Genomic DNA, 56493 nt, shown 5'->3' with positions numbered 1-56493 from the left:
TTCAAACGCGTACCGTTTATGGTTGATGAGCCAGAGTTCTGGGACCATGAAGCCGCATCAGAAATTCTCGGTTACCGCGGGAGACCCAGCCAGGCGTGGGAGAACAGCGATATCGCTGCGGCGTGGCCAGGCTTGATGCGCGAATCGTTGAATGGGCAGGTTTTTGCTCATCACAATCCGGACTTTCTCTCGGTGTCAGCGACGCACGGGTCTGCTCACCTTGCACTATTCAATCAGAAGATGTGGGACAAGTATGGTCTCGCTGGAAAAACCGGCGGCGTCACCACGAGCAACACGTTCATCATCGAAAAGCGCGGCGTTGCTCCCACTGACGACCACGAAGATATCGCAGGCTTCTATGGAGCGATGAACAACAACATCATTTCGCTCCAACGACGCGGTGCCGTATTTGTTGCCTGCCACGACTCCATCCATGCCATTGCGCGAGGACTGCAAGCAAAGGCATCGCAGGATGCAGACGTGATCGCGGCGGATCTCACGAATAACTTGATACCCGGCGCGGTGTTAGTGCCCAGCGTGGTCGCGTTTTTGGCTCAGTTGCAACGCGCAGGGTTCACTTACGCGAAGGGCGCCTAAGGCGACGCGGTATTCAGAAGCTTTGACGATCACACCAGAGGAAATCAGCATGCCATTTGTCAACGTAAAACTTGTAGACGGCGTCTTCACGAGCGAAGAAAAACACGCGATGGCGAAAGAGCTTACCGAAGTAATGGTGAAGTACGAGGGCTCCGAAGCCTTCCGTGAAGTCGTATGGGTTTTGATTGAAGAGCTCCATACCGATGGCTGGCATATCGGTGGCCGCCCATTTGCCGGCCCGAAATCGCTCATGGAAAACCTCGGCAATTCGAAGAAAATCTTCGAGATGATTGACGGCAACCCTGCGTCTCGCGAGGAATTTGCAGCCGTTATGCCCGCACATGGGAGATGAGGTTGAGGCGCTCTAGCGGCGTCTCGCACCCGGCCAGCGTGATCCGAGTCAACTCATGATGATCAGGAGGAAGGCAAGATGACCGCCCAGTTATTCCGATGCGCAGCGTTGGCGTCCTTCTTGACTCTGGCTGCTGTGGCCGCCGCCCTCGCATCGGTACCCGCCGCACGAGGTGAGGCGGGCGAGCGGCCCTTCCTCTCTGGGAACCAGCGCATCATGGACAGGATGATGCAGGGGATGGCAGTGAAGCCAACGGGCGACGTTGACGCCGACTTCGCCGCAATGATGATCCCGCATCACGAGGGTGCCATCGAAATGGCCGTGCTTGAACTGCGCTACGGGCGCAACGAGCAGCTCCGTCGTATCGCCCAGGAAATCGTTGTCGATCAGCAGCAGGAGATCGGCGCCATGCGGCTGGCTCTGGGCCAGCCATTGCCGCCCTCGGCGCCGGCACCAACGCAGGGCGAGTGACATCTCGATCTTCTTCGACGCCGTCAATCAGGCTGCCCCGCAAGCCGACAATGGAGATGACCCAATGAGACCACTGAAGCAGATATTGTCCGTCGCCTTCGGCGTAACCTTCGTCGCCAACGTGGCTCAGGCCGGACAAGCTCCCTTTGCGGCTTCCGCGCCGAACCTGCCTGTGAGCCATTCAGACCGAGTCTATGCCTCGGAGCAGTTCTCCAACACGGTGTCTGTCATCGACCCGGTGTCGAACAAACTTCTTGGTGTCATTCGCCTAGGCGATCCGCAGCCGACCAACTTCAGTCCGCTGTACGCCGGTCAGGTTCTCGTCCACGGCATGGGCTTTTCCCCGGACCGACGCACCATTGCCGTGGTGTCGATCGGCACAAATTCGGTGACCTTCATCGACACCGCCACTAATGCGACCAAAGCCACGACCTATGTCGGCCGTGCACCACACGAGGCCTTCTTCACCCCCGATGGCAAAGAAGTTTGGGTGACGGTTCGAGGCGAGGACTACCTGGCCGTTCTGGATGGGCGGACCTTCCGGGAAATCGGGCGGATCAAGACACCGAACGGTCCCGGCATGACGATCTTCTCGCCCGACGGTAAGTACGGCTACGTCTGCTCATCCTTCACTCCGGAGCTGGTCGTCTTCGACGTGAAGTCCCACGCCGAGGTGGGGAGGGTTCCTCAGCCAAGCCCGTTTTGCCCCGACATCGCTGCGAGCCCTGACGGTGAGCAGGTTTGGTACACCCTGAAGGATGTCGGAAAGACGGTCGTGATCAATGCGCGACCGCCATTCAACACCTTGAAGGTCCTCGACACAGGGCCCCTCACCAACCACGTTAATGTCGTCGACAATGCGAAAGGCAAGTTCGCCTACGTGACCATCGGTGGGCTGAACGAGGTGCTGGCCATCCGAAGGGATAATTTTGCGCGGGTTGCCACCATTCCGGTTGGGAAGCTTCCGCATGGGATCTGGCCATCCGGCGACGGGACCCGGGTCTATGTGGGCCTGGAGAACCAGGATGCGATGGCTGCCATCGACACTTTGGAAAATCGTGTGATCGCCACTGTGCCTATCGGCCAAGCCGCGCAGGCGGTGACCTACGTGCCGGGCGCGGCTGCCCCAGACGGTGGTCGTGATCATCTCCAGCCGCTCGGCTTGGCGGGCGAGGCGGCTCAAATTGTGCTCGCGGCGCCGGGCGCAGCGCCGACGACCAGTGTGAGCTTGTTCGATCAGGGCTTGGTGCAGGTGCTGCAGGCCGCGGTCACAAAGCTTGACCCAAAATCACCATACGTCCTGGCCTTGGCCACCTCACCCGACGGAAGTGGGACGCTGCAGCCGTTAGTGGGATTCACAACCAACCCGGCCGGCAGCGCGATCGTGAACGCTGACGGGCCAATTCGCCAGCTTGTGGCCGGGAACGTTTCAGGCCCGCGACGCTACCTCGTGATCGTTTCTGGCCTGCCCGACAAGATGGGCGCGCCAGTGCAGATCCAGTCGCTGTAGCGCTTGTTGCATGGATGCTCGAGGGGGTTCGTTTGGAGGAGGGCTACGGCCTACGTTTGGCAGCTGGAGAAAATAATTTCCAGGAGGAGTACGGGCTGGCCCTATCGATAACCGAGGCGTGGCTGGAGGCGCGGTTCAGCATATCTGGGGTACGACTGTAACATTCGGTCAGTGTCCAGCGTCTCGGCGATAGGTCGTATTTTGTGCTGGCCGGAACAAGAGTGTATTTAGAGCCGCCTTGCAGATCCGGGCGAGCCAGTCGACATAGACAACCTGTGCTGGAACGACAAGGCGTACCTCGGTCCCGGCTGGTTCCCTTTTGCCCAGGCTCAGCCTGCCATGCAACCGCATCGCGCGCTCTCTCATGCCGATAAGCCCCCAATGACCTTCTCGCAAGCCTGTCTCGGCAACGACTAGCGGTAGGCCGATGCCATCATCGGCGACCACGAGCGTGAGGGTCCGCAGCCCATAGTGGAGCGAAACGAAAACCACGTTTGACTGCGCATGCACCATTGCGTTTCGGATCGCTTCCCTGCCTATTTGGAAGATGTCTTCAACCGCGTCTTCCTGCAGTGCCGTGTGTATGCCCGATTCGTCGAAACTCAGTTTCTGGGGGTACAGAAGCAGCAGCTTTTCACCCGCTGCGCGTAACCGATTGCCAAGATCGCGGGATGACTCTGCGGTGTGCCGCAAGTCGAGAATTCTGTCTCGACCTTCCGACAACACATCATTGGCCACCTCGGAGACCACGCGCATTTCTTCAGCGCGCGCGGGATTCGTCGTCTTGTCCAATGACCATGCGTGAACTTTAAGCGTAATGCCTTGCATGGATTGCATCAGCGTATCGTGCAATTCACGCGCGATGCGCTCTCGCTCTTCATGTTTTGTTTGTAGACGTAGACGAAGGCCCTCGCGGGCATGGCGCAGGTGTCGGGTGTAAAGAAACATCACAAGAACAAGCGCAACCAGTGCGCATAAGATCTTGAACCACCATGTTTGATAGAACATAGGTATAACGGCGATCGACATCTTGGCAGGCGATCCACTCGAGACGCCATTTTCGTTGAATGCAAGTACTTCGAACTTATATGTGCCCGGAGGCGGATCGGTATAGAGGGCGAAGCGTCGACTGCCAACAACTTGCCAGTCCTCATCGATGCCCACCAAGCGGTAGCGAAATGTCACGCGATCAGGCGCTGTCAGCTCGGGCGACGTATAGTCGATCCGTAAGCTGTGCGTGTTTGGAGGGATTCGCGCCGCTCCGCTTACCATGGATAGCTTTTGATTGTCCGCTTCCAGGCCGTCGATGTACGCGCGCGACGGCTCGACATTTCGCAGTATCCGGTTTGGATCAATCCAACTTGCCCCCTCCAGGCGAGAAATCCAGATTCGGCCATCGCCGGCTTCGAAGAGGGATGGGCCTGGTGCATAGGGACCGGGTCCCCCTTGTAGGCCATCTTCCTGGCTGAAGAGCGACATCGATGCGGGTTTTGGATGATGTCCGGATAGCAGATCTGTCACGCCTTGCTGGTCGATGCGATATAAACCTTCGGCCGCATTAATCCAAAGTTCTCCGCGCTCGGTTTCTACAATCCCTGTCACTGTTTTAAAGGGATTGTCTGTTCCTGACCAAAGCGGGGTCACGTGATTACTCGCTGTAAATGCGACGCCGTCTTCACCGCCAAGCCATGTATGGGCCTTTCCAGGCCATATCGCGTAAATCGGACCCAATGAAACATCTTTTGCGTCAAAGATGCCGGCATTCGTTGCGTCCATGTATCCAACGTGACCATCTGACCAGCTAAGCCAAAGGCGTCCATTGCGGTCCGGCATGAGGCGAATCGCGAATCCGTTGGGCCGGTTTTTCCGGCCCGATCCAGATGTCCAAGTGCCATCCTTATAACGATAGAAGCCAGACCTGGCGGCCAACAAATAGCCACCGGAGGGATCTTGGGCAAATGCGATCGGATATCCTGTCGCGGTCGATGGATAGTCAATATACGAAGTGGATCCTGCCCGATCCAAGATCTCGATGTGATTTAGCGCCGCCTCGTTTAATCGTGGTGAATAACAGAAGTCCCAGAGTCGATCCGATGGATCAACCCAGAGGGCGCTCGTATGTCCCCCACCGTTTTTCCATGTCGTAAGTAGACCATCCGCATAGCGGTAGAAGCCTTTTCCACCATAAGCGACTATCCATATATCTCCATTTTTGCCGCGCGCTAGCACTGGCGACTGCATGGTTTTTGGAGGGGCAAGCGCGCGCATTCGGTTCAAGCTGATGCGCCGCAAGCCATCAGAATTAGGCAGCCAGATATTTCCTTCTTTGTCAGCGAACAGGCCGAAAGTCACTTCGCGGTTCAGAAGCGACAGATCACCTATATCATCATCGTTGACGAATTTTCTGCCGCTTCGGTCTGCTTTCCAATATAAGCGCTGGAGGCTTTTATCCAGTGTCCACAAAACATTCGCTTGGTCGTGGGCGAAGGCATAAGGTGCATTGCGCACATTCAATACATTATCGAGGCTGGTGGCGATGTTGTTGGAGACGTCGGCAGGTGCAATGCCGAATAACGCCAGCCATAGCTCTCGCGAATCGATGGCGTGAAAGTCAGTGCTCGAAGGCGGCTTGAGCCACGCTTTGCGTGGCACACTGGCATCAATGATCCATAGGGAGCCATCTTCGAGCACCCCCATGGCACCGACCGATTCGTGATCAGGGAAACCACGGGACGCCCCGAGTGGTTGCCACTGGCGGCCCACGAGTTCAAAAACGCCGGCAGTCGTGCCAATCCATACGCCGCCTGTGTGGTCAAACACGAAGCGAAAAACCGGTGCTTGCGGAAGGCCCGCGCTCAAATCCTCGTAGTGACCATCAGTGATACGACCGACGCCGCCGAACTGAAAAGATAGATATATCGTGCCTTTGCTGTTGGCGGCGACATTACGCACATATTTTTGGACATGGTCGTCGAGCTTGAACTCGGTGCCGTCAAATCGAACCAAGCCCTGAGGGGTGGCGAGCCACAGAAACCCATCGGGTGTTTGGGTAATGTTTAGTACTTCGGGAGCTCCCTCCCTCTGGCCGTATGCCGTCACCGTATAGTCAAAAGAAGCGGGCGGCTGGTTTTCAATGTCAATCGCCGCCTGTGGAAGAGAGGGGGCGCCTGTCTGCGCAGAAGCTGCGCGAGAAAAATGAGCGGCGAAGATAAGCGCGCCGGTCACCAGCAGTAGCCGTGCTTTAAGGTTGATCGCCACCTCACGCACCCCGACCGGACGGAATTGCCATTTTCACGAGCACTTTACATGCCGTGAAGATTCGTTCCAAGTGAGCGCATGAAAGGCTGTGGTGTTCTAAAAGGCGCGACTGAATTGGCGCTGCTTCGCACGCATGTCCGGCTTTCGACCCAATGCGGGCGCTGCTAGACCGGGTGATACGTCGGATCGTCAGCATCAATAGTTGTCAGAGCGTTTCCATCCATGGAGGGAACTACGGCAGCAACGGCGACACGGGTTTACGGATCAAATTGTGTGGCCGATGCAAGTTCGCGCCAGCTGTCGACATCCCGCTTGAGACGTGACAATTTTTCATCGATACGTGCGTAGCAGTCCGGCCCCAGCGGCAAGCGCAAAGGCGGATCAGCCGACTCAACCGCCTTGATGATCACGCGAACAGCTTTTGCGGGGTCGCCAGGTTGACTGCCACTACGCACGGAGACATTGCTGCTGGTTTTCCCTGCGGTTTCGGCATACGCATCGATAGAATTGACTGCCGCCTTGATCGAGCCAGGGGAAAGAAAATTGGTACGGAAGTATCCGCCTTCGACAATGGTTACCTTGACGTCAAATGGCCTCAATTCCCGTTCAAGTGCTTCGGATAACCCTTCGACGGCAAATTTTGTAGCGTTGTAGACGCCGTATCCCGCCGAACCGGTTATGCCTCCAACGGAAGAAAAATTCGCGATATGACCGGACCGGTTTACACGGAAGTGCGACAGCAACGTTCGAATGACGTTGAAGGTACCAAAGAAATTGGTGTCGAAAGCCGCTTATGCTTCTTCGACACTTACCTCTTAAACGGCGCCTACCAAGCCGAACCCAGCATTGTTGACCACAACGTCGATGCGGCCGATCTTTTCTGCAACTTGCTTAATCACTTGCTCAACCAGTTGCGCGTCAGCCACGTCCAGCTTCAACACAGTGAGTTTTTTATCAGTCAGAGCGGATGAACCGTTCCGGGTTGTCCCACGACGTGATGGCCACGTTGCAGTAGCTCTTGGCAAAGCGTCCTGCCGAACCCACGGGATATGCCTGTTACGAACCAATTTTTGGTAGACATGTTTTCCTCACTATTGGCAAGCTTGTGTTCGACCAGCTGACAAACGACAAGGGACATTGTCGGTTCGCCGTCGACCTTGCAGGTGAGCCGCGCTGCGATTGCTAACGAGATTGATCGGATCGGATTTCGAACATACTTCGCTCGCCGACGCTCCAGTCTTCGGGTTCCAGTTCAGTGATTAGAATAACGACGGCGTGTGATGGTACTTGCAGCGTTCGCATCGCAACGGATGCGACTTCGACCATGAAGTCCTTTTTCTGTTGGGCGGTGCGACCGCGCAACATTTGCACGTTAATGACTGGCATGCTTGTTTCCGAAAAGAAAAATTAAAGCTTTGAACGCCGACGAAGCAAAACATCACACCAAAAATATCGGCAAAGCTTCGATATCGGCGTGGCCGGCACCGACTCTCAGAAAGGGTAAGTGTGCGGTACATGTTGCACGGACACCCAATGAGTACGAGTCATTTCATCGATTACCCATTGGGTGCCGAATAGGCCTAGACCGGAATTCTTTTCGCCGCCAAAAGGAGTATTTGGCGCATCGTTGGCGGTCATGTCGTTGATACGGGTCATGCCAGTCGAGCCGATGAACAAGTCTTACGCCGTGCTCCGTATCACAGGTAAAGATGGCGCTCGATAATCCGAACTCGCTTTCGTTTGCGGCACTGAGCGCCGCTTCATCGTCGTCTGCGCGGATGATGGGTGTGATGGGCCCAAAGATTTCCTCGCGTGTTAGCGAAGAATTGGTGCCGATGTCAGTGAAAACATGCGGCGGCAAGACAAGGCCCGATGGCTCTCCACGCAGTGCAAGCGTTGCGCCACTTTTCAAGCCCGTCTTTATCAATTGCCGCAAGGCACTCATGCGCTTGATGCTGATCACAGGCCCGATGAGGAGGTCGGAATCATTGGGATCGCCAATCTTCAACGCTTTAACGCGCGTCAGATAGCCCGCGGCGAAATCGTCGTAGACCGCGGCATGAATAATGATCCGATTGGTTGCTACGCAGATCTTGCCTTGATGCAGGAATTTCCCAACCACCGCGGCACTGATGGCCTGTTGCAGATCAGCATCGGCGAGCACGATGAGCGGAGCGTTACCGCCGAGTTCAAGAGCTATGCGCTTTAGCACCGTCCCGGTCATGGTGAGTGAGCCCAGGCGACGACCAACGGCCGTCGAGCCGGTAAAGGAAATGAACGGCGATAGCGGGTGGAGTACAAATGGGTCACCAATTTCCGATGATTGGCCGACAACGACGTTCAACAACCCCGGTGGCAATCCGGCTTCCTCAAAGACGCGCGCCAGCAGAAGTCCACCCGTTATCGGAGTTTCGCCCGCCGGCTTGACGACGACCGCGCTGCCAAGCGCCAGTGCGGGCGCTACAGAACGCGTTGTGAGACGCAGCGGCCAGTTCCATGGACTGATCACACTGATGACACCAAGCGGGCGTCGGTAGACGCTGTTTTCCTTTTCGGGAACGTCGGAAGGGAGGATTTCGCCTTTCGCTTGATAGGGTAACGCGGAGAACTGAATCAGCATGTCGCGCGTTGCCTGCCACTCTAGCGTTGCCTTGATACGCGTACTACTGGATTCGCGGATCAGCCAAACGACGATTTCTTCTTTGCGCGCATCCATGATTGTCACAGCTTTGCCCAGCACGCGGGCGCGCTCGCCTGGTGTAAACGATGCCCATGCCCGCTGCGCCGCATGAGCGGCTTTGAACGCGTCGTCCACATCGGCAACGTTCGCATTACGGATATCGATCAGCACCTGACCTGTGTACGGATTGCTCACCGAGGTGGTCCCGTCACCGCGACCAACGCGGTTTACACCGCCAATGACCTGCTTGTCGAAAGTGCCGTAGGGTGCAAGCACCTGGATAGAGGCAGCAGACATCTTAGTCATAGCGGACAGACATCCCCGATGTATGGCGGGGAGGATCGTACCTGTTGTCCGATTTGACTCGAAAGGAGAAAAGCGTCGATCTTGACGTTTGCCGTCGTCGCGTTATTTTTTCGGCACGAGCAGCGTCTTCGTGTGCAATGGAAGCGTCTGGTCCGGTTTTCTACTACTTTGGGATAATCACGTCGAACAGTGGTTACACGTCCAGGGCGTCGAATTGCCAGAGGCATGACTTCAGGCCCATGCGCTAGTCATAACTAAACACTATAGTTCACTCAATTCTAAGCATCAGTACGGGTGAGTGAAGTGGAAGACAGCGCCAGCCAATTGAAGAAGTTCCAGAAGGAGCTCTCAAGCGGCACCGTGTCGCTGGTCCTGCTTGCGGTACTTGGCCAGTCACGTCAGCCGATGTACGGCTACCAGATCGCCAAGCGGCTGGAGGAAGTGGGTGAGGGCGTGCTGGCAGGCAAGCAGAGCGCGCTGTACCCCGTATTGCGCAATCTGGAAGGGGCCGGGTTATTGGCCAGTGAAGTCGAACCATCCGTCAGCGGGCCACCGCGCCGCTATTACCGTATCACCAAACCGGGGCGCGAAGCATTGCGCGAGTGGGTTGCTGCCTGGATTGCAACTCGCGACTCGGTCGATAACGTCTTGCAAGGAGGGGTGTAATGAACGCGCCACGCACCATCAACGAATATCTGGATCAACTGCGTAGCGCCCTGCGTGGCGCCGATCCTGCTCTGGTCCAGGATGCCCTTTACGACGCTGAGGAACATCTTCGCGCCGAGCTGGCCGAACAGCCGGGTCGTGACGAGGCTGCGATGCTCGATCACGTCGTTGGCAGCTATGGCGCACCGGACGAAGTGGCGGATATCTACCGCGACCAGGAAATCAGGATTCAGCGAGCGATCCGACCGCCGCCGCCGCCGCCGCGCCATTCGGTACTGGGGCGATTCTTCGGTGTCGCGGCTGATCCGCACACCTACGGTGCGTTGTTTTACCTGTTGCTGTCGCTGGTCACCGGTATTTTCTATTTCACCTGGGCAGTGACCGGTCTTTCATTGTCAGCTGGCCTGTCGATCCTGATCATCGGTATCCCGTTCTTCCTGCTGTTCCTGGGCAGTGTGCGCGGACTGTCGCTGCTGGAGGGACGCATCGTCGAAACCATGCTGGGAGTGCGCATGCCGCGCCGCCCACCGTATCCGTCACAGCAAGGGCAGCCACTGCTGAAGCGCATCGGCGCGATGTTCACCGACGGCCGTACCTGGGGCACATTGTTCTACATGCTGCTGATGCTGCCACTGGGCATCATCTATTTCACGATCGCCGTGACGCTGCTGAGTGTGTCGCTGGCCTTCATCGGCTCGCCCTTCGTCAAGGCCTTCGGTCTCAATGTGATCAACATGGACGTCGATGGTTTCAGCTACTACGGCCCAGGTTGGGCCGGCACTATCGCGCTTTGTTTCGTCGGTATCGTGCTGCTGTTCGCCACCCTGCATCTGGTTCGTGGCATCGGTCGCCTGCATGGACAGGTTGCCAAGCATCTGCTGGTGCCCAGTTCAGCGGCTTAATGTCTAGATCAGCGGTAGTTGAGATCGGGTGAGGACAGCAGGTAGGTATTCCATTCCTGCTGGGAGATGGCTTTGGAAAGCGCGGTGCGGGTTACCGCAGAAAGCTGCGGTTCGATGGCCTCGTAGTAAAGACGCGTGGTCAGCATCGGAAACCCGGCGCCGCGCGCCGTGCTGCCTGCTGGCGTGAACAGCTGGTTGTTGCCCGTACCGATGGCGTTGGCGATGTCGAAACGCTTTTCCATCTGGCCTGAGCTCGACCAGCTGGCGCCATCGAGCGGCCACCCATCGGGTGTGATGCGGCCAAAAAGCGGCTCGTCCAGTTGATTGAGCCAGTAGACCAGGGGTAGCGCATTGGCGATGGGTCTGTCGCTGTAGGCGAGCCTTACCGATGAAACCACGAACTGATTGGGGTCCTTGAATTTTTTGCCGCTGCTGGCGAGCAGCTCGGGCGACTCGAACATTGTGCGCATCACGCTGGCGATATCGCCGTCGCTGCGCCGGAAGGTGTTGGTCATCCTTGCCAGCAGGGCCGGCGGCGGATTGTCGGCGACGAAGTATTCGGCCAGCTGCCGTGATACAAACTGCGCGCAGGCAGGTTGCTGCACGATGATGTCCACTGCCTGCCTGACTTCGTCGAAGCCACGGCCGCGAATGGGGTGACCAAGAAACACCTTGTTGCTGAAATCGTGCCTTTGTGGGTTGAATTCGAACAGTCCCTTGCGCACCACCAATGCTGCCATTTTCGGATTGAAGTGTTGTGGCTTGCCGTCGACCGGTGCAATGCCGACACCGGTAAGAATCAACGCCAGCTGCTGCACATCCTGCTGGGTATAACCGGAACCCACGCCCAGCGCGTGCAGTTCCATCAGCTCACGCGCGTAGTTCTCGTTGACGTGGCCCTTCGCGTTCTGTGCGTTGTCGAGGAATTCCAGCATTGCGGGACTTTCCAGGGTGGCCATCAGCAGGTCACGGAACTTGCCCAGTACGCGCGGGCGAATGGTGTTCTGTTCGTAGTCGCCCAATTCCCAGCGCACGCGGCCCTTGGCTGCGTAGACGCTGAAATGATTGAGCCAGAACCAGACCAGTTGCTCTTTCAACTGGTTGGGTCCGTAGACTTCCTGCAGCAGCTCGGCCTGTTGTGCCTCCTGCCCGAGCTGATTGCCGTGTTGCTGCAGTTGCTTTTGCGCGGCCGCCTTGTCGTCACCCGCCGGCATGGCCTGGATGCGTTGCTGCTCAGTCTGCAGCGTGACCAGCAGTTGAGTGGACGGTGTATGGATCACCTCGAAGCTGCCGATCTGCGACGCGACGCTCGGGGGCAAATGACTATTGACGTGGTCGGTGAGCTGCGCATCGAGCAGCCTGGTGCGGCCCAGTGTGCGATAGCGCGTCAGGCCATCCGCATCCAGTCCAAATCCGTCACGATGCAGCCACGCGATATCGTCGCGGCTCAGGCTGGTAACCGCATGCGTAGGGTCGGCCACCGGCAATCCAGCGGTACTGCATCCACTGATGACAAAAGTGGCAAGCAGAAACAGCCATGAGGTCGTGCGGAATTGAAGTGCTGGCGACAACGACAGGATGGCCATGCTCATTGATGAGTTGAAGGGAGCTGCGATTTCATGATGGCTCATCAGGCGATGGTGAGCCAACCACATTCATTCCCGTGTAAGAGGATGCCTTACGACAGGGCCAGGTTGACGGGCTTTGCACCTGGAAACACGGTTTCCAATTGCGCATGGCTCAGACCCCAGTTCTGTTTCAGCAGCCCCCCGAGTACATCGCGGTAATTATTGAGCACGGGATAGTCGCGGTTCTGCAGCAGACTCTGCTGGTTGACGGCGACCTGCTCGCCGGCGATGCGACCGCCATTGACCTTGCCGCCGAGCACCCAGTGCACGGTGCCATGACCGTGGTCAGTGCCCTTGTCGCCGTTCTCGCGGAAAGTACGGCCGAATTCGGAAACCACCACGACAGTCGTGTTGTTCCATTCATCGCCGAGTGCAGCGGCGTAGGCAGCCAATCCTTCGCCTAGATTGCGCAGATTGTTGGCGAGACCACCCGTGATGCTGCCTTGGTTCACATGCGTATCCCAGCCGCCGACGTCGACGAAACCGAGTCGATACTGGTCGCGCATCAAGGTGGCGATGCGTTGCGTTTCGGCGGCGAAGTTGTGCGCGCTGGGCGCTCCGCCGCTGGCCTTCACCATTTCGTTGCGTAGGTCCTCGGACACGGTATTCGGCAAGGCCAGGCCATCGGCGGTAGCGGAGGCCAGTGACGTGCCCTTGTACATATCCGAAAGGATGGCTGATTGCCGTGCATTGAACCTGGCCTTGGTATCGCCCTTGAGGGAGATGTTGGGAATGTCCTTGGCGGAGCCCTGGAAACTCAAGGGCAGGTTATTGGTAAAGGCAATCGCCGGTACGCCAGTGAGTTGGCCGGAAAGCCGCGCCAGGAAGCCGGAGCGGAAGTTGCTGTCTTGCCCGGCTGGTTCCCCACGCTCGATATTGTTCTGTGTCTCGAAATGGCTGCGCGACAGATCGTCGGTGCCGGCGAAGGGCACGAACGCGACTTGCTTGCGCTGCCACAGCGGATAGATCGAATCGCGCAGTACCGGGTTGAGGCCCCAGTTTGCGTCCAGTGCGATCGCGCTGTTCGGATTGCCGGCGTCAGGCCTGGCGATCGCCAGCGTCGGTCGCGATTCGTAATAGAAGTCACTACTGTAGGGCACCAGCAAATTGTTGCAGTCGTAGCCACCGCGCAGGAACACCAGCAGGAAGCGCGGCGTGTTGGTTGGCGTGGCGAACAATTTTCCGGAGAACGACAGGGCGGGCAACGCAGCAGTAGCAGCGGCAGCGGCAAACAGGAATTCGCGGCGGTTCATGGAGCACCTCGGTAATGGTCAGCAAGCTTGTCCATACGTGCAGGGGGAGAACGTCAGCGGTAATTGAATCAGCGGTAATTGAAATCGGGTGAAGACAGCAGGAAGGTATTCCACTCCGCTGGTGATTTGGCCTGGGTCAGCGCATTGCTGGTGGCGACCGACAGCTCTTGCGCAATCGCGTCACGGTAGAGTGCTGAATCGCGCAGCGCAGGAGCATCGTGCGGCAGATTTGTGGAGGCGCCTGGCAATGCAGCATCGCTGTTGTCGACGAACAGCCGGTTGCGTCCGCTGCCGATCACGCCAGCGAAGTCGAAGCGTTTACTCATCTGACCCGAGCCAGTCCAACTAGCCGAGTCCAGAGGCCAGCCGTCGGGCGTGATGCGGCCGTAAAGCGGCTCGTCCATCTGGCGCAGCCAGTTCACCAGTGGCACCGCGTTCGGAATCGGCTGGCCGTCATAGGTAAGCCGCATCGCCGAGACCAGGAAGCGCATTGGGTCCTTGAATTTGTGTTCGTCGATGGCGGACGCTTCCGGCGATAGCAGCATCGTGCGCATGACCGCAGCGATGTCGCCGTCGCTGCGCTGGAACGTTTTCGCCATCGCATCGACCAGCGAAGCCGGCGGCTGGTCGGCGATGAAGTAGGTGGCAAGCTGCTGCGAGATGAAATGTGCGCAGGCCGGCTGGTTCACGATCAGGTCCACGGCCTGGGCGATTTCGTCGTAGCCGCTGCCCCTGATGGTCTGGCCGAGGAAGTTCTTGTCACCGAAATCGTGCTGGTTCGGGTTGAACAGGAACAGGCCGTCGCGCACCAAGCCGGGACGCGCATGGGCGAACAGCTTGCGCCGCGCCTCCGGCTTCGCCGGCAACAGGCCGGCACCGGTGAGGATGCGCATCAGCTGCTGCACGTCCTGCTGGCTGTAGCCGGAGTTCACGCCCAGCGTGTGCAGTTCCATCAACTCCCGCGCGTAGTTCTCGTTGGTCTTGTCCTTGACGTTGTGCACGTTGTCGAGGAACACCAGCATGGCCGGGCTCTGCAGCGTGGCCATGACCAGGTCCTTGAACTTGCCCAGCGCGTGCGGGCGAATTACGTGTTCCTCGTAATCGGCGGTGAACAGCCGTACTGGCCCCTTGTCCGCATACACGCTGAAGTGGTTCAGCCAGAACCAGACCAGTTGCTCCTTCAGCTGGTCGCTGCCGTAGATCGCGTGCAGCATCTCGGCCTGCGCGGCCTGGAGGTAAATATCGCGACGGTATTGCTGGAAGGCCGTCTTCGCGGCGTCCTTGGCCGGGCCGGCCGGCACTTGCTTGAACTGCTGCGCGCGCTCCTGGTAGTCAGCCAGCTGTTGCCCCAGCGGCGTGCTGATGACGGCCAGGCTGTCGATCTGCGCGGCAACCTGTGGCGGCAGGCTGTCGCCGCCGGCAAGCTGTTCGTCGAGGAAGCGTGTGCGGCCCAGTTCGCGGTAACGCGCCAGCGTGGCGCTGTCGAGACCGAAGCTGTCGCGGCGCAGCCAGGCGATATCGCCCAGCCTGAGGCCGTCCACTTTTGCGGTGACCGTGGTGGTCGGCAGCCGATCCGTCGGGTTCCCGTCGCCGGCACAAGCCAGTGCGGGGGCTAGCGTCAGCAGCAGGCCGAGAACCAGCGTACGGCAGCGAAGCGGGGTGGCGGCAGGCATGCGTCCGTACTCCAGCGATCGATGGATGTTGCGTAGTGTTAACGCACAGGGTGTGCTTTGGCTGACGGCAGCAACGTGACAGATAACGCATATTTCGACGCGATTCAGCTGAGGCGCCCATGGCGCGCCCTGGCAGTTACCATGCGATACCCGCCGGAGCCTGTGATGCCCAAGACCTACGACCGCGACTATTTCGACAAGTGGTACCGCGATCCGCGGCATGCGGTTGGCTCTCCAGCTGAGCTGAAGCGCAAAGTGGCGATGGTGGTGGCGCAGGCCGAGTACTACCTGGGCCGGCCAATCCGCAACGTGCTCGATGTCGGCTGCGGCGAGGCAACCTGGCGGGCGCCGCTGCGTGCATTGCGGCCGGACATCGCGTATCGCGGGCTGGATGCCAGCGAATACGTGGTGGCGCGCTACGGCCGCAGCCGCAATATCGGCCTGGCACGTTTCGGCCAGCTCGAGCAGCTGCGTTTCGACACCCGTTTCGACCTGATCGTGTGCACCGACGTTTTGCACTATCTGAAGCCGGCCGAGATCCGCGCGGGCCTGCAGGGTATCGGCGAGATGCTTGAAGGCGTCGCGTTTCTGGAGGTATTCACCAGTCGCGATGATGTGGCCGGCGACCACCACGGTTTCGTATCGCGAGCACCGGCCTGGTACCTGCGCGAGTTTGGTGAGGTCGGACTGCTGCCCTGCGGTTCGCATTGCTACCTCGGGCCGCGGCTGGAACGTCACATCGCGGCATTGGAACGGGCGCAGCTGCCGGCCTGACGGTTCAGTCGGCGACAGTCTTGTCCTTGTAGCGGCACAGGTCGCGGATAGCGCAGTGCGGGCAATCCGGCTTGCGTGCCTTGCACACGTAGCGGCCATGCAGGATCAGCCAGTGATGGGCGTCCTGCTTGAACTCGGCCGGGATCACCTTCTCCAGCTTGTCCTCGACTGCGCGCACGTCCTTGCCCGGCGCCAGGCCGGTGCGATTGGCGACCCGGAAGATATGCGTGTCCACCGCGATGGTCGGCTCGCCGAACGCGGTATTGAGCACCACGTTGGCCGTTTTGCGGCCCACGCCGGGCAGCGCTTCCAGCGCTTCGCGGTTGTGCGGCACCTCGCCAGCGTGCTGCTCTATCAACAGCCGGCACAGCGCGATCACGTTCTTCGACTTCGCGTTGAACAGGCCGATCGTGCTGATGTAGCGCTTCAGGCCTTCCTCGCCGAGATCAAGGATCGCCTGCGGGGTGTTCGCCACCGGATAGAGTTTCTTGGTCGCCTTGTTGACGCCGACATCGGTGGCTTGTGCCGACAGCACCACCGCAACGAGCAGTTCGAACGGCGTGGTGTAGACGAGCTCAGTGGTCGGGTGCGGGTTGAGTTCGCGCAGGCGCGAGAACAGTTCGATCACGTCAGTGCGCTTCACGGTTTCGGTTCCTGCTGTTTCGCCTTGGCACGGGCCAGCGCTGCCAGCACGGGATTGACCGGGCCAGCCGTGGCGTCCGCTGCCACCTTGCGTGCCGCCAGCTCGGCTTCGCGCTGCACGCGCTGGCGTTCCAGTCGTGCTTCACGGCGTTGGAAATGCACACGCGCGGCATCGGCATGGGCCGTATCGACCTGCTCGACCGGCATCGGCAACAGCACGATGCAGTCGACCGGGCAGGCCGGCACGCACAGCTCGCAGCCGGTGCAGTCGTCGGCGATCACGGTGTGCATCAGCTTCGATGCACCGACGATCGCATCGACCGGGCAGGCCTGAATGCACTTGGTGCAGCCGATGCAGTCGGCCTCGATGATGCGCGCCAGCATGCGTGGCTTCTCGATGCCATGCTCGGGACTCAGTGGCAGCACTGGACGTTGCAGCAGCGCAGCCAGCTTCTCGATGCCTGCCGTACCACCGGGCGGGCATTGGTTGATCTCGGCTTCGCCATGTGCGATCGCTTCTGCATACGGCCGGCAGCCGCGATAGCCGCATTGCTCGCACTGCGTCTGCGGCAGGATCGCGTCGATGCGGTCGGCGAGGCTGGTGGCAGGATCATTCTTGGCGGGATGCAACGTCATAGGCGTCCATTGTCGCGCAAACCGCCGGAACATCCCCAGCTTGAAGTGGTGTCATTTGTCGCCATGTCGTATTGCGGAGACCATCGGCCGCGAACACGAGCCCGAATGGAAGTGCCATTATCGGTGCTTCGGCACGATCATCAAGGAACCACGCATGCATTCCATCGACCGCACCCCGGCTTCGCTCGCCAAGGAAGCCGAAACCGTAACGCCGGAAAAACGGCCACCGCAGATCGAGGACCGCCTGTTCAAGGCGCGCACCATCCTGATCTATGGCGGCATTGACCAGAAGCTGGCCGAACGCGTCACCGCGCGCATGCTGGCGCTGCAGTACGAGAGCGACGAGCCGATCACCATCTTCATCAATAGCCAGGGTGGCCACGTCGAATCAGGCGACACCATTTACGACATGATCAAGTTCGTGAAGCCGGAAGTACGCATCGTCGGCACCGGCTGGGTAGCCAGCGCGGGCGCATTGATTTATGCCGCGGCCAAACGCGAGAACCGCTTCAGCCTGCCCAATACCCGCTTCCTGCTGCACCAACCCTCCGGCGGCGCCGGCGGTTCGGCCAGCGAGATCGAGATCCATGCACGCGAGATCATCCGCATGCGCCAACGCCTCAACGAGATCTTCGCGCGCGAGACCGGCCAGCCGGTAGAGCGCATCGCCAAGGACACCGAACGTGATTACTGGATGTCCGCGGAAGCTGCCGAGGCTTATGGCCTCGTGGGCAAGATCATCGCGAATGCCAACGAACTGGGCTGAACCGACTCTGGGCAAACAAAAAAAACCTCCCGCCTAGCAGTGGGAGGTTTTTTTATGGAGCGAATCGCCTATTTGACCGTTGCGCCAGCAGTCACGCCGCTGTCGGCGTCGAGCAGGAACAGGTCGCTGCCGCCGTCGCCTGCCGACAGGATCATGCCCTCGGACAGGCCGAACCGCATCTTGCGCGGAGCGAGGTTGGCGATGAATACCACGTTGCGACCGACCAGTTTTTCCGGTTCGCCGTAGGCGGCGCGGATGCCGGAGAAGATCTGTCGCGTGCCCAGTGGGCCGGCATCCAGTTCGAAGCGCAGCAGCTTGTCGGAACCGTCGACAAATTCGCAGGCAGTCACCTTGCCTATGCGCAGGTCGAGTTTGGCAAAATCATCGATACCTATGACCGCGGTCGCATGCGATGCGCTGACGGAGATTGCTGGGCCAGGTTTCTCACTCATGGATTTGCCTGCTTCCTTCGATTTTTTCACGGGTGCCACAACGGTTTCGCCGGAACTGCCGAGGGACTCCTTCGATGCCTCGACCATCGCCTCGATATGCTTGGGGTCTATACGGGTAAGCAGCGGTTCGAAAGCATTGATGCGGTGGTTCAGTAAGGGATGCTTCGCGTCTTCAAAGTTTTGGTCAGCGATTCCAAGAAACCTCTCGGCTGCTGCTGCAGTCGCGGGAAGCACCGGCTTTAACAAGACGGTGAGCAGTCGAAAAACATTGATGGCTAGAGAACAAATTTGGTGTAGCTCTTGATGCTGATTTTCGTTCTTAGCGAGGGCCCAAGGGGCTGCCTGTGCAATACGGGCGTTGATCTCGTCAGCGAGTTGCATGATGAGACGCATGGATGCTGCAAACTCGCCGACCTCGTATAAAATCACGCAGCTGTCGACGACTTCTTCGGATTTTCGTGTGTAGTAAGCGAGGGTATCGGGGTCGAGGACGGCCGCCAGTTGGCCATTGAAGTGCTTGTGCAGCAAACCTGCAGTACGGCTGGCGATGTTCACCCACTTGCCGATCAGGTGCGAATTGACGCGTTCTTCAAACGCCTTGAGGTCAAGGTCCACGTCGACCGGAGCATCACTGAGCATAGTAGCGAAGTAGTAGCGCAGGAATTCCGGATGCAGCCCGGCGTCGAGATACGTGCGCGCCTGGATGAAGGTGCCACGCGACTTGGACATCTTCGCGCCGTTTACCGTCAGGTAGCCGTTGACGTGCAGCGCCGTAGGTGTGCGGAAGTTTGCACCGTGCAACATCGCCGGCCAGAACAGGCCGTGGAAGTTGATGATGTCCTTGCCGATGAAATGGTGCATCTCGGCGGTGCTGTCGGGACCGAGGAAGTCGTCGAACTTCAGGCCGGTCTGATCGCATAGCGCCTTGAAGCTGGCGAGGTAACCCACTGGCGCGTCCAGCCAGACGTAGAAGAACTTGCCTGGTGCGTCAGGGATCGGGAAGCCGAAATAGGGTGCATCGCGCGAGATGTCCCAGTCCTTCAGTCCACCATCCAGCCATTCCCGCAGCTTCGCCGCGACACCACTGTTCGCTACCGGCTTGCCGTGGGTGAACTTGCCAGCGAACCAGTCGCGCAACAATCCCTCGAACTTGCTCAGTTCGAAGAAGTAATGCTCCGAATCGCGTAGTACCGGCGTGGCGCCCGACATCACTGAATACGGGTTGATCAGGTCGGTCGGTGCATAGGTGGCGCCGCAGTGCTCGCAGTTGTCGCCGTACTGATCCGGCGTGCCGCAGTTCGGGCATACGCCCTTGATGTAACGATCCGGCAGGAACATCTGCTTTTCGGGATCAAACAGCTGCTTGATGCTGCGTTTGGCGATATAGCCGCTGTCGCGCAGGCGTGTATAGATCAGCGAGGCCAGCTCGCGGTTCTCGTTCGAATGCGTGGTGTGGTAGTGATCGAAGCTGAATTTGAAATCCGCGAAGTCGGCCTCATGGCCTTCGCGAATCCCGGCGATGAACGCCTCCGGCGTCATGCCAGCCTTTTCGGCGGCCAGCATGATCGGTGTGCCGTGCGCGTCGTCGGCTGCGACGAAATGCACCTCGTTGCCCATCATCCGCTGCGCGCGCACCCAGATATCCGTCTGGATATAGCCAAGCATATGGCCCAGATGCAGCGGGCCATTGGCATAGGGCAAAGCGTGGGTGACGAGCAGGCGACGACTCATGGCAGACAGGCACTCCGTGATGACTGCACATTATTGCATGCGGGACTGCGACTGGCCGTATAGCAGGGCCTGCGCGAGGCATCGGTCTCAACGGGTTTGATGCGACCGCAACTGGCCCGGGGCGGGATGCTGACTCCGGAACGCACATTATCTTTGTTGCATGATTTTGCTTGTTTATGTACATTTATGCATGATTTGTGTGTGGGTCGAATCAACAAACATGCTGAATGGACAACTATCAGTGGCTCGGTGCGGATCGTGCAGCGCTGAATGACATGCGTAACTGAGGATGACGAAATGAGCGAGCGTGGAACGGGGCATGCGGCAGTGGACACGGTGATCTTCGATCTCGGTGGCGTCCTGATCGACTGGAATCCGCGCTATCTGTATCGCCAGTTGTTCGATGACGAGCAGGCGATGGAACAGTTCCTGGCCGAGGTGTGCAATTCGCCGTGGAACGAGCAACAGGACGCCGGGCGCCCGTGGGATGAGGCCACCCGGTTGCTTAGCGCGGAGTTCCCCGAACACGCGGCGCTGATCGCTGCCTACCGCGCGCGCTGGGACGAGATGCTGCGCGGCCCGCTGCACGACAGCCTGGCGATACTCCATGAGCTGCGTGCGCGCGGCATGCGCCTGTACGCCTTGACCAACTGGTCGCATGAGACCTTTCCGCTGGCCTTCGAGCGCTACCCATTCCTGCAGGTATTCGAGGGTATCGTGGTGTCCGGGGCGGAGCGGATGATCAAGCCTGATCCGGCGATCTTCCACTTACTGTTGAACCGTTACGGCGTTCAAGCGGAGCGCGCCGTCTTTATCGACGATGCTCCGCGCAATGTGGCTGCGGCGGCGAAGCTCGGCATGCACGCGCTGCAATTCCGCGATGCCGCGACATTGCGCGCCGAACTGGTTGCGCTGGGCTTGCTCGAAGCCGCATCGCCGGAGGCACGCCAGCATGGCTAAGGTGAATCCCGGCGAGATGCTGCCGCAGGAGCGCCAGCAATGGATACTCGATCGACTGCGTCAGCGCGGTCGCGTGGTAGCGGTGGAGCTGGCGATGGAATTCGCGGTGTCCGAGGATTCGGTTCGGCGCGATCTGCGCGAGCTGGCCGCACTAGGTCTGTGCAAGCGCGTATACGGTGGTGCGCTGCCATTGTCCGCTGCGGTGGCGCCGCTCAAGCAGCGGCGCCAGGAACATGCCGGTCGCAAGCTGGTATTGGCACGCAAGGCGGTGACCCTGGTGCGGCAGGGGCAGGTGCTGCTGATCGATGCCGGCTCGACCAATGCGGCGATCGCTGCTGCGTTGCCGCAGGATTTCGGGCTGACCGTGGTGACCAATGCACCGGACATCGCACAGATCCTGCTGGAGCGCGAAGGCTTCGAAATTTTGCTGATCGGCGGCCGGATCGATGCGCGGATTGGTGCTGCCATCGGCGCGCAGGCGGTGTACGAGATCCAGCGGGTACGCGCCGATCTGTGCTTTCCCGGTGCCTGCGCGGTCGATGCGATCGGAGGGCTATGGGGTTTCGACAGCGAGGAAGCGTTGCTGAAGCGGGCGATGGTGGAGGCCAGCGGTGAGGTCGTTGTCGTCGCCACCAGCGACAAACTCGGTACCGTGGCAACGCATCGGGTAGCCGGTATCGAGGAAGTGCAGCATCTGGTGGTCGAGCACGATGTCGGCCGTGTGCTGCGTGCAACATTCAGCGCGCATGGTCTGACGGTGCATCGGGCTGAGGCGGCAGCGGCATGAGGTAGGACATAAGCCTGATAGGCCAGCCTGCGGCCAATGAAAAACCCCATGCCGGAACTCCGGCATGGGGTTTGGTGTAACACGGACAAGCGGTTGACGCAGTGCTTACTACTGCCGCTCCCATACCTGGCTGCGGCCCAGCAGAGCGAAGCCAATGTAGCCATGCACGTCGAGCTTCTGGCCGCCATCGGTGAGCGTGAGCTTCACCTTGTAGATCTTGCCACTCTTGGGGTCGAGGATCTTGCCGCCGTCCCACACGTCGTCGTCCTTGCTGACACCCCACATGATGGTCATGCCGATGATCGGCTGATTCTTGTTGTCGCCATTGCATTGCGTGCACTTCGGAGGATTGCCGTCACGGGCAATGTCCTCCGGCGTCGCATTCATCACCTGCAGCACCTTGCCCTGCAGTTTGCCGTTGTCTTCGGTGATCTGGATGATCGAGGTGGGTTTGTGCGTTGCGTCGTCCACTTGTTTCCACGTCCCCACGGGGGAGTCGTTGGCGGCAAATGCAGCGCTGGCGCCCAGCAGCAGGCTGGCGGCGATGGCGAGTCGGAGCAGTGACTTCATGATGACCTCCCGTACGAAAGCGTATGGATGGAGCCTGCCGGGGCCTGCCGGAAGCGTCAAGCTGCATTGCGCCATGCATTTCACCGGCGGCGGACCGAGGTCAGTCGATGCCATGATGCCGGCTGGCATAATAGGCAGTCCCCACATTACGCGAGTCTTCATGACACAGGCGAACGAAGCCCTGGTCCGCCGCATTCTCGGCGAGCTGATCGACACTCATACCGGTGCGCCGCTGGCGGCAGCGGTGCGCGCGGTCGGCGTAGATGGGGGAAGGGTGTCGGTGGACATCCAGCTGGGTTATCCGGCTGCCGGTGTGATCGCGAGCCTGACTGGCCGCGTGCAGCAGGCCCTGGAAAGCGACCCGGCGATCGAATCGGCCGCTGTCTCGATTACCAGCCGCGTCCACGTGCACAAGGTGCAGGGCACGCTGGGACCGCTGCCGAACGTGAAGAACATCATCGTGGTGGCCTCCGGCAAGGGTGGTGTGGGCAAGTCCACGGTGTCGGCGAACCTGGCGCTGGCGTTGCAGGCCGAGGGCGCGAAGGTCGGTGTGCTGGATGCCGACATCTATGGCCCCAGCCAGCCGCGTATGCTGGGTGTCAGCGGCAAGCCGGAATCGCCGGATGGCAAGAGCATCATCCCAATGCAGGCACATGGGTTGTCGGTGATGTCGATCGGCTTCCTGGTGGAAGAGGACACGCCGATGATCTGGCGTGGCCCGATGGTGACGCAGGCGATGATGCAGTTGCTCACCGACACGCGCTGGGAGCAATTGGACTATCTGATTGTCGATCTGCCGCCAGGCACCGGCGACATCCAGCTCACGCTATCGCAGAAAGTGCCGGTGGCTGGCGCGGTAATCGTCACCACACCGCAGGACATCGCCTTGCTGGATGCGCGCAAGGCGCTGAAGATGTTCGAGAAGGTCGAAGTGCCGGTACTCGGCATCGTGGAGAATATGGCCACCCACATCTGCTCGAACTGCGGTCACGAGGAACACATCTTCGGTGAGGGCGGTGGCGAGCGGATGGCGACACAATATGAAGTGCCGTATCTGGGTTCATTGCCGCTGGATATCCGTATCCGCGAGCAGGCCGATGGCGGTACGCCCACCGTGGTGGCGATACCGGATTCTGATTTGACGGCTCGTTACCGCGAGATTGCACGCAATGCCGCCGGGCGGTTGTCGTGCCAGCCACGCAACAAATCGCTGGGGCTGGGCAAGATCGTGGTGCAGGGCGCGCCTGCTGCATGACGCGGCGACGCGTGCTGTGCCTGTCGGGCAGCCTGCGCCGGATCTCGGCGAATACGGCGGTGCTGGAGGCAGCACGGCAACTGGCGCCTGACACGCTCGAACTCGAACTGTATGCCGGTCTTGGCAGCTTGCCGCTGTTCAATCCGGATGACGAAGTCGAGCCGTTGCCGGCCACGGTACAGGCGTTGCGGAGTGCGGTGGGTCGCAGCGATGCGTTGCTGATCGCCTGTCCCGAATACGCGCACGGTGTGCCCGGTGCGTTCAAGAACCTGCTCGACTGGCTGGTTGGCAGCCTGGAGTTTCCGGGCCGGCCGGTGGCGCTGCTGAATACCTCTGGCCGTGGCTCGTTTCATGCGCAGGCCGCCTTGCGCGAAATCCTGGGCACCATGTCAGCAGCGTTGTTGGAATCAGCCTGCATGACGGTGCCTTTGGCGGGCACGGGCTGTGAGGTCGGGGCGATCCTGGGCAACCAGGCGCGCTGCGCCGAATTGCGTGGCGTACTGGCGGCGCTTGCCGCGGAACTGTCCATCGCGTGATGCCGGGGCAGGTTGCGTGACCCGCGCCGTGGTATTTTGGGCATCTTTGGCCGGGCTCCCACCCAGCCGCAGCCCGCTTTGAGACTGGAGATCGCGTGAGCATCAAATCCGACAAGTGGATCCGTCGCATGGCCGAGAGCCACGGCATGATCGAGCCGTTCGAGGCTGGCCAGGTCAAGCTCCGCGATGGCCAGAAACTGGTGTCCTATGGCACCTCCAGCTACGGCTACGACGTGCGCTGTGCGCGCGAGTTCAAGATCTTCACCAACATCAACTCGACCATCGTCGATCCGAAGGCGTTCGACCCGTCCAGCTTCGTCGACGTCGAGGCGGATGTGTGCATCATCCCGCCGAACTCGTTCGCGCTGGCGCGTACGGTCGAATATTTCCGGATTCCGCGCCAGGTGCTCACGATCTGCCTCGGCAAAAGTACTTACGCGCGCTGCGGCATCATCGTTAACGTGACGCCGCTGGAGCCGGAGTGGGAAGGCCATGTGACGCTGGAGTTCTCCAATACCACGCCGCTGCCCGCAAAAATCTACGCCAACGAAGGTGTGGCGCAGATGCTTTTCCTCGAATCCGACGAGGAATGCGAGACCAGCTACAAGGATCGCGGCGGCAAATACCAGGGCCAGCAGGGCGTAACCCTGCCGCGAACCTGAGCGGAATCCGCCTGTCCAAGGCATATTGCTGAACAGTCGGCATCTGCCAGCGCTGCCCACATGGCGATCCGGAGTTACACTTCCCCATGATTATCGATCCAACTGTTTGACCTCCAGGAGACCTGCATGATCCGTTTTTCCACATGGCTGACGCGTGCCACCGCCGCGATCATGCTGGGCAGCACGCTGCTGCTTGCCGGTTGCCACTTCGGTGGCACCAAGGGAGTCACCACGGCTTCGATGCAGGGGCAATTCGACGCCACCATCCAGGCCTACAAGGAAGGCCAGTTCGTGGTTGACGGCGCCGTGCTGTCGGCGGTCGATCTCGGCAGTCACTTCGCCTACCTGAAGGATCAGGGCAAGTTGCCCAAGACCGTGCTGCTCGAGAACGGCGACGATTCGAAGATCCGCAAACTGCACCTGCAGTACATGGCTCGCCTGCAGCTCGACTATGGGTTCCGTACGTATTACGACAACAAGGGCGAGCTGACCGAAATCAACCCGCAGGACACCAAGGCGCGGGCGCTTGAGGATCATCACGAAAGGGCACCGACGGCAGCTCCGCCGGAACAGGATCACATGCCCTCTGCTACCGGCACTCAGTACTGATCCTGGCAGAGCCGAACGCACTGTTTCCATCCAAAGCCCGCGGAGCGATTCGCGGGCTTTTTCATGGGCAACCAGGACAGTTGTCAGCGAGTAGCAATACTCTCAGTCGAGCTTGCCGGCACCGAGCTTGTCGTCCAGCGGCGTGGCAATCGCCGTGCGCAACGCAATCTCCAGGCCTCGCACCACATCAGCCAGTGCCATGCTGGCGAGGCCATGACGCTTTGCTGCCTGTGCCGGCAGGTACGGAATGTGGATGAAGCCGGCGCGCATACCACGCCGCTTCGCCGCCAGATGCAGCATGGCGTAGGCGATGTGGTTGCATACGTAGGTGCCTGCGCTGTTCGATATCTCGGCCGGTACGCCATGCGCCTGCAGTGCTGCCAGCATCGCCTTGATCGGCAGTGTGCTGAAGTAGGCCGCCGGTCCACCCGCGATCACCGGCTCGTCCACCGGCTGCGCGCCGGCGTTGTCGGGGATGCGGGCGTCCTGGACATTGATCGCCACCCGTTCGATCGACAACTGCTGGCGGCCACCGGCCTGGCCGACGCCAAGCAGGATCGCGGGTGCCATCTCACGCACCGCTGCCTTGAGCTCGTGCAGTGAACGTGCAAACTCCGTTGGCAACTGCTGCGCAACGATCAGGTGGCCACCAAGGCGCTTGCCGTGCAGCGCGCGCACGGCTTCCCACGACGGGTTGACGCTTTCGCCGCCGAACGGATCGAAACCAGTCAGCAGGATGCGTGGCAGGGATGAACTCATGGTTGCCTCGTCATTGAATTCAGCGGAACACGAAGAGCCACATCAGCAGGAACGTGGTGGCCAGGATCGCCAGCGCGCTCCATGCCTGCGCGCGGATCACCCCATAGGGGCTGCGCAATTCCAGCAGCGCTGCGGGCACCAGGTTGAAGTCGGCGGCCATCGGTGTCAGCAGGGTGCCACAGTAGCCGCACAGCATGCCCATCGAACCGAGTATCGCCGGGTGCGCGCCATGCTGCTGGACCAGCAGCGGCAGGCCAATGCCGGCCATCATCACCGGAAACGCCGCGAACGCATTGCCCATGATCACGGTAAACAGGACCATGCCCAGTGCGAAGGCGAGCAGGCAGGCGAAGGCGCTGCCGGCGGGTAGAAACGTGCTTGCCAGCGCAGCAATCGCCGCGCCCACGCCGCTCTGCGTGAATACCTCACCCAGCGCCGCCAGCAAAAGCGGCAGCAGCGCCGCCCAGCCTATGGCGTCAAGCAGGCGCCGACCTTCGGCCACACCGTCGAGCAGTGGCACACGGGTCACCTTCGCCGCCGCGAACAGGGCGACCAGGCAGGCCAGCGCCAATCCGGTCAGGGTCATCTGCGCTGCCGCGAACACGTGATGGCCAGCGATCGCCAGGTGCGCGCCGAACAGCGCCACCAGCAGGGTCACCAGTGGAATCATCAGGGCAGGCACGAATAGTTTGTGGCCGAGCCGGATCGCTGATTGCAGGCGTTGTTCGGCACTCCTGCTCTCGACGTGTGCATGCCGATGCAGGCGCGGCGCCAGCAACGCCAGTGCGATCACCCCGGCGCCGGCGAGTTGCGCTGGCAGCGCGTTGCCGACGGCCTGTTGCGCCAACACGTAGTCGCCGGCACCAAACAGTACGCCCAGCACCAGCCAGAATGCTGCGTGCCAGCCATGTCGTTCGCGCAGATTGCGCAGGCCGGTATAGAGCAGGAAGGCGGCGATCAGCCAATAGGCATATTCGATGCGCAGCATACTCAACCTGCCGATTCGGTACGCGTAAGGGCGTTTGCGGCGCGACGCTGCAGCCGACGCTGGTACAGCCAGATGCGCACGGACTGGATGACGAACGCCGCGATGGCCGTGGGCAATGCCCACAGCGCGATCGACAGCGGGGTCAGCTCGATGCCGTGTTGCGAGTAGAAAGCCTGGATCAGCAACACCGCGCCGAGCGCAATGAACACGTCCTCACCGAAGAAGCGGCCGATGTTGTCGGTGGCGGCGGCGATCGCGCGCAGCTCGTCGCGGTCCGCATCGTCCAGCGTGGGCAGGATCTTTTCCACCGCCGCTTCACCCATCGGCGCGAGCAGTGGCCGCACCGTCTGTGCGGGGCCCGCCACGCCAGTGAGGCCGAGCGTGGCCAGCAGTTGTCGCAGCAGCAGGTAGCCGATCAGCAATCGTGCCAGGGTCAGTCCGTGCATGCGGCCCATCCAGCGTTGCGCGTGTTCGCGCAGGCCTGCACGTTCCAGCAGACCAATCACCGGTAGCGTCAGCAAGAAGATCAGCAGCATGCGGCTGGAGACGAAGCTCTTGCCAAGCAGGGCGAGCAAGGCGGGTACCGTGAAACCGGCCAGCAGGGCGCTGCTGATCGCTGCGGTGACCACCACCAATACCGGATTGAAGCGCAGCAGAAAGCCGATCACGATCACCGCGACGCCCAGCAGGGGCCAGTAATTCATGGGTGGTCACCGTCGCGTCGTGGTGAGGGCATCATGTTGCGCCCGGCGCGGCGATCTGCAAGCCCGCTGCTTCGAGCTCGCTGCGCAGCTTGCGCGCCAGCTGCACGGCATGGGAGCCGTCGCCGTGCAGGCATAGTGTGTCGGCATGCAACTGCACGCGTTGGCGATCCAGCGTGTGCACCACGCCGTCGCGGGCAATCCCGAGCGCCTGCGCCAGGGCCTGATCGATATCCTCGATCACAGCACCGTTTTCGCGGCGCGGCTGCAACGAGCCGTCGGCACGATAGCGACGATCGACGAAGGCCTCGGCGGCCACGGGCAAGCCAATCGCGCGACCGGCCTCGACCAGGGCCGAGCCGGCCAGGCCGAACAGACGCAGCTGCGGATCGAAGTCGCGTGTGGCACGGGCGATCGCATCAGCAAGCACGCGATCGCGCGCGGCCATGTTGTACAGCGCACCGTGTGGTTTGACATGGGTCAGTCGGCCGCCGGCCGCGCAGGTGAACGCGTGCAGCGCGCCTATCTGGTACAGCGTCAGCGCATACGCCTCGGCTGGCGTGACACTCATTTCGCGGCGGCCGAAACCTTGCAGGTCAGGCAGTGATACGTGCGCGCCGATCGCTACGCCGTGCGCTACCGCATGCGCCACCGTGTGACGCATGATTTCCGGGTCACCGGCATGGAAGCCGCAAGCGATGTTCGCCGAACTGAGCAGGGCCAGCAGCGCGTCGTCGTCGCCCATGCGCCAGGCGCCAAACGATTCACCGAGATCACCGTTAAGATCGATGCGGTTCATGTGGGTTGTCTCAATCACCTGTGTTCCAGTCGTTGTGCGATCGTGCCGAGCAGGCGTGTCAGCCGCTGCCGACGTGCAGCCAGCCGCATCAACGCCTCGTCCAGCGTGGTTTCGCGGAAGCATACGGTATTGCCCGGGCGTCGTTGCGCCAGTCCTGGCAGATCCACTGCGGCGATCTGGCCGATCCGCGGGTAGCCGCCGGTCACCGGCGCCTCGGCCAGCAGGGCGATCGGTTGACCGGACGGTGGCAATTGCACGGTGCCAGGCAGCGCTGCCTCGGAGATCAACTCCAGCGGTGCCCGCAATTTCAGCGTATGGCCGTCCAGACGGCTGGCGGTACGGTTGCTGTCCTTGCTCAGAGAAAATTTTCCTCCGAACAGGAGTTGCTGCGACGCTGTATCCAGCTGCGCCCAGTGGCTACCGCGCAGCAGCGCCAACGGGCGCTGGGCGAAGTCGAACCAGGGCTGCGGATCGAGGCTCCAGCCCAGCGGCTGCACGTCGTTGCCAGCGGGTGAGCCGGGCAACGGTGCAGTAGCGCCAATCGGCAACACGTCGCCGCTGCACAGCGCACGGCCGTGTGCGTAGCCGATGCGCGCATGCAGGTCGCTGCTGCGGCTGCCAAGCAGCGCTTCTACGTGGAAGCCGCCGCGCACCGCGAGATAGCTGCGGCAGCCGCTGGCCATGCCACCGAGATGCAGCACGCTGCCGGCAGGCAAGTGGCAGGTGGTCCACATCGGCATGCTGTGTTCACCGACGCGGGCGGTGATCGGTGCGCCGGTCAGCGCAATCACCGCAGCCTGTTCGAAACGCAGACTCGGGCCAGTCAGGGTGCATTCGATCGCGGCCTCGCCACCGGCATTTCCAACCAGCGCATTGGCCAGCTGCCATGCGGATGGATCCATCGCGCCGGTACGACCCACGCCGAGCGCAGCATGACCAGGGCGCCCGGCATCCTGCAGGCTGCTCAGCAAACCGGGTTTGATGACGGTCACATTCATGCCGGATTGGCCGCTGCCAGGTCGTGGAACTGGCCTTCGTCGATCGCCTGGAAGCGCACGCGATCGCCTGGCGCGAACAGCGATGGCGTGTTTGCCGTGATGTCGAACAGGCGCAACGGCGTACGTCCGATCAGTTGCCAGCCGCCCGGCAGAACCTCCGGATAGATGCCGGTCTGGCTGCCGCCGATCGCCACACTGCCAGCCGGCACGCGTTGGCGCGGGTCGGTGCGACGCGGTACCGCCAGTTGCGGATCGAGTCCGAGCAGATAGGGGAAGCCTGGCGCGAAGCCAAGCATCGCCACGCGGTAGTCGGCAGCAGTGTGACGGGCAATCACGGTGTCCGTGTCGAGACGGCAAAGTGCGGCAACCTCGGCCAGATCCGGCCCGTACTCGCCGCCATAGCAAACCGGGATCACCAGGTCTTGCACTGCGGCGATAGTTGAAGAAGTTTCGTCCAGAGCTGCGCCAGCGGCAGCCTGTATTTGTTCATGTGGGTTGTCGCCGGGCCAGTGCTGCAGGTCGAAGCGCAACAGTACGCTGGCATAGGCGGGTACACATTCCAGTTGTGGCAGACGCTGGCGCAGACGGGCAGTCGCTGCTTGCACCTGTGCATTGAGCTCGATGTCGATGCGCTCGCCGAAACGTAGCAGCAGTGCATCCTCGGCCAGCGCTTCGAACTTGATGGTCGGCGGCATCAAGGTGTTATCCGGCAGCGTTGGCGAGTACCTGCCGCAGCGCATCCAGTCGTGCAGTCAGACTGGCTTCGACATACGGCTGCGCGGAACCGTAACCCCACACCGGGCCAGGCCACGCCGGATCACCTTCACAGCGTGCGATGACGTGCACATGCAACTGGCGCACGATATTGCCGAGCGCGCCTAGGTTGAGCTTGTCGCACGGGGTGACTGCACGCAGGGCTGTCGAGGCGCGATTCACTTCCTGCCATAGCTGCGCCTGCTCGTCGGCGGACAGATCCGTGATCTCCACCAGTCCAGCACGGCGTGGCACCAACACCAGCCAGGCGTAACGTGCATCGTTCATCAGTCGCACATCGCACAGCGCGAGCGATGCGATCAGCCGCGTATCCGTGTCCAGCCGGGCGTCGAGCACGAAATCGGGCTTGCTCATGCGCCAGCCAGGTATTTGTCGAAGAACGCCAGGGTGCGCTGCAAGGCGAGCTTTGCGCTGGCCTCGTCGTAGCTGGCACCGACATCACGGTTGAAACCGTGATCGGCCGGATAGGTGAACGTCTCCATCTGAGGCAGTGCCTCGCGATGCTTGGCCACCATCTCGGGTGTGATGTGCTGGTCCTTCTCGCCGAAGTGGAACATCACCGGAGCCTTCGGTGTTTCATGCAGGAACGGCAGGTTGCGCGCGCCGTAGTAGCTCACCGAGGGCAGGCCCAGGCGCAGCGCGGCCAGCAGCGCCACGGTACCGCCCCAGCAGTAGCCGACGGTGCCGATCTTGCCCGCCGACGCGATTGCCTCGGCTGCACTGGCGACGTCCTCCACGGCGTGTTCCAGCCCCAGTTCGGTAACAAGCTGCTTGCCCCTGGCGTAACCGGCCTCGTCGTAGCCCAACTCCACGCCGGTTTCCAGATGGTCGAAGAATGCCGGCGCGATCGCGGTATAGCCGTGCTCGGCGAAGCGGTCGACCACGCTGCGCATGTGCGCGTTGACGCCGAAGATCTCCTGGATCACCACGATGCCGCCCTTCGATTTGCCCTGCGGTTGGGCTAGATACGCGCCGATGCACTGGGTGCGGGTGGTGGGTAGGTTGATCTGCTGGCCCATGGCTGGATGCTCGCGGTTTCGAAGCTGTGATCTTAGCTGCCACGGCATAGCTCGCGCGCTCGCGTATAATCACCTGTTTTCGCGCACGTTTTCACGGTAACTACGCTTATGTCCCAGGCTGCACACAAGATCGGTTTCGTCAGCCTCGGCTGCCCCAAGGCGTTGGTCGATTCCGAACGCATCCTCACCCAGCTGAAGGTCGAGGGTTACCAGATCGTACCCAGCTACGGCGAAGCGGACGCGGTGGTGGTGAACACCTGCGGCTTCATCGACGCGGCGGTGCAGGAGTCGCTGGATTCGATCGGCACCGCCCTGCACGAGAACGGCAAGGTGATTGTCACCGGCTGCCTCGGCAAGCGCGAGGCGCTGATCCGCGAGGCGTATCCGGACGTGCTGTCGATCAGCGGCCCGCAGGACTACGTCAGCGTGATGAACGCGGTGCATACCGCGTTGCCGCCGCAGCGCAACCGCTTTCTCGACATCGTGCCGGACACCGGCGTCAAGCTGACTCCGAAGCACTACGCCTATCTGAAGATTTCCGAAGGCTGCAATCACCGTTGCAGTTTCTGCATCATTCCGTCGATGCGCGGCAACCTGGTCTCGCGCCCGGTCGACGAAGTACTGCTGGAAGCCGAGCGCTTGGTCAGGGGTGGCGTCAAGGAACTGCTGGTGATCTCGCAGGACACCAGCGCCTACGGCGTGGACCTGAAATACGCCGAGCGCCAGTGGCGCGACAAGAGCTACCGCACGCGCATGACCGAGCTGTGCGAAGGCCTGTCCGAGCTGGGCGTTTGGTCGCGCCTGCACTACGTCTACCCGTACCCGCACGTGGACGAGATCATGCCGCTGATGGCGGCCGGCAAGTTGTTGCCGTACCTCGACATCCCGTTCCAGCACGCCAGCCCGCGCATCCTCAAGCTGATGAAGCGCCCGGGCAATATCGACAAGACCCTGGAGCGCATCCAGAACTGGCGCAAGCTCGTGCCGGACCTGACCATCCGCAGCACCTTCATCGTCGGCTTCCCCGGCGAGACCGATGCCGAGTTCGAGGAACTGCTCGACTTCCTGCGCGAAGCCGAGCTCGATCGCGTCGGTGCGTTTGCCTATTCGCCGGTCGATGGCGCCAAGGCGAACGAGCTGCCTGATCCGGTCTCCGAGGAACTGAAGGAAGATCGCCTGGAACAGTTCATGGCGGTGCAGGCGGAAATTTCCGCGGCGAAATTGCAACGCAAGATCGGTCGCACGATCAAGGTGCTGGTCGACGAAGTGACGACGGATGGTGCGGTCGCGCGTTCGGCGGCAGATGCCCCGGAGATCGATGGCACGGTGCTGATCGCCGATGGCCACAAGCTCAAGCCAGGCCAGTTCGCCGAGGTCCTGGTAGTGGGCGCCAGCGAGCACGACCTGCACGCGCGCCTCGCCGGCTGAGCACATGCGCTACCACGCGCCGTCGCGCGAGGCAGTCGAGCCGACGGTGTTCGAACGGCTACCGCTGGCGGCATGGCGCGAGTACGCCGCGTTGCTTCAAGGCCATGCGTGGCCTTCGATCGAACAGCTCAACAGTTATCTGCCCAAAGGGGCGCGGCATCGCTTCGTGGCGCAGACACTGGCGTTGCTGGCCGATGGCTTGCACTACGAGCAGCGCATTGCCGAACGTGGCGAGATCGCCACCCGCGAAGGCAACTGGCATGACCTGCTCAACGCGCTGGTGTGGTTACGCTACCCCATATTGAAACTGGCGTTGAACCAGCGCCAGATGGCAGAGATCGTGCGGATGGGGCCGAAGCTTCGTTCGCGCCCGCAATACGCGATGACCCACTTCGATGAGGCAGGCGTGATCGTCACGCTGCAAGATCCTGCGTTGCTGGCACTGTGGGATGCCCATGACTGGCATGGCTTGTTCTGGCGCCAGCGGCATGCGTGGCTCGACGGTTCGATCCAACTGGAGCTGTTTGGCCACGCGTTGCTGGAGCATGCGTTGAATCCGGACAAGCTGCTGGTGGGCAAGGCAGTCGTGTTCCAGGCAGCGGGTAATGCCGATGTCAGGCAACTGAGTACCCGTTGCACCGAAGCGATTGTCGGTGGCCGGTTGCTGTGCGATCCACTGGAGTTGCGGCCGTTGCCGCTGGCGGGCATTCCGGGTTGGCACGTCGGCAATGTTGATGAATCGTTTCATCTTGCGACTGCCTGCTATCAGCCACGGCGTGCCGGCCGCGAATATCCGCCGGCTCTTCCCTGAGCCTTGCTCCTGCCCGCGATCGCGGCTATATACGTGGGGACAGGGCGCGGTGCAGGGGAGTCAGGTCATTGAACATCGCCACGTATCGGCTGCGCCGCCGTCGGCTGGGTTGCGCACGCCCGGTCCATTTCGCCATGAAGTGGCTGATCCTTGCCTTGTTGATCGCCGCCGGCAGCGCAACAGCTGCGAGCGACATGGCGCCACTGACTCCTATCCGTTTCGGCATCCTGCCGATCGGCAGCGCATCCGAGTCGCTGGAGCAATGGCGGCTGCTGCTGGAGGAGCTGCAGAAGCGGCTGGGCCATCCGGTGACTACGGTGTCGGTGAGCAGCTACACCGGCCTCTCCGAGGCCATCGGCGCACAGCAGGTGGATATCGCGTTTCTCTCAGGCACGCTCGCCGTGGAGGCGGTGACACATCAGCACATGCAGGTGTTTGCCCAGTTCGTACGCAGCGATGGTGCCAGGGGCAATATCGGCATGCTGGTGGTGCGCGGCGACAGCCCCATACACGGCCTCGGCGACTTGCTGGCCAAGCCAGGCCACTGGCGTTACGCCCGCAGCGAACACCTGTCAGTCACTGGTTACATCGTGCCGGAAGCCGATGTGTTTGCGCCGCGCGGTCTCAATTCCGACACCTTTTTTGCCGATGTTCGGGTGGCCGACCATCAGGGCAATCTCCTGTCTGTGGTCAATGGTGAAGTGGATGTGGCCAGCAGTAACAATCCGGACATGGATCTGTTCCGACGCCATTTCCCGAGCGAGGCTGCCCAGCTCAATGTGATCTGGCGTTCGCCGCTGATCCCTTCCGGCGTGCTCGTGGTGCGTGAGGGGTTGGCGGCGCCGCTACGCCGGCAGCTGACCGACTTCATCCTCGCCTATGGCAAGGCGCCCGGGGAGGCCGGGGCACGCGAACGTGCCCAGCTGGCCCGCATCCCCGACCTGGGCGGTTTCGCGCCAGAGAACAACCACGTGCTGCAGCCATTCGTAGATATGCAATATGCGTTGCTGCGGCAACAGGCCGAGCATAGCCAGTGGGTGAGCCTGCAGGCACAGCAAGCGAGGCTGGCGCAGATCGAACGCGATTATCAGCGGGACACGCGAGAGTTGTTGCCGCATCCACCGTGATGTTTCGGCGTGCTTGGAATCATGGGTAGCTCGGGGCTCGACGGGGACGCCGACAGGGTTGATGGCGCGGTCCTGTTTGGCCTATCCCCTTCGGGTAGTGGCAAATCCCGCGCAGGCGCGAGTACGGTTCCGTACCACCAATGGTTCTGCCGCGCAGGGGGCATCCAGATGCAATCGATGATCAGGACGTGCATGTTCCTGGGACTGGCCGGTATGGGGTCTTCGGTGACACCGGCAATGGCTGCGAGTCTGTGTGATGCCGTACCCGCTTCGACGGTGATCGGCGCGCTTGGCCTGCCTGGCCAGCTGATACCCAATGTCGCGGGGTCTGGCTGCGACTACAACATGGGAGAACGCGCGAAGGTGTCTGTTTCTGTGCATATGGATGCAGATACGGGCTGGCTGAAGACCTCGTTCGACGATGGTGTGAAATCGCACGATGGTACCTACACCAAGATCGCCGGCGTCGGTGACGCAGCAACATTGAGAAACGACAAATTCCCCAATTTCCTTCTTCAGACTTTGACATTCCGTGCCAAGGGAAAAATTGTCACTCTGAACATCTCGTCTTATGCGGGCCCATTGCCGAACAGCGCACTGGTCAAGGTCGGGGCCCTGTTTGCTTCCAAAATTTGACGCTTCGACAAGCGACAAACATAAAGGGGCGGCGATGAGGCCTTGCAAAGAGTGTTCGCCATTGATTAATGGTGGTCGCATGTGGATGAGTCAGCGAGTCTGATTGATACGGCCACCCACGATTCATGCGTATTTCAAACATGCCTTGGGCGTGTACGTGCAGCCATCGGGACAGACCATTTTTCGGGCCAGTAAATGCCATGCCGAAGATCCGATCCGCTATAGATTGTCACATCGTGAAATCCGGCATTTTCCATTTCAGTCAAAATGGACCATTCCGAAAATAGACGCATTTCCAGGGTGGTGCCGGGGCCGCCGTGGAATACCAGATCATCAAAATATTGAACTTCTCCCGCGCGAGTCGTGTTTTTCAATCTGAAATGGCCATCTGCCTCTTGTATGGAATAGTTGTGCAATTCGGGGAAATGTTCCAGTGCCGGTTGCGACTCAACGCCTGGATGCGTGAAGGGCACCGAAAAAATGAATACACCATCCGGCTTCAGTAACTTCCTGGTGTTTTCGAAGGCGGTTGAGACAGGTAGCACGATGTGTTCAAAGACGTCTGTGGCGATGACAAAGTCCAGTGACCCCTCCATTGCCGGGTCAATCCGGGTGATGTCGAGGCGTGGTTCCTGATGGTAGAACGTATTGCGAAAACGCAAGTGTCGTGCCAGCCGGTCGGCGTATCCGTTCCAGCAGCTCATGCCAATGCCAACCAGCTCCGGACTTCGTGGAATTTCAGAAATGCGAAGACTGCAGCCGAACAGCTCGGTGGTGAGAATCTGCACGATAGAACGTAGCCGCACGCTGGACCCGCATTTGCTGCAGCTGGGATCGTCACGTGTCAGTTTATGCAGGTCCGCATGATTTTCTCGATCGCATATATTGCAATGAAAGACGATGGGTGCATTTGGTGTATGACGCATGCAAGGTTCCGTCATGTGTGTAATTGCGAGTCAAGGATAAAACCGGTCCGGTGAGCCACGACATTAGCCGTAATCCACGGCAAGCACAGCAAACCGCACGGAGCCATCCGGGAGTTCGGCGGCAAATTCGTCATCAACGCGCTTTTTGAGTACGGCCCGCGCCAGTGGCGAATCGATACTGATCCAGCCCAGCTTCGCGTCGGTTTCGTCCGGGCCGACGATGCGATAACGGAGTATCTCACCGGTATCGACATTTTCCAGCTCGATCCGTGCACCGAAGAACACCAGGCAACGATCGCTCGGAGCGCCTTCGGCCACCTTGAGCGAGGGAATGCGCTTGCTCAGATAGCGCGCACGACGGTCGATCTCGCCCAGCTGTTTCTTGCGGTAGATGTATTCGGCGTTTTCCGAGCGATCGCCTTCGGCCGCGGCGGCGGCCAGTGCCCTCACTACTTCCGGCCGCAGCACATGCCAGAGGTGATCCAGCTCGGCCTTGAGCCGCTCGAAGCCCTCGCGGGTGATGATCGCGGTAGAGCTGGGGGAAGGCGGCCGCCAGCGGCTCATGCGGGGCTTGCCAATCGTTGCCGCTGGGTGCCGATGTCGGTATGCAACGGATGATCAGGCCATGCCGATGCCAGCTGATCCAGCAGTTGTAACGCTTCGGCGTGCTGGTCGGCATGTTCACCGAGCAATCGTGCAGCCAGCAATCCGTAATGTGGGATCTGTGGATCGCGCGGCCAGTGCTTCAGGTAGCCACGGCAGAGCTGCAGTGCGAGCCGGCTCATGCCCAGCCGTGCGGCCAGATCAGCCAGCTCGCCGCAGGTGCGCGGATCGTCCGGGACGAAATCGGCATCGATACTGCAGCACTCCTGCAACACGCCAAGCGCGCGGCGTGATTCGCGCTGGGCAATCAATGCTGCCATCCAGATCTGGCCATGCACGAGCAGCGCGTCGTTGAGGCCCAGGCGCTTCAACAGCTGGCGATAGGCGTTATGCACGGGGGCTGGTGCGGCATGCTCACGCAGGCGTGGCACCAGCAGGTCGAGCGCGGCCTGGGGCTGTTCGGGTGCAAGGGCTGCCACTTCATCCAGCAGGTGCTGGTCGGCATCCTGGTGGATTTCCCGCGCCAGCACATGCGCCTTCGGCTGCAGGCCGAAATGTTCGTGGCGCTGGTGGATCAGTACGCCCATCAGATGAAAGTTGAACAAAGTGGCGTAGTTGGCTACCAGGTAAAACAATGGCAGCGAAATCACCCGCGGGAACGCGGATTCGAAGGCCACCTGCGCCACACCAACTACCAGCGCGATCAGGCATTGCACGCCGATCAGCAGCAGGTAGGGCAGGCCGAAACGCGACATCACCTGGATCCACGTGAGCGGATTCAGCGCGTGCCCGACGCTGCCGTCGAGTGCCAGCGACATGGCGATGGCCGGCAGGCTGACTGCCATCAGCAATGTGATGACCCAAGCGCCACCACCGAAGTTCAGCTTCACCAGCAAGGTCAGTACCATCGACCACAACAGGATCGCCACCAACGCCCAGCCACCATGGCCGGGCTCGGCGAATTCCGGCGGCATCGCATAGCCGTCGGCGCTATGACGAAGGCATTCCAGCGCATACACGTAAGTCGTCGCCCAGATCACCAGTTCAAGAAACCAGCCGGCCACCGGAAGCAGCGCCAGGTAATGGGCCAGCGTGAATGCCGCGATCGCGGGCAGCGCAGCGCCCCGTAGCGGGTAGCGCAGTGCGTCTCGCAACTGCTGTGCCAGCGGCAGCTGCGGATCGATCAGTTCAATTCTCGGCATGGGAGGAGGATATCCGCTCAGTACTTGTTGCCGAAGAGAACTTCAGTCATGGCGTTCCATCCATTCGAGATCGCCCGATTGTAGCCAACAAGGTCAAGCTGCCGTGCGGATGCGTTGAGTCGAAGTGCCGCGCCGGTTATGGTGGACGCTTTTAGCGGGTGAAGTCTGTGATGGTGTTGCGTACCGCTGTTCGTTCCCTGCGCCTGATGCCGCTTGCAGTATCGCTCGGGTTGCTCGCCGCGTGCGCCAGTACGGGAGGTAGCAGGCCCTCAGCCCAGGTCAATGCGCTTTACAGCCAGCTCGATCTGGCCAGCAAGGGTTACGAGACCGCGCTGCAGCAGTCGCGCGAGGGCAATCTGGAAGCCGCGCAGCTGACGCTCACCCAGTCGTTGGACCGGCTGAAGCAGGCGTCGGCGCAATGCGGCAATACGCCAGGATGCGATTCGCAGCGATTCTTCTCGGTGTTCGATCATCTGTTGCGCCTCAAGGACGGCAACTTTAATGACGACCAGGACCTGAACGACGATGTTGATCCGTCGCAGGCGGCACTGGCCGCGGGCAAGACCGGCGCGGCCAGTCTGCCGCAAGCGCAGCGCAGCGTGACCCTGCTGCATGGGCAGAAACTGTCCGAACTGATCGCGATGAACGGTCCGGTCAAGGCGGCGCTGGAAATGTGGCTGACCCAGTGGCGGCCGCAATTGATGGATGCCTACGTCAATTACCAGTACCTGCGTTCGCAGATGTGGCCACAGTACGAGAAGGCGGATCTGCCTGAGGCGCTGCTGTTCGGCATCATGGCGAAGGAATCGGGCGGCAAGGTGAATGCCGTCTCGCGTTCGGGTGCAGCCGGCCCACTGCAGTTCATGTATGCCACCGGCATGCGCTTCGGCCTGGGTATGGACAACGGCTTCGACACGCGTTTCGATCCGGCTGCGTCAGCGCGGGCGAATGCCGAATACCTCAATGAGCAGCTGGGGATCTTCAACAACAACCTCGAACTCACCATCGGCGCCTACAACGGTGGCGAGGGCCGCATGCGCCGCGCCGTCGGCGACGACACGTCGGTGAGCTTCTACGACCCACGCGTATACAACCAGTTGTCGCAGGAAACCCGTGACTACGTGCCGTCCGTGCTTGCCGCCGCGTGGCTGTTCCTGCATCCGGACAGCTACAACCTGAGATTCCCCAGGATCGACGGTGCCCCCACCATGATCACGCTGAAGCAGCCGGCGTCACTGTCCGAGTTGACCGTGTGCCTGGGATCGGCTGGTGGCATGGCGGATGGCTGGTTCCGGACCTTGCGCAATCTCAATCCGCGACTGGACCCACAAGTGACGCAGCCAGTGGGCGCACAGCTGCAGTTGCCCAAGTCGCTGGAGCAGGCCTACGCGGCGCGTTGCGTCGATGGTCCGTGGCCGATCCTCGCGCACGACCTGCACAGTGCCGTGGTTCCGGTGGTGCAGGCTCCGCCACCGGAGCAGGCGTCGCCGCCGGTGGTGCGCAAGGATCGCAGCTACAAGGTTCGTCGTGGCGACACGCTGGTCAGCATCGTGCGCAACCTGCATTGCTCAAGCGTGCAGGAAATCGCCGAGATGAACGGACTCAGGCACCAGCACATTGCTGTCGGGCAGACACTGAGGTTGCCGGCTTGCCAGTGAAACGGCACGCGGCGGTCTGATCTCAGGCTGCCGCGCTGGTCTGCATCCAGCTTTCCGCTGTGTTGCCGTTGCTATGAACTTCCTTCAATTCGCGCAGCAGCTGCATCAGCTGCCGATGCTGCGGCTGCAGGCTGGCATGCGGGGAATTCTTGGTTTCGTGGTAGGCCACAGCCAGCCACAGCGCGATGCCGCGCAGCGCCACTTCGGGATTGGGTGAGCAGGCGCGCTCGTAACCGGCTTCGGTGCCCTGGCCCCAGGGCAGGTAGCGCGCCTCCGGCGAAGTCCCATACAGGTGTGGGAAATCGCTGCGTGAAGCCTGGCCGATCTCACGCAGGGTCAGCATGCTCAATCGCGTATGGCTGCGCTTGGGCAGCGCCCGAACGCTGCGCTCGATACCGCGGAACTGGCGCCCAAGCTGGCGCGTACGCATCATCACGAAGAATGAAGTGAGTAGTTGCATGGATCCCCTCGGCGCTGGAATTCGGCAGCACTGACGTGCGGCGAAGACGCCAGCGTAGCGGGGGCGATCTGACGAATGCGCGTAAAGCGTCACAAAATGACGCATGACGTCAGTTTTCAGGGGTCGACGGCCAGTAACCTGCCGCGGGGCTTGTTCGGGTCAGCTGTGGCCGAGCCGTTGTCCCACCAGCACGGGCTGTTGCGGTTGCAGGGCGTCGAGCGTGGCTGAACCCTCCGGCAGCAGCAGGATTACGGTCGAGCCCATGTTGAAGCGCGCCATCTCGGCAAAGCGCTCCAGCGTGATGTTCTGCCCGGCAAATGACTTGCGGCGGATCGACGAGGCATACGGCGGAATCACCAGTCCATCCCATACGGTGGCCACCGACGAGACCAGGATCGCACCCACCATCACCACCACGAACGGGCCGTGTTCGCCCTCGAAGTGACAGACCAGCCGTTCGTTGCGTGCGAACAGCCGCGGGATTGCCGCCACCGCGAACGGCGCCACGCTGAAGATGCGGCCGGGCACGTGCACGGTCTCCTTCAGCGTTCCTTTCAGTGGCATGTGCACGCGGTGATAGTCGCGCGGGGACAGATAGACGGTGACGAAATGGCCGTTTCGATACGGTGCTGCTGCGGCTTCGTCGCCAAGCAGTTCGGCGGCGGTGTACTCCTGACCCTTCGCCTGGAAGATGCGGCCATCGACGATCGCACCGGACTGGCTGATCTTGCCATCGGCGGGCGAGAGCAGGGCGGCGGGATCGCTGTCTGCCCTGCGCGCGTCGGGGCGCAGCTTGCGTGTGAAGAATGCATTGAAGTGCTGGTAGGCCAGTGCATCAGGCTGCGCGGCCTCGGCCATGTTCACGTTGTAATTGCGCACGATGGTACTGATCAGCCAGTTTTTCCACGGCGCGAAGGTCCAGCGCGTGGCCCAGTAGACCAGGCGCGACAGGGCGCGGTGCGGCAGGATGTACTGCAGGAATACGTTGAAAGTCATCCGGCCAGTATACGGGGTGAGTCGGCCCGCAGGCCTTATAATGGCCGGCCACTCCGTCGCAACTCTGGATCGCCGTGACTGCCGAACTCGCCTCCATCATCGACTTCATCCGTTATGGCGCCAGCCGCTTCTCGGCTGCCGGGCTGACCTTCGGGCATAGCCACGACAACCCGATTGACGAGGCTACCCATCTGGTTCTGGCCAGTCTGCATCTGCCGCCGGATATCCCGCCGGCATACGGCGCAGGCAGGCTCACCGCGGCCGAGCGCGAGAACGTGCTGGCATTGATCGAGCGTCGCGTCGGCGAGCGCCTGCCGGTAGCCTACCTGGTCGGTGAAACCTGGTTCGCCGGGCTGAAGTTCAAGAGCGATCGCCGCGCCTTGGTGCCGCGCTCGCCGATCGCCGAACTGATTGAGTCGCGCTTCGCACCGTGGCTGGACGAGCGCCACATCGATCGCGTGCTGGACTTGTGCACCGGCTCGGGTTGCATTGGCATCGCGATCGCCGAGTACAACCCGGACTGGCAGGTCGACATCGTCGACATCAGCGAGGAGGCGCTGTCGCTGGCGCGCGAGAACATCGTGTTCCAGCACGTCGAAGGCCGGGTCGAGGCGATCCAGTCGGACTTGTTTGCGGGAGTGAAGGGGCGTCGCTACGACCTGATTGTCTCCAATCCGCCATATGTCACCGAGGACGAGTACACCGCACTGCCGGGTGAATACGCGCACGAACCGAAACTGGGCCTTACCTCGGGCGTCGATGGTCTGGATCTGTGCTTGCGCATGCTCGACGAGGCTGCCGACTACCTGACCGACGACGGCCTGCTGATCGTCGAGGTGGGCGAGAGCGAACACGCGCTGGCTGCACTGTTGCCGGAAGTCCCGTTCATCTGGATCGAGTTCAAGGTCGGTCAGATGGGCATCTTCGCGCTGGAGCGGCGCGACCTGGTCGAGCACGCCACGGCGATCCACGCTGCCGCCATCGCGCGGCATTCATAGAGCCACACGACTGCCAGCTATCGCGGTTAAGCTGGCAGTTCCCGCAGACGCCCAGACACCCATGTCCAGCAATTCCTTTGGCAAGCTCTTCACTGTCACCACCTTCGGCGAAAGCCATGGCCCGGCCATCGGCTGTGTGATCGACGGTTGCCCGCCGGGGTTGCCGATCAGTACAGAAGAGTTTCGTCAGGATCTGGATCGCCGCGCCACCGGCAAGAGTCGCTACACCTCCCAGCGACACGAGGCGGACGAGGTGGAGATCCTCTCGGGCGTCTACGAAGGCAAGACCACCGGCACGCCGATCGCGCTGCTGATCCGCAATACCGATCAGCGCAGCAAGGATTATGGTGACATCGTGTCGACCTTCCGTCCCGGTCACGCCGATTACACCTACTGGCAGAAGTATGGCATCCGCGACCCGCGTGGCGGTGGCCGTTCCTCGGCGCGCGAAACCACCATGCGGGTGGCCGCTGCGGTGATCGCCAAGAAATGGCTGGCCGAACGTTATGGCGTGCGCGTGCGCGGTTACCTGGCGCAAATCGGCGATGTCACACCGGATGCGTTCGACTGGGGGGCGGTGGAGCAGAGCCCGTTCTTCTGGCCGGATGTGGCGCAGGTGCCTGCGCTGGAGACCTATATCAACGCGCTGCGCAAGTCCGGCGACTCGGTCGGTGCGCGGGTCAACGTGGTCGCCGACGGCGTGCCGCCGGGCTGGGGCGAGCCGATCTACGGCAAGCTCGACGGCGACCTGGCCAGCGCGCTGATGTCGATCAACGCGGTAAAGGGCGTGGAGATCGGCGACGGTTTCGCGGCGGTCACCCAGCATGGCAGCCAGCATCGCGATGAAATGAGCATGGACGGCTTTGCCTCCAACCATGCCGGCGGCATCTTGGGCGGCATCAGCAGCGGCCAGCCGGTGACCGCCTCAATCGTGCTCAAGCCCACCTCAAGCATCCTGATTCCCGGCCACAGCGTGAATCTGGCTGGCGAGCCGACCGAAGTCGTGACCAAGGGTCGCCACGATCCCTGCGTCGGTATCCGCGCCACCCCGATCGCCGAGGCGATGATGGCGTTGGTGCTGATCGATCACGCGCTGCGCCATCGCGCGCAATGTGGCGACGTGGGGGCCATCACGCCAAGAATCCCTTGATCCTATTCGCCACCATGAGTGGCCGAATGAGGTTCATCCCCAGCGACCAGGCGACGGCAACATGAGCAAGCAGCGTGTATGGGTATCACGCCCACTTTTTCCCGAAATAGTGACGAAACTAGAACAGTATTTCGTGGTGGTGGCAGAGACTGCCGATCAGAAGCGGTCCACCGAGCAGCTGAAAAAAGCGCTGGCTGGATTCGATGGCGCCCTGCTGGGTTTGAATGATCGGGTCGATGCCGCCGTGCTCGAGGGCAACAACCGGCTGAAGGCGATCGCCAACCTTGGTGTCGGCTACAACAACCTCGACATCGCTGCGATTACACGCGCCGGCATCATCGCCAGCAACACGCCCGAAGTGCTTAATGAGAGTGTGGCCGATTACGCCTGGGCCTTGCTGCTGGTGGCCGCGCGCCGGGTGAATTCAGCCGAGCGCTGGCTGCGTGCAGGGCAGTGGCATGGCATGCGGTTCGACGACTGGCTCGGTGTCGACCTGCATGGCAAGACGCTGGGTATCCTCGGGATGGGCCGGATCGGTCAGGCGATCGCGCGACGTGCGCAGGGCTTCGGCATGCCGGTGCTGTATCACAACCGGCATCGCCTGCCGGAGTCGCTGGAACAGTCCTGCGGCGCCCGCTATGTGGACAAGCCGACCCTGCTGCGCGAGTCCGACCATCTCGTGCTGGTGTTGCCGTTCACGTCGGAAAACCGCCACGCGATCGGTGCTGCCGAACTGGCGCTGATGAAGCCACGCGCCGTGCTGGTGAACATCGCCCGTGGCGGCATCGTCGATGATGCAGCGCTGGCATCTGCGTTGCGCGACGGGCGCCTCGGCGCGGCTGGGCTCGATGTGTTCGAAGGTGAGCCGGCGGTGCATGCCGATCTGCTCGCGCTCGAGAATGTCGTGCTGAGCCCGCATATTGCCAGCGCTACCGAAGATACCCGCCGCGCCATGGCCACCCTGGCAGCCGACAATCTGATCGCGGCGCTGGGTCGCGGGCCGCAGTCCGGGCATCCGCCGACACCGATCAATCCAGAAGTACTCACCAGATGACACTACGTTTGGCCGCCTAGCCGTCCAGACGTATACTTGACGAACCCTACTGCACACTATGCCGGTGTGCGTCATCCCACTCCATCGAAAGCGGATCATGAGCAAAAAGAGCAGTTACAAGGTGGCAATGGTCGGTGCGACCGGCGCCGTGGGCGAGACCCTGTTGGCGATCCTCGCCGAGCGGGACTTTCCGGTCAGCGAACTGGTGCCATTGGCCAGCGAGCGCTCGGCTGGCGGAAAAATCACCTTCGGTGGCCAGCAGATCACCGTCCAGTTGCTGGATACCTACGATTTCGAAGGCGTCGATATCGCGTTTTTCTCGGCCGGCGGCTCGGTCAGCAAGGTGCATGCACCCCGTGCAGCGACGGCCGGCGCGGTGGTGATCGACAACACCTCGGAGTTCCGTTACCAGGACGACATCCCGCTGGTGATCAGCGAGGTCAACCCGCACGCGATCGCCGACTACACCCGTCGCGGCATCATTGCCAACCCGAACTGCTCGACCATGCAGATGCTGGTGGCACTGGCGCCGATCCACCGTGCGGTGCAGATCGAGCGGATCAATGTCGCCACCTACCAGTCGGTCTCCGGTGCCGGTCGTACGGGAATGGAGGAGCTCGGCAAGCAGACCGCGGCGCTGCTGAACTTCCAAAGCGTGGAACCGGGCAAGAAATTCCCCGCGCAGATCGCGTTCAATGTGATCCCGCAGATCGACGACTTCCAGCCGAACGGTTACACCAAGGAGGAAATGAAGCTGGTGTGGGAAACCCGCAAGATCCTGGAGGACGAGTCGATCCAGGTGAACCCGACCGCGGTACGCGTGCCGGTGTTCTATGGCCATTCCGAGGCAGTGCATATCGAGACCAGCGAGAAGATCACCGCCGAACAGGCCCGCGAACTGCTGCGGCAGGCGCCGGGCGTGGTGCTGGTGGACGAGCGCAAGCCGGGCGGCTACCCGACCCCGGTGGGCGAGGCGGCCGGTAACGATGGGGTGTTCGTGGGTCGCATCCGCGAGGACATCTCGCATGAGCGCGGGCTGGACCTGTGGATTGTCTCGGACAATATCCGCAAGGGCGCGGCGCTGAATGCCGTGCAGATTGCCGAATTGTTGATCGAGGACTATCTCTGAGATGCGTTATTGGTTACTTGCTGGTCTGATTGGGTTAATGGCTGTCCCGGCAGCGCGGGCGGACGGCGGCAAGCCGCCGTCGCATACGGCTGCCAAACCGGTGGCCGCATCGGCGTCGTTGACTCAGGCGCAGCAGCGCCTGGCGCAGCACCAGGCCGAAGTGAAGCGGCTGGAACAGGCTGTCACCAGCCAGGAATCGGACAGCAAGCGGGCCAGCGAGCGCCTGCAGCAGCAGGATCAGGCGATCGCAGAGCTGCAGAAACAACTCGATGCGTTGCGTGCCAAACCGCCGGCCAGCCAGCCCTGAATGCACCGCGGCGGTGAGAACGCACTGCAGCAATGCATTGCAAGTATTCGCCCCGCCTATTGTTGATTGGCTTGCATATAACTAAAGTGGCATCTCGTTTGGGGCAGCAGCCGTCACGGCGGCAACACCAAAAATGGCGCCAGGGATCGTTCGGGGGAGCACGTAATGAATCGTTCGTTGAAGTTGTCGATATTGATGGCGCTGGCACTGGGCGGCACTCAGGCGATGGCGCTGGACTTGGGCCAGATCCAGGTCAAATCGGCGCTGGGGCAGCCGTTGCTGGCGGAAATCCCGCTGCATCCGGCCAATCCGGCGGAGCTGCAAGGCCTCACGGTCCAGCTGGCTTCCAGCGACGACTTCACCCGCGCCGGCATTACTGGCGGCCGTACCACCATTCCGCTGCATTTCAGTGTCGCCAATGCCGGTACTGACCATCCCTCTATCCGCATCACCAGCAGCGTGGCGGTGGACGACCCCTATCTCGACCTGCTGATCGAAGTGAACGGGCACGCCGGCAAGAGCGTGCGCGAGTTCGCCATCCTGCTTGATCCGCCGGGTTCGCAGGCGCCTGCACCAGCCGTGGCAGCAACGCCGGCGCATGTAGCGCCGAGCCACAGCAGCCGCGCAGCAACGGCCAGCGTCGCGCCGAAACCCTCGCATGCAGCATCACCCAACGCATCTGCTACGACTGCCGTCGCTGGAAACGGTCAATACGGCCCGGTCGCGCGTGGCCAGACGCTGTCGTCGATCGCGCGCAGCACCGTGACGGGCGGCGTCGATGTCCAGCAGATGATGCTGGCACTCAAGCAGGCCAACCCGGACGCGTTCTATCACGACAATATCAATGCGCTGAAGAGCGGCGCGGTACTGCGTGTGCCGACCTCCGCGGAAGCGCAGGCCATGACGATTGCTGCCGCCGCCGCTGAAGTGCGTCGCCAGAACAGCGACTGGCGTGCCGGAACACCGGGCAAGCCAACCGTTGTGGCCGATGCGGCAACTCGCGCATCCGCCTCTAGTGCCCCCAGCAACACGTCCACGGGTGTCGGTGATCGCCTGGCATTGGTGCCGGCGAAGGATGTCAAAGGCGCCGGCGCCGAGGGTGGTGGCAGCGCGGAAGGCAAGGGCGACAAGTCCGCTGCAAGCCTGCGTCAGGACCTGTTGCGTACCCAGGAAGGTCTGGCCAGCCTGCAGCAGCAGAGCGCCGACCTGAAGACCCGTCTGAAGGACCTGGCGGACATCAACAGCAAGAACGAGCACCTGCTGTCACTCAAGGACAGCGAAATCGCCGAGCTTCAGGACAAGCTGGCGGCCGCACGCAAGGCGGCTGGTCTGCCTGCGGCAGTGGCGCTCGCCAGCGCGACGACGACAGCCAAGCCTGCTGCGGCTGCCAGTGCGGCAGTTGCCTCGGTGGCGGCAGCTTCGTCGCAGGCCAAACCTGAGCCCGCGCCGGCCAGCACCGCTGCCAGCGCGAGCGCAGCGCCCGTTGCCGCGAGTTCCGCCGCGGCGACGGCTGCCCCGGCTATCGCCGCTTCCAGCGCACCGGCCAGCGCGTCGACCGCAGTCGCTGTTGCTTCCGCGCCCGTCAAGCCGGCAGTCAAACGGATTGCCCCGCCAAGTCCCGCGCCGGTAGTCGAGCAGCCCTGGTACATGCAGACATGGGCGTGGGCGGCTGGTGCCGGCGCGATCCTGGTGCTGCTCCTGCTGGCCTTGCTTGGTCGCAAGCGCAAACCAGCTGCTGCGCTGGCGGCGAAATCTGCCCCCTCGTTGGCTGACCGTTTCGGTACGGCGCCATCGGGCGATCCTGGCATCGTCAGCAGCGACGACGTCGACCAGGAGGAACTGCTCGACCAGCTGGCCGAGCATCCGGACGATATTTACCTGCATCTGGAACTGGTCACCCTGTATTACTCGCGTCGCGACGTCGAGCATTTCGAGGCGGCGGCCGAGGCGATGCATGCCCACATCACCGACCCGCAGCAGGACGAGTGGCAGGATGTAGTGCACATGGGCGAGGATCTGGTGCCGGGTCACCCGTTGTTCGACCATCATGCCGAATTGCCGGCCCATGATGAAGCCGAGGCACGCCGCGCATTCGATATCGACGACTATGCAGCCGGTGGCAATGCACCCAAGGCAGTCCCGTCGATGCCACCGTTGCCATCACAGGCGCCGAAGAAGGTCAGTGAATACAGCTACAACTTCGATCTGACCCATCCGACCGCTGTCGCGGATTCTGCGGCGCACCCGGCGGCTGCGCAGGACAATACGCCGGTGGTGGCACCGGTGGTGACAGATACCCATGTATCGGGTACGCATGAGGCCGAACCGACGTCGAGCTGGCATTTCGACGAGTCGGCCAATGCGCATCACGTGGACGAGCACGGCAACGATCTGGGCGAGTTCAATGACGACCCGGTCGATACCAAGCTCGATCTGGCCCGCGCTTATGTGGACATGGGCGATGCTGACGGTGCCCGCGCCATGCTGAGCGAAGTGATGAAGGAAGGCAGTCAGATGCAGCAGGATGTTGCCAAACGCCTGCTTGATACCCTGCACTGAGCCGAGTCAGGCGCACTGCGCACGAAGAAATCGGGTCGGCCTTGCCGACCCGATTTCGTTGATGGGCTGCTAATCTTCATGTCTTTCAGCGGGCTCTTGCACAACTTCATGCGTATTGCTCTTGGCATCGAATACGACGGCACCGACTTTTGCGGCTGGCAGCGCCTGAAGGCCGATGCCAGCGTGCAGGGGGCGGTGGAGCAGGCACTGTCTAAGGTTGCCGCGCATCCGGTCGAGATCAGTTGCGCCGGGCGTACCGATGCTGGCGTGCATGGCCGCTGCCAGGTCGTGCACTTCGATACCGAGGCGCAGCGCGACATGCGCGGCTGGATTCTTGGCACCTGCTCCAACCTGCCGGGCAGTGTGGCAGTGCTGTGGGCGCAGCCCGTGCTGGAAAGTTTCCATGCGCGCTATGCCGCGCGCAGCCGGCGTTACCGTTATCACATCCTCAACCGCCCGGTACGCGCCGCGCTGGATGCGCGCTACGTCACCTGGGAGCGCCTGCCGCTGGATGCCGCGCGCATGCATGAGGCGGCACAGGCTCTGCTCGGCGAACACGACTTCAGCGCGTTTCGCGCGCTGTCATGCCAGGCCACGCACCCGCGCCGCACCGTGCTCGCAGTGAACGTGCGGCGTGAGGGTGAACAGTTGTTCGTCGATATCGAGGCCAACGCGTTTCTGCATCACATGGTGCGCAATATCGTCGGTTCGTTGCTGCTGATCGGTCGCGGCGAACAACCGATCGAATGGATGGCCGAATTGCTGGCCGGTCGCGATCGCCACATGGCCGGCCCGACCGCACCGGCTTCCGGGCTGACCTTTCTCGGGCCGCGTTACGATGCGCACTGGGGTTTGCCGACGGAAGTTTGCCAGATAAAAGCCGGCCTGAATGAGGCCGGCCAATGACGCGGATCAAGTGTTGCGGCATGACCCGGGTCGACGATGCGCTGCTGGCTGCGCGCCTGGGCGCGGATGCGATCGGGCTGGTGTTTACCGCACGTAGCCCGCGCCGGCTCGATCTGCAGCAAGCGAAGCTGATTCGTCAGGCGCTGCCGCCATTCGTTGCCACAGTGGCATTGTTCATGGATGACGACGCAGCGCTGGTGCATGCGGTGATCGATATGGTGCAGCCAGAGTTGTTGCAGTTCCACGGTCAGGAAAGTGATGCATGGTGCATGCAGTTTGGCCGGCGCTACCTCAAGGCGATCGCGATGGGCGAGGGCGAGGCGGCGCTGTCGCGTCTGCACGATTACCCGCATGCGGCGGGGTTGCTGCTGGATGGCCATGGTCTGGGCGAGGCCGGTGGCAGCGGACGCGCATTCGACTGGTCACGGATGCCAGAGGGCCTGACACAGCCACTGATCCTGGCTGGCGGCCTTAATCCGGGCAATGTCGCCGACGCCATACGCATCGCGCGACCGTGGGCGGTGGACGTGGCCAGCGGCATCGAGGCTTCGCCTGGCATCAAGGATGCCGCTAAGATGGCCGCTTTCATTGCCGCAGTGCGGCAAGTGCCCCTGTAGGATCCGGCTTGTGTGCGAAAAGGTTTGCTGTGGCGCACACGGCGCACTCCTGCCCCAGCGAGTGAGTAAATGAGCAAGATTGTGGATTTCAACGCCTACCCCGATGCGCATGGTCGCTTCGGCAACTACGGCGGCAGCTATGTCGCCGAGACCCTGATGGCGCCGCTGGCCGAACTGACCGAAGCGTATCTGCGGCTGCGCGATGATCCTGAATTCATCGCCGAACTCGACCGCGACCTGAAGCACTACGTCGGTCGGCCCAGCCCGATCTATCACGCCGAGCGGCTGTCGCAGCATGTCGGTGGTGCGCGCATCCTGTTCAAGCGCGAGGATCTGAACCATACCGGTGCGCACAAGATCAACAACACCGTGGGCCAGGCGCTGGTCGCCAAGCGTATGGGCAAGCCGCGCATCATCGCCGAGACCGGTGCCGGCCAGCACGGCGTGGCCAGCGCCACGGTGGCCGCGCGGCTCGGCCTGAAGTGCGTGGTCTACATGGGGGCGGTCGATATCGAACGGCAGAAGATCAACGTCTACCGCATGAAGCTGCTCGGTGCGGAAGTCGTGCCGGTGACTTCCGGCTCGAAGACGCTGAAGGATGCGCTGAACGAGGCGATGCGCGACTGGGTCACCAATGTCGCCGATACCTTCTACATCATCGGCACCGTCGCCGGTCCGCATCCGTACCCGCTGATGGTGCGCGACTTCAACGCGATCGTCGGTCGCGAGGCACGCGCGCAGATGCTGGAGCAGTACGGCCGCCTGCCGGATGTGCTGACAGCCTGTGTCGGTGGTGGCTCCAACGCGATCGGCCTGTTCCATGCGTTCCTCAACGACGCCGATGTGCGCATCGTCGGTGCCGAAGCGGCGGGTGAGGGCATTGCGACGGGCCATCACGCAGCCTCGCTGGCTGCGGGGCGCCCGGGCGTGCTGCACGGCAACCGTACCTATGTGCTGTGCGACGACAACGGCCAGATCACCGAGACGCACTCGATCTCGGCCGGACTCGATTACCCCGGTGTCGGCCCCGAGCACGCGTTCCTGAAGGATGCCGGCCGTGCCGAATATGTTGGGGTAACCGACGATGAGGCGATGGAAGCGTTTCATTTGCTGGCGCGTACCGAAGGCATCCTGGCTGCGCTGGAATCCAGCCACGCGGTGGCGCAGGCAATCAAGCTTGCGCGGGAGATGCCGAAGGACGGCATCGTGCTGTGCAACCTCTCTGGTCGCGGCGACAAGGATGTGCACACCATCGCCGCGCGCGAAGGGGTGGAAGTATGAGCCGTATCGACCGTCGCTTCGCCGCGCTCAAGGCTGCCGGTCGCACGGGCCTGATTCCGTTTGTCACCGCCGGCGATCCGTCGCCGCTGCACATGGTGGCGCTGATGCACGCACTGGTCGACGCCGGTGCTGATCTGATCGAGCTGGGCGTGCCGTTCTCCGATCCGATGGCCGATGGTCCGGTGATCCAGCACGCCAGCGAACGGGCGATTGCGCAAGGCGTGGGCCTGAACGAAGTGCTGGGCTGGGTCGCCGCCTTCCGTCAGCGCGATGCCGATACGCCGATCGTGCTGATGGGTTACCTGAACCCCGTCGAGATCCACGGCTATACGCGCTTCGCGCAGGAAGCCGTGCAGGCGGGTGTCGATGGCGTGTTGCTGGTTGATTGCCCGCTGGAAGAAGCGTCGGTCCTGCAGCCGCTGCGTGATGCTGGCTTGCAACAGATCCTGCTCGCCGCGCCAACTACCGCACCCGCGCGTATGGCGCGGCTGTGCGAGGCGGCGGAGGGTTTCCTGTACTATGTGTCGTTTGCCGGCATCACGGGTGCGGCGCACTTGAGTACCGGCGATATCGCCGCGCGCGTGGCGGATATCCGTGCCCATGCGAAGGCGCCGGTGGCAGTGGGCTTCGGCATCCGCGATGCGGCGAGCGCAAAGGCGATTGCCGCTTTTGCCGATGCGGTGGTGATCGGCAGTGCGCTGGTCGAGCGCTTGGCCGGAGCTACGGATGCCGAGGAAATATCCGTGCGGGTACGCGCGTTTCTCGTGCCGATCCGTGCCGCGCTTGATGCGCACTGAGAACACGCGCTGCCCGACGGCAGCGCGCTCACGAATTGTAGGGTGATGCGATGAATTGGCTGCAGAAAATCATGAATCCGCGCACCCGCCCGCAAAGTCCGAACGGCGGCAAGGGTTCGGTACCCGAGGGCGTATGGGAGAAGTGCGGCGGTTGCGGCACCGTGCTGTACCGGCCCGAGCTCGAGCGCAACCTAATGGTCTGCCCGAAGTGCAGCCATCATCATTACATCAGCGCGCGCATGCGGCTGGATACGTTGCTCGATGAAGGTTCTGGCCAGGAACTGTGGGCCAGCCTGGAACCCACCGACCCGCTGAAATTCCGCGACACCAAGAAGTATCGCGACCGCATCGTCGCCACCCAGAAAAAGCTCGGCGAGAAGGACGCGCTGCTGGCGATGAGTGGCAAGCTCAAGGGGCGCCCGCTGATGGCGGTGGCGTTCGAGTTTGCCTACATGGGCGGTTCGATGGGTTCGGTGGTTGGCGAGAAATTTGCCCGTGCCGCTGAGCGCGCGCTGGCCGACAAGAGCGCGCTGGTGTGCTTCTCCGCCACCGGCGGTGCGCGCATGCAGGAAGCGCTGTTCTCGCTGATGCAGATGGCCAAGACCTCGGCCACGCTGGCTCGTCTGCGCGACGCCGGTGTGCCCTACATCAGCGTGCTGACCAATCCGACCACGGGTGGTGTATCCGCCAGCCTGGCCATGCTCGGCGACATCAACATCGGCGAGCCGAAGGCGCTGATCGGTTTTGCCGGTCCGCGCGTTATCGAGCAGACCGTGCGCGAGACGTTACCGGAAGGATTCCAGCGTTCGGAGTTCCTGGTCGAACATGGTGCGATCGACCTGATCGTCGACCGCCGCGAAATGCGCGACAAGCTGGCTGATCTTCTCGGCATACTGATGAAGGCACCACGCGCCGCCTGATGATGCATGGTTGTGGTGAAGCGATGCCGCCGTCAGGCGGCATCGCTGTTTTCGGGTCCGGATTTTCTGCGCGCGGGTTTTCCACAGCCGATGTGGATGCCAGCCGGTAAAGCCTGTGGACAAGCCGGATCTGCTGCTTGTCGATCAAGCACTTGCTACACGATGCTCACGAACTGCGCAGGCGTGTTATTCGATAACGACGAATGCCGCATAGGCGCCATCGTGTCCGGCGATACAGTTTTCCACAGCATCTGTGCACGCCTTCGGTGCTAGCCTGTGGACAACCTTGCCCAGCCCTTTTACCTACAGGCACTTGGCACGCGGTGCTGACATTTTGCGCAGTCGTCGCGTGCGCCATGCGCAGTAATCCACAGCGATTGTGGAGCGTGTCCGGTAAAGCCTGTGGACAAGTACGCTATCTGCCTGACCGCAAAGGCGCTTGTGACGGCGTGCGTAAATCCTGCCCAGTAACGGCGCCGGCTCAGGCCAGTTTCGTTGCCAGTGACAACAGCCAGAGCGACGTAGCCCCCAGCCCGCTACCGATCAGGATCGCGGCGAACACGTCACTGGGATAGTGCAAGCCGAGGATCACCCGCGAGGCGGCCACCAGCGCAGTAAAGCCAAGCAGCAACGGCGCGAGATGCGGATACCAGGCCAGCGCGACGATAGTGAAACTCACTGCCTGCAAGGTATGCCCCGACGGAAAGCTGAACTCGTCCAGCGGTGGCACATGCGCGATCACACCGGGGCATACGCGGTAGGGACGTGGTCGATGTGTCCAGCGCTTCAAAAGGCGATACAGCAGCAGTGCGACGAGTCCGGTGGCGGCCATCTGCGCGGCAGCAGCCAACCCTCGCTGGCCACCAACCAAAGCCAGTACGGCCATCAGTGCGTACCAGAAGATGCCATCGCCGAGCCGGCTGATCGCGCCGAAGAACAATCCCACCGCACGCCGGGTACCCCAGCGGTTGGCTGCCTGGCAGACGCGCCGATCCAGCGCCAGACGGGGCCCACTCGAAAGCTCAGGCGTGTGCAGCGGCGGCAATGTGCTCATGCTGGTTCTCCTCGGCCATTTCGCGCAGCAGGGTTTCGAAGTCGCGGATCACTGCATCGGGTGAAAGACCAGCCACGCCGACATGGGCGGCGCGACCCATGTGCCGGATCAGGCCCGGATTGCTGGCCAGTCGGGTGGTCGCGTCGATGAATGCCTGCGCATTGCCCGACTCGATGCAGTAGCCGTTGACGCCGTCGATCAGATGTTCGCGTGCAGCACCTTCGGCGTAGGCCACCACGGGCAAGCCGGAAGACAGTGCCTCGAGAATCACGTTGCCGAAGGTTTCGCTCAGGCTTGGGAATGGGAACAAATCCGCACTGGCCACATGCCGCGCCAGGGTCTCGTCGCGCTGCACGCCGGCAAAGATGAAATCCGGGTGCGCCATTTCCAGTGCGCTGCGCGCAGGGCCATCGCCCACCCATACATAACGGGCTTGCGGCACACGCTGCTGGATCGCGCGAAACGCTTCCACTGCCAGTTCGAGATTCTTTTCCGGCGCGATGCGCCCGACGTACAGCACCACCGGGGTGGCGGCATCGACGCCCCAGGCGTGGCGCAGGTCGTCATCACGCCGATTCGGATGGAACAGTTGCGTATCCACCGCACGACGCAGCAGGCGAGCATTGCTGATGCCCATGGCTTGTAGTTCCTTGGCGAGTGCGTCGGTCGGTACCAGGGTGGCCGCAGCACGCTGGTGGAAGCGGCGCAGATAACCGCGCACGAGCGGTGTAAGCAGGCCCATGCCGTAATGGTTGGCGTAACTGTCGAAGCGGGTATGGAAGCCACTGCTGACCGGTATGCCCAATCGCGCGGCAGCACGCACTGCCGACCAGCCGAGTGGACCTTCGGTGGCCACATAGACCGCATCGGGACGTTGCTGCAGCCAGTGCTGCCGAATCGTGCGGCCGGCGGGCAGGCCGAAGCGCAGGCCTGGATAGCGGGGCAGGGCTCCGCCAGGCACGCTGAGCACATCGATGCCAGGTTCATCCTGATGAGGATGTGGGTGCCGCGGGCGGATCAGGTCCACGCTATGGCCGCGACCGACCAGGCCGGATGCCAGGTTGTGCACGGTCAGTGCAACGCCATTGATTTCCGGTGGATAGGTTTCGCTGACGATGCCAATGCGCATGACGGTACCTGTGCTGGCTTGGCCTAGCTTGGTCGGGCGGCGTTGCTGCGGTGTGGCGGGTACGTGACGCTGTGGTGACGCTCGCGTTGGCGCGGCTGATGCGGAGGGCCGTTTCAGGAAAACAGGCAGCGCCGACACTGGCCGAACCTGCTCATCGATGGAGACCATCGATGCTCCCGCAGTGCTGATGGGCAAGGCCCTAGAGATATCAAGTAATATTTGGCGGCTTCGGCTTGGTCAGCCGCAGTCAGTGACCGAAGTACACCGATATGCCGAGATTGGCCTGCCAGTCGGGAGCCGTCCCGCCCAGTCGGCGATCGAAACCGGCGTCGAACTGCACGCGCGGCGTGATCATCCATGCCAGGCCGCCACCGGCGACGGTGCCGTTGCCCTGATCCGGTGCATGCAGCCGCGCGGCTTCGGCATATACCGTCAGCGTCTTGCTCAGCGTGTAGTTGTCGCTGACAGCCACAGTGGTGCTGTCCGCACCATCACTGCGTACATCCTGCAGATACAGACCCAGCGAATTGCGCTCGTTTACCTGTAGGTTGAATTGCGCGCCAAGCAGGTACTGGCGGTAGTTGCTGCGGAAAGCCTTTGCTCCATCGGTGAATTCCACGCTACCCAGCAGGCCCCAGCTGAAGGCCTGGTTCGAGGAGGGAAGAGCCAGTTTCAGTCCAAGCACGGTGTCACCATGCCCCTGGCTGCTGTTGTCACTGCCGGCGCCGCTCTGCCGCAACGAATTCCACGGCGAGCTGCCAAGCTGCAGTTCCAGCGGGCCGCCGATGCCGATGCGAAGCAGGCTGTCCGCGCTATACAGCGAGCTGCTGACGCCAGCTTGCCGATCGAGGCTCCAGTCCCCCAGGCCTTGTTCGATGGTGATGTCGCCTGCACCCAGTACGACCGGCGTGAAGCCATAGCCAGGCCGGTCGTAGCCCGGGTTGTCGGCCAACACGGGCAGGGCGACACCGAAGCAGCCAAGTGCCAGTATGGAAAGTGGTGCAAGACGCAGAATGCGGCGTATCCGCGGT

At 61.8% G+C, this 56493-nt stretch carries 54 protein-coding genes and 2 pseudogenes (2 of these 56 cut by a window edge); 30 read left to right on the top strand and 26 right to left on the bottom strand.

What is annotated here, in order from left to right; all coding sequences use genetic code 11:
* From GSQ75_RS05325 to GSQ75_RS05310, 4 genes are all read left to right on the top strand, one after another.
* Positions 1-597, top strand: partial view of a transcriptional initiation protein Tat gene (locus GSQ75_RS05325; protein ID WP_158753440.1) — the 3' portion only. 204 nt of this gene lie to the left of the window's left edge; 597 of the gene's 801 nt are visible here — the last part of the coding sequence; its start codon lies off the left edge, out of view; the stop codon is at positions 595-597.
* Between the two features lie 49 nt (positions 598-646).
* Positions 647-949 carry a tautomerase family protein gene (locus GSQ75_RS05320; protein WP_158753439.1) on the top strand — a complete coding sequence of 101 codons (303 nt, stop codon included), beginning with the start codon at positions 647-649 and terminating at the stop codon, positions 947-949.
* A 78-nt stretch (positions 950-1027) separates the two neighbouring features.
* Positions 1028-1420: a DUF305 domain-containing protein gene (locus tag GSQ75_RS05315; RefSeq protein WP_158753438.1), complete on the top strand. Its 393-nt coding sequence runs from the start codon at positions 1028-1030 to the stop codon at positions 1418-1420.
* A 64-nt stretch (positions 1421-1484) separates the two neighbouring features.
* Positions 1485-2930 (top strand): YncE family protein, encoded by a 1446-nt coding sequence (locus tag GSQ75_RS05310; protein WP_158753437.1) that lies wholly within the window; start codon positions 1485-1487, stop codon positions 2928-2930.
* A 168-nt stretch (positions 2931-3098) separates the two neighbouring features.
* On the opposite strand, the gene GSQ75_RS05305 is transcribed toward GSQ75_RS05310, so the two are convergent.
* The 3 genes and pseudogenes from GSQ75_RS05305 to GSQ75_RS05290 all read right to left on the bottom strand — a co-directional run bounded on the left by GSQ75_RS05305 (position 3099) and on the right by GSQ75_RS05290 (position 9165).
* Positions 3099-6188, bottom strand: a complete 3090-nt coding sequence (locus GSQ75_RS05305) for a histidine kinase (RefSeq protein WP_158753436.1) — start codon at positions 6186-6188, stop codon at positions 3099-3101.
* A gap of 257 nt (positions 6189-6445) precedes the next feature.
* Positions 6446-7087: pseudogene (locus GSQ75_RS19010) on the bottom strand (SDR family NAD(P)-dependent oxidoreductase).
* Positions 7088-7679: 592 nt separating this feature from the next.
* A pseudogene (locus GSQ75_RS05290) lies at positions 7680-9165 on the bottom strand (aldehyde dehydrogenase family protein).
* A 312-nt stretch (positions 9166-9477) separates the two neighbouring features.
* Here GSQ75_RS05290 and GSQ75_RS05285 point away from each other — a divergent pair.
* Both GSQ75_RS05285 and GSQ75_RS05280 read left to right on the top strand, forming a co-directional pair.
* Entirely contained in the window at positions 9478-9840 is a 363-nt protein-coding gene (locus GSQ75_RS05285; protein ID WP_158753920.1) for a PadR family transcriptional regulator, read from the top strand.
* Entirely contained in the window at positions 9840-10742 is a 903-nt protein-coding gene (locus GSQ75_RS05280) for a sensor domain-containing protein (protein ID WP_158753434.1), read from the top strand. Before GSQ75_RS05285 ends, GSQ75_RS05280 begins: the two co-directional genes overlap by 1 nt.
* An 8-nt stretch (positions 10743-10750) precedes the next feature.
* Here the strand turns inward: GSQ75_RS05280 and GSQ75_RS05275 are convergent, their stop codons facing one another.
* The 3 genes from GSQ75_RS05275 to GSQ75_RS05265 all read right to left on the bottom strand — a co-directional run bounded on the left by GSQ75_RS05275 (position 10751) and on the right by GSQ75_RS05265 (position 15296).
* The gene (locus GSQ75_RS05275) at positions 10751-12334 is read right to left on the bottom strand and encodes a DUF1800 domain-containing protein (protein WP_158753433.1); all 1584 of its coding nucleotides are present in this window, start codon (positions 12332-12334) and stop codon (positions 10751-10753) included.
* Between the two features lie 86 nt (positions 12335-12420).
* Positions 12421-13623: a DUF1501 domain-containing protein gene (locus GSQ75_RS05270; protein ID WP_158753432.1), complete on the bottom strand. Its 1203-nt coding sequence runs from the start codon at positions 13621-13623 to the stop codon at positions 12421-12423.
* A gap of 68 nt (positions 13624-13691) precedes the next feature.
* Positions 13692-15296 (bottom strand): DUF1800 domain-containing protein, encoded by a 1605-nt coding sequence (locus GSQ75_RS05265; protein ID WP_158753431.1) that lies wholly within the window; start codon positions 15294-15296, stop codon positions 13692-13694.
* Positions 15297-15461: 165 nt separating this feature from the next.
* Between GSQ75_RS05265 and GSQ75_RS05260 the strand changes: the two genes are divergently transcribed.
* Positions 15462-16070, top strand: coding sequence for a class I SAM-dependent methyltransferase (locus GSQ75_RS05260; protein ID WP_158753430.1), 609 nt, complete (start codon positions 15462-15464; stop codon positions 16068-16070).
* Between the two features lie 4 nt (positions 16071-16074).
* Here the strand turns inward: GSQ75_RS05260 and nth are convergent, their stop codons facing one another.
* Both nth and GSQ75_RS05250 read right to left on the bottom strand, forming a co-directional pair.
* A complete protein-coding gene (gene nth / locus GSQ75_RS05255) occupies positions 16075-16713 on the bottom strand; it encodes an endonuclease III (RefSeq protein ID WP_158753429.1) in 639 nt (212 codons plus the stop codon).
* Positions 16710-17348, bottom strand: coding sequence for an RnfABCDGE type electron transport complex subunit B (locus tag GSQ75_RS05250; protein ID WP_158753428.1), 639 nt, complete (start codon positions 17346-17348; stop codon positions 16710-16712). The genes nth and GSQ75_RS05250 overlap by 4 nt, the downstream gene beginning before the upstream one ends.
* A gap of 154 nt (positions 17349-17502) precedes the next feature.
* On the opposite strand from GSQ75_RS05250, the gene GSQ75_RS05245 reads away from it, so the two are divergent.
* On the top strand, positions 17503-18114 hold the full coding sequence (locus tag GSQ75_RS05245) for an ATP-dependent Clp protease proteolytic subunit (protein WP_158753427.1): 612 nt from the start codon (positions 17503-17505) through the stop codon (positions 18112-18114).
* Positions 18115-18182: 68 nt separating this feature from the next.
* On the opposite strand, the gene metG is transcribed toward GSQ75_RS05245, so the two are convergent.
* A complete protein-coding gene (metG, locus tag GSQ75_RS05240) occupies positions 18183-20297 on the bottom strand; it encodes a methionine--tRNA ligase (RefSeq protein WP_158753426.1) in 2115 nt (704 codons plus the stop codon).
* 297 nt (positions 20298-20594) lie between these two features.
* Between metG and GSQ75_RS05235 the strand changes: the two genes are divergently transcribed.
* Together GSQ75_RS05235 and GSQ75_RS05230 are read left to right on the top strand one after the other, a co-directional pair.
* Positions 20595-21257: an HAD family phosphatase gene (locus GSQ75_RS05235; RefSeq protein WP_158753425.1), complete on the top strand. Its 663-nt coding sequence runs from the start codon at positions 20595-20597 to the stop codon at positions 21255-21257.
* Positions 21250-22044 (top strand): DeoR/GlpR family DNA-binding transcription regulator, encoded by a 795-nt coding sequence (locus GSQ75_RS05230; RefSeq protein ID WP_158753424.1) that lies wholly within the window; start codon positions 21250-21252, stop codon positions 22042-22044. The genes GSQ75_RS05235 and GSQ75_RS05230 overlap by 8 nt, the downstream gene beginning before the upstream one ends.
* A 108-nt stretch (positions 22045-22152) precedes the next feature.
* Here GSQ75_RS05230 and GSQ75_RS05225 read toward each other — a convergent pair whose 3' ends face one another.
* A complete protein-coding gene (locus GSQ75_RS05225) occupies positions 22153-22614 on the bottom strand; it encodes a DUF2147 domain-containing protein (protein WP_158753423.1) in 462 nt (153 codons plus the stop codon).
* Positions 22615-22774: 160 nt separating this feature from the next.
* On the opposite strand from GSQ75_RS05225, the gene apbC reads away from it, so the two are divergent.
* The 4 genes from apbC (at position 22775) to GSQ75_RS05205 (ending at position 25676) form a co-directional block, all read left to right on the top strand.
* Positions 22775-23869, top strand: a complete 1095-nt coding sequence (gene apbC, locus GSQ75_RS05220; protein ID WP_158753422.1) for an iron-sulfur cluster carrier protein ApbC — start codon at positions 22775-22777, stop codon at positions 23867-23869.
* Complete coding sequence (locus tag GSQ75_RS05215) at positions 23866-24405, top strand: NADPH-dependent FMN reductase (protein ID WP_158753421.1); 540 nt, start codon at positions 23866-23868, stop codon at positions 24403-24405. Before apbC ends, GSQ75_RS05215 begins: the two co-directional genes overlap by 4 nt.
* Positions 24406-24500: 95 nt before the next feature.
* Positions 24501-25067, top strand: a complete 567-nt coding sequence (dcd, locus tag GSQ75_RS05210; protein ID WP_158753420.1) for a dCTP deaminase — start codon at positions 24501-24503, stop codon at positions 25065-25067.
* Between the two features lie 126 nt (positions 25068-25193).
* Positions 25194-25676, top strand: coding sequence for a hypothetical protein (locus tag GSQ75_RS05205; protein ID WP_254058438.1), 483 nt, complete (start codon positions 25194-25196; stop codon positions 25674-25676).
* A gap of 102 nt (positions 25677-25778) precedes the next feature.
* Here the strand turns inward: GSQ75_RS05205 and pcp are convergent, their stop codons facing one another.
* Genes pcp through GSQ75_RS05165 form a run of 8 tightly spaced genes read right to left on the bottom strand, consistent with a single transcriptional unit; the run spans position 25779 to position 31714 of the window.
* Positions 25779-26435: a pyroglutamyl-peptidase I gene (gene pcp / locus GSQ75_RS05200; RefSeq protein WP_158753419.1), complete on the bottom strand. Its 657-nt coding sequence runs from the start codon at positions 26433-26435 to the stop codon at positions 25779-25781.
* Positions 26436-26454: 19 nt separating this feature from the next.
* Positions 26455-27423, bottom strand: coding sequence for a DUF979 family protein (locus GSQ75_RS05195; RefSeq protein ID WP_158753418.1), 969 nt, complete (start codon positions 27421-27423; stop codon positions 26455-26457).
* Positions 27424-27425: 2 nt separating this feature from the next.
* Positions 27426-28127 (bottom strand): DUF969 domain-containing protein, encoded by a 702-nt coding sequence (locus GSQ75_RS05190; protein ID WP_158753417.1) that lies wholly within the window; start codon positions 28125-28127, stop codon positions 27426-27428.
* A 31-nt stretch (positions 28128-28158) separates the two neighbouring features.
* Positions 28159-28923: a 5-oxoprolinase subunit PxpA gene (locus GSQ75_RS05185; RefSeq protein WP_158753416.1), complete on the bottom strand. Its 765-nt coding sequence runs from the start codon at positions 28921-28923 to the stop codon at positions 28159-28161.
* A gap of 14 nt (positions 28924-28937) precedes the next feature.
* A complete protein-coding gene (locus GSQ75_RS05180; RefSeq protein ID WP_158753415.1) occupies positions 28938-29921 on the bottom strand; it encodes a biotin-dependent carboxyltransferase family protein in 984 nt (327 codons plus the stop codon).
* Entirely contained in the window at positions 29918-30616 is a 699-nt protein-coding gene (gene pxpB, locus GSQ75_RS05175) for a 5-oxoprolinase subunit PxpB (protein WP_158753414.1), read from the bottom strand. Before pxpB ends, GSQ75_RS05180 begins: the two co-directional genes overlap by 4 nt.
* Before the next feature lie 7 nt (positions 30617-30623).
* Positions 30624-31049, bottom strand: a complete 426-nt coding sequence (locus tag GSQ75_RS05170; protein WP_158753413.1) for an HIT family protein — start codon at positions 31047-31049, stop codon at positions 30624-30626.
* Positions 31046-31714: a dienelactone hydrolase family protein gene (locus GSQ75_RS05165; RefSeq protein WP_158753412.1), complete on the bottom strand. Its 669-nt coding sequence runs from the start codon at positions 31712-31714 to the stop codon at positions 31046-31048. The genes GSQ75_RS05170 and GSQ75_RS05165 overlap by 4 nt, the downstream gene beginning before the upstream one ends.
* Positions 31715-31822: 108 nt before the next feature.
* Between GSQ75_RS05165 and rimO the strand changes: the two genes are divergently transcribed.
* From rimO to GSQ75_RS05145, 4 genes are all read left to right on the top strand, one after another.
* Positions 31823-33142 (top strand): 30S ribosomal protein S12 methylthiotransferase RimO, encoded by a 1320-nt coding sequence (rimO, locus tag GSQ75_RS05160; RefSeq protein ID WP_158753411.1) that lies wholly within the window; start codon positions 31823-31825, stop codon positions 33140-33142.
* A gap of 4 nt (positions 33143-33146) precedes the next feature.
* The gene (locus GSQ75_RS05155; RefSeq protein ID WP_158753410.1) at positions 33147-33953 is read left to right on the top strand and encodes a DUF3025 domain-containing protein; all 807 of its coding nucleotides are present in this window, start codon (positions 33147-33149) and stop codon (positions 33951-33953) included.
* Between the two features lie 68 nt (positions 33954-34021).
* On the top strand, positions 34022-35080 hold the full coding sequence (gene phnD / locus GSQ75_RS05150; RefSeq protein WP_254058437.1) for a phosphate/phosphite/phosphonate ABC transporter substrate-binding protein: 1059 nt from the start codon (positions 34022-34024) through the stop codon (positions 35078-35080).
* A gap of 192 nt (positions 35081-35272) precedes the next feature.
* Positions 35273-35716, top strand: coding sequence for a hypothetical protein (locus GSQ75_RS05145; protein WP_158753409.1), 444 nt, complete (start codon positions 35273-35275; stop codon positions 35714-35716).
* 134 nt (positions 35717-35850) lie between these two features.
* Here the strand turns inward: GSQ75_RS05145 and GSQ75_RS05140 are convergent, their stop codons facing one another.
* The 3 genes from GSQ75_RS05140 to GSQ75_RS05130 form a co-directional block, all read right to left on the bottom strand.
* On the bottom strand, positions 35851-36642 hold the full coding sequence (locus tag GSQ75_RS05140) for a class I SAM-dependent methyltransferase (protein ID WP_158753408.1): 792 nt from the start codon (positions 36640-36642) through the stop codon (positions 35851-35853).
* A 63-nt stretch (positions 36643-36705) separates the two neighbouring features.
* Positions 36706-37206: a transcription elongation factor GreB gene (gene greB, locus GSQ75_RS05135; RefSeq protein ID WP_158753407.1), complete on the bottom strand. Its 501-nt coding sequence runs from the start codon at positions 37204-37206 to the stop codon at positions 36706-36708.
* Positions 37203-38447, bottom strand: coding sequence for a DUF4013 domain-containing protein (locus GSQ75_RS05130; RefSeq protein ID WP_158753406.1), 1245 nt, complete (start codon positions 38445-38447; stop codon positions 37203-37205). The genes greB and GSQ75_RS05130 overlap by 4 nt, the downstream gene beginning before the upstream one ends.
* 170 nt (positions 38448-38617) lie before the next feature.
* Here GSQ75_RS05130 and GSQ75_RS05125 point away from each other — a divergent pair, with 170 nt between their 5' ends.
* Positions 38618-40105 (top strand): transglycosylase SLT domain-containing protein, encoded by a 1488-nt coding sequence (locus GSQ75_RS05125; protein WP_158753918.1) that lies wholly within the window; start codon positions 38618-38620, stop codon positions 40103-40105.
* Positions 40106-40127: 22 nt separating this feature from the next.
* Here the strand turns inward: GSQ75_RS05125 and GSQ75_RS05120 are convergent, their stop codons facing one another.
* Positions 40128-40565 (bottom strand): hypothetical protein, encoded by a 438-nt coding sequence (locus tag GSQ75_RS05120; RefSeq protein ID WP_254058436.1) that lies wholly within the window; start codon positions 40563-40565, stop codon positions 40128-40130.
* A gap of 159 nt (positions 40566-40724) precedes the next feature.
* Positions 40725-41561, bottom strand: coding sequence for an archaetidylserine decarboxylase (asd, locus tag GSQ75_RS05115; protein WP_158753405.1), 837 nt, complete (start codon positions 41559-41561; stop codon positions 40725-40727).
* Between the two features lie 74 nt (positions 41562-41635).
* Here asd and prmB point away from each other — a divergent pair, with 74 nt between their 5' ends.
* The 11 genes from prmB (at position 41636) to accD (ending at position 53279) form a co-directional block, all read left to right on the top strand.
* Positions 41636-42559, top strand: coding sequence for a 50S ribosomal protein L3 N(5)-glutamine methyltransferase (gene prmB / locus GSQ75_RS05110; protein WP_158753404.1), 924 nt, complete (start codon positions 41636-41638; stop codon positions 42557-42559).
* A 61-nt stretch (positions 42560-42620) separates the two neighbouring features.
* Positions 42621-43709, top strand: coding sequence for a chorismate synthase (aroC, locus tag GSQ75_RS05105; RefSeq protein WP_158753403.1), 1089 nt, complete (start codon positions 42621-42623; stop codon positions 43707-43709).
* A 61-nt stretch (positions 43710-43770) separates the two neighbouring features.
* Positions 43771-44763 carry a D-glycerate dehydrogenase gene (locus tag GSQ75_RS05100; RefSeq protein WP_158753402.1) on the top strand — a complete coding sequence of 331 codons (993 nt, stop codon included), beginning with the start codon at positions 43771-43773 and terminating at the stop codon, positions 44761-44763.
* Between the two features lie 97 nt (positions 44764-44860).
* A complete protein-coding gene (locus tag GSQ75_RS05095) occupies positions 44861-45892 on the top strand; it encodes an aspartate-semialdehyde dehydrogenase (protein WP_158753401.1) in 1032 nt (343 codons plus the stop codon).
* A 37-nt stretch (positions 45893-45929) separates the two neighbouring features.
* Positions 45930-46199, top strand: coding sequence for a hypothetical protein (locus GSQ75_RS05090; RefSeq protein WP_254058435.1), 270 nt, complete (start codon positions 45930-45932; stop codon positions 46197-46199).
* A gap of 165 nt (positions 46200-46364) precedes the next feature.
* Positions 46365-48758, top strand: coding sequence for a FimV/HubP family polar landmark protein (locus GSQ75_RS05085; protein ID WP_158753400.1), 2394 nt, complete (start codon positions 46365-46367; stop codon positions 48756-48758).
* Between the two features lie 108 nt (positions 48759-48866).
* Positions 48867-49664 (top strand): tRNA pseudouridine(38-40) synthase TruA, encoded by a 798-nt coding sequence (truA, locus tag GSQ75_RS05080; RefSeq protein ID WP_158753399.1) that lies wholly within the window; start codon positions 48867-48869, stop codon positions 49662-49664.
* The gene (locus GSQ75_RS05075) at positions 49661-50281 is read left to right on the top strand and encodes a phosphoribosylanthranilate isomerase (protein ID WP_158753398.1); all 621 of its coding nucleotides are present in this window, start codon (positions 49661-49663) and stop codon (positions 50279-50281) included. The genes truA and GSQ75_RS05075 overlap by 4 nt, the downstream gene beginning before the upstream one ends.
* A gap of 69 nt (positions 50282-50350) precedes the next feature.
* Entirely contained in the window at positions 50351-51562 is a 1212-nt protein-coding gene (gene trpB / locus GSQ75_RS05070; RefSeq protein ID WP_158753397.1) for a tryptophan synthase subunit beta, read from the top strand.
* Positions 51559-52359, top strand: coding sequence for a tryptophan synthase subunit alpha (gene trpA, locus GSQ75_RS05065; RefSeq protein ID WP_158753396.1), 801 nt, complete (start codon positions 51559-51561; stop codon positions 52357-52359). Before trpB ends, trpA begins: the two co-directional genes overlap by 4 nt.
* Before the next feature lie 50 nt (positions 52360-52409).
* On the top strand, positions 52410-53279 hold the full coding sequence (gene accD, locus GSQ75_RS05060; protein WP_158753395.1) for an acetyl-CoA carboxylase, carboxyltransferase subunit beta: 870 nt from the start codon (positions 52410-52412) through the stop codon (positions 53277-53279).
* Between the two features lie 481 nt (positions 53280-53760).
* Here accD and GSQ75_RS05055 read toward each other — a convergent pair whose 3' ends face one another.
* The 3 genes from GSQ75_RS05055 to GSQ75_RS05045 all read right to left on the bottom strand — a co-directional run.
* Complete coding sequence (locus tag GSQ75_RS05055; protein WP_158753394.1) at positions 53761-54333, bottom strand: phosphatase PAP2 family protein; 573 nt, start codon at positions 54331-54333, stop codon at positions 53761-53763.
* Entirely contained in the window at positions 54302-55462 is a 1161-nt protein-coding gene (locus tag GSQ75_RS05050) for a glycosyltransferase family 1 protein (RefSeq protein WP_158753393.1), read from the bottom strand. Before GSQ75_RS05050 ends, GSQ75_RS05055 begins: the two co-directional genes overlap by 32 nt.
* Before the next feature lie 247 nt (positions 55463-55709).
* Positions 55710-56493 carry the 3' portion of a transporter gene (locus tag GSQ75_RS05045; RefSeq protein ID WP_254058434.1) on the bottom strand. 5 nt of this gene lie beyond the right edge of the window, so 784 of the gene's 789 nt are visible here — the last part of the coding sequence; its start codon lies off the right edge, out of view — the gene reads right to left on this strand; its stop codon occupies positions 55710-55712.

The organism is Dyella sp. S184 (assembly GCF_009766065.1).
In the GTDB taxonomy this organism is placed as follows: Bacteria; Pseudomonadota; Gammaproteobacteria; order Xanthomonadales; family Rhodanobacteraceae; genus Rhodanobacter.
The sequence above is the reverse complement of the archived record's forward strand: the minus strand, read 5'-3'. Positions and strand labels throughout refer to the sequence as shown.

Coding starts and splice junctions, on each gene's coding strand:
- GSQ75_RS05320 (WP_158753439.1), top strand. CDS start 647: ATGCCATTTGTCAACGTAAAACTTGTAGACGGCGTCTTCACGAGCGAA.
- GSQ75_RS05315 (WP_158753438.1), top strand. CDS start 1,028: ATGACCGCCCAGTTATTCCGATGCGCAGCGTTGGCGTCCTTCTTGACT.
- GSQ75_RS05310 (WP_158753437.1), top strand. CDS start 1,485: ATGAGACCACTGAAGCAGATATTGTCCGTCGCCTTCGGCGTAACCTTC.
- GSQ75_RS05280 (WP_158753434.1), top strand. CDS start 9,840: ATGAACGCGCCACGCACCATCAACGAATATCTGGATCAACTGCGTAGC.
- GSQ75_RS05275 (WP_158753433.1), bottom strand. CDS start 12,334: ATGAGCATGGCCATCCTGTCGTTGTCGCCAGCACTTCAATTCCGCACG.
- GSQ75_RS05270 (WP_158753432.1), bottom strand. CDS start 13,623: ATGAACCGCCGCGAATTCCTGTTTGCCGCTGCCGCTGCTACTGCTGCG.
- GSQ75_RS05265 (WP_158753431.1), bottom strand. CDS start 15,296: ATGCCTGCCGCCACCCCGCTTCGCTGCCGTACGCTGGTTCTCGGCCTG.
- GSQ75_RS05260 (WP_158753430.1), top strand. CDS start 15,462: ATGCCCAAGACCTACGACCGCGACTATTTCGACAAGTGGTACCGCGAT.
- GSQ75_RS05250 (WP_158753428.1), bottom strand. CDS start 17,348: ATGACGTTGCATCCCGCCAAGAATGATCCTGCCACCAGCCTCGCCGAC.
- GSQ75_RS05245 (WP_158753427.1), top strand. CDS start 17,503: ATGCATTCCATCGACCGCACCCCGGCTTCGCTCGCCAAGGAAGCCGAA.
- metG (WP_158753426.1), bottom strand. CDS start 20,297: ATGAGTCGTCGCCTGCTCGTCACCCACGCTTTGCCCTATGCCAATGGC.
- GSQ75_RS05235 (WP_158753425.1), top strand. CDS start 20,595: ATGAGCGAGCGTGGAACGGGGCATGCGGCAGTGGACACGGTGATCTTC.
- GSQ75_RS05230 (WP_158753424.1), top strand. CDS start 21,250: ATGGCTAAGGTGAATCCCGGCGAGATGCTGCCGCAGGAGCGCCAGCAA.
- GSQ75_RS05225 (WP_158753423.1), bottom strand. CDS start 22,614: ATGAAGTCACTGCTCCGACTCGCCATCGCCGCCAGCCTGCTGCTGGGC.
- apbC (WP_158753422.1), top strand. CDS start 22,775: ATGACACAGGCGAACGAAGCCCTGGTCCGCCGCATTCTCGGCGAGCTG.
- GSQ75_RS05215 (WP_158753421.1), top strand. CDS start 23,866: ATGACGCGGCGACGCGTGCTGTGCCTGTCGGGCAGCCTGCGCCGGATC.
- GSQ75_RS05205 (WP_254058438.1), top strand. CDS start 25,194: ATGATCCGTTTTTCCACATGGCTGACGCGTGCCACCGCCGCGATCATG.
- pcp (WP_158753419.1), bottom strand. CDS start 26,435: ATGAGTTCATCCCTGCCACGCATCCTGCTGACTGGTTTCGATCCGTTC.
- GSQ75_RS05195 (WP_158753418.1), bottom strand. CDS start 27,423: ATGCTGCGCATCGAATATGCCTATTGGCTGATCGCCGCCTTCCTGCTC.
- GSQ75_RS05190 (WP_158753417.1), bottom strand. CDS start 28,127: ATGAATTACTGGCCCCTGCTGGGCGTCGCGGTGATCGTGATCGGCTTT.
- GSQ75_RS05185 (WP_158753416.1), bottom strand. CDS start 28,923: ATGAACCGCATCGATCTTAACGGTGATCTCGGTGAATCGTTTGGCGCC.
- GSQ75_RS05180 (WP_158753415.1), bottom strand. CDS start 29,921: ATGAATGTGACCGTCATCAAACCCGGTTTGCTGAGCAGCCTGCAGGAT.
- pxpB (WP_158753414.1), bottom strand. CDS start 30,616: ATGCCGCCGACCATCAAGTTCGAAGCGCTGGCCGAGGATGCACTGCTG.
- GSQ75_RS05170 (WP_158753413.1), bottom strand. CDS start 31,049: ATGAGCAAGCCCGATTTCGTGCTCGACGCCCGGCTGGACACGGATACG.
- GSQ75_RS05165 (WP_158753412.1), bottom strand. CDS start 31,714: ATGGGCCAGCAGATCAACCTACCCACCACCCGCACCCAGTGCATCGGC.
- rimO (WP_158753411.1), top strand. CDS start 31,823: ATGTCCCAGGCTGCACACAAGATCGGTTTCGTCAGCCTCGGCTGCCCC.
- GSQ75_RS05155 (WP_158753410.1), top strand. CDS start 33,147: ATGCGCTACCACGCGCCGTCGCGCGAGGCAGTCGAGCCGACGGTGTTC.
- GSQ75_RS05145 (WP_158753409.1), top strand. CDS start 35,273: ATGTTCCTGGGACTGGCCGGTATGGGGTCTTCGGTGACACCGGCAATG.
- GSQ75_RS05140 (WP_158753408.1), bottom strand. CDS start 36,642: ATGCGTCATACACCAAATGCACCCATCGTCTTTCATTGCAATATATGC.
- greB (WP_158753407.1), bottom strand. CDS start 37,206: ATGAGCCGCTGGCGGCCGCCTTCCCCCAGCTCTACCGCGATCATCACC.
- GSQ75_RS05130 (WP_158753406.1), bottom strand. CDS start 38,447: ATGCCGAGAATTGAACTGATCGATCCGCAGCTGCCGCTGGCACAGCAG.
- GSQ75_RS05125 (WP_158753918.1), top strand. CDS start 38,618: ATGGTGTTGCGTACCGCTGTTCGTTCCCTGCGCCTGATGCCGCTTGCA.
- GSQ75_RS05120 (WP_254058436.1), bottom strand. CDS start 40,565: ATGCAACTACTCACTTCATTCTTCGTGATGATGCGTACGCGCCAGCTT.
- asd (WP_158753405.1), bottom strand. CDS start 41,561: ATGACTTTCAACGTATTCCTGCAGTACATCCTGCCGCACCGCGCCCTG.
- aroC (WP_158753403.1), top strand. CDS start 42,621: ATGTCCAGCAATTCCTTTGGCAAGCTCTTCACTGTCACCACCTTCGGC.
- GSQ75_RS05100 (WP_158753402.1), top strand. CDS start 43,771: ATGAGCAAGCAGCGTGTATGGGTATCACGCCCACTTTTTCCCGAAATA.
- GSQ75_RS05095 (WP_158753401.1), top strand. CDS start 44,861: ATGAGCAAAAAGAGCAGTTACAAGGTGGCAATGGTCGGTGCGACCGGC.
- GSQ75_RS05090 (WP_254058435.1), top strand. CDS start 45,930: ATGGCTGTCCCGGCAGCGCGGGCGGACGGCGGCAAGCCGCCGTCGCAT.
- GSQ75_RS05085 (WP_158753400.1), top strand. CDS start 46,365: ATGAATCGTTCGTTGAAGTTGTCGATATTGATGGCGCTGGCACTGGGC.
- truA (WP_158753399.1), top strand. CDS start 48,867: ATGCGTATTGCTCTTGGCATCGAATACGACGGCACCGACTTTTGCGGC.
- GSQ75_RS05075 (WP_158753398.1), top strand. CDS start 49,661: ATGACGCGGATCAAGTGTTGCGGCATGACCCGGGTCGACGATGCGCTG.
- trpB (WP_158753397.1), top strand. CDS start 50,351: ATGAGCAAGATTGTGGATTTCAACGCCTACCCCGATGCGCATGGTCGC.
- trpA (WP_158753396.1), top strand. CDS start 51,559: ATGAGCCGTATCGACCGTCGCTTCGCCGCGCTCAAGGCTGCCGGTCGC.
- accD (WP_158753395.1), top strand. CDS start 52,410: ATGAATTGGCTGCAGAAAATCATGAATCCGCGCACCCGCCCGCAAAGT.
- GSQ75_RS05055 (WP_158753394.1), bottom strand. CDS start 54,333: ATGAGCACATTGCCGCCGCTGCACACGCCTGAGCTTTCGAGTGGGCCC.
- GSQ75_RS05050 (WP_158753393.1), bottom strand. CDS start 55,462: ATGCGCATTGGCATCGTCAGCGAAACCTATCCACCGGAAATCAATGGC.